The 57,671-nt window shown below is 43.6% G+C and carries 43 protein-coding genes, 1 tRNA gene and 10 pseudogenes (2 of these 54 running past the window's edge); 35 read left to right on the plus strand and 19 right to left on the minus strand.

The window, feature by feature from the left end:
* The 9 genes and pseudogenes from glyS to GKR74_RS01955 form a co-directional block, all read left to right on the plus strand.
* On the plus strand, window positions 1-1,494 hold the 3' portion of the coding sequence (gene glyS, locus GKR74_RS01915; protein ID WP_154602293.1) for a glycine--tRNA ligase subunit beta. Its footprint begins 576 nt before the window's first position; 1,494 of the gene's 2,070 nt are visible here — the last part of the coding sequence; its start codon lies off the left edge, out of view; the stop codon is at window positions 1,492-1,494.
* Window positions 1,495-1,725: 231 nt separating this feature from the next.
* A tRNA-Pro gene (locus GKR74_RS01920) sits at window positions 1,726-1,802 on the plus strand.
* 704 nt (window positions 1,803-2,506) lie between these two features.
* Entirely contained in the window at window positions 2,507-4,117 is a 1,611-nt protein-coding gene (gene dppA / locus GKR74_RS01925; RefSeq protein ID WP_154602294.1) for a dipeptide ABC transporter periplasmic-binding protein DppA, read from the plus strand.
* Between the two features lie 176 nt (window positions 4,118-4,293).
* A complete protein-coding gene (dppB, locus tag GKR74_RS01930) occupies window positions 4,294-5,313 on the plus strand; it encodes a dipeptide ABC transporter permease DppB (RefSeq protein WP_036948611.1) in 1,020 nt (339 codons plus the stop codon).
* A gap of 11 nt (window positions 5,314-5,324) precedes the next feature.
* A pseudogene (gene dppC, locus GKR74_RS01935) lies at window positions 5,325-6,224 on the plus strand (dipeptide ABC transporter permease DppC); the annotation flags it as partial.
* 15 nt (window positions 6,225-6,239) lie between these two features.
* Window positions 6,240-7,253: pseudogene (gene dppD / locus GKR74_RS01940) on the plus strand (dipeptide ABC transporter ATP-binding protein).
* Window positions 7,217-8,227 carry a dipeptide ABC transporter ATP-binding subunit DppF gene (gene dppF / locus GKR74_RS01945; protein ID WP_154602296.1) on the plus strand — a complete coding sequence of 337 codons (1,011 nt, stop codon included), beginning with the start codon at window positions 7,217-7,219 and terminating at the stop codon, window positions 8,225-8,227. The pseudogene dppD and the gene dppF overlap by 37 nt, the downstream one beginning before the upstream one ends.
* Window positions 8,228-8,422: 195 nt before the next feature.
* Entirely contained in the window at window positions 8,423-9,121 is a 699-nt protein-coding gene (locus GKR74_RS01950) for a HAMP domain-containing protein (RefSeq protein ID WP_154602297.1), read from the plus strand.
* Between the two features lie 354 nt (window positions 9,122-9,475).
* Window positions 9,476-11,008 carry a M16 family metallopeptidase gene (locus GKR74_RS01955; protein WP_154602298.1) on the plus strand — a complete coding sequence of 511 codons (1,533 nt, stop codon included), beginning with the start codon at window positions 9,476-9,478 and terminating at the stop codon, window positions 11,006-11,008.
* 61 nt (window positions 11,009-11,069) lie between these two features.
* Here GKR74_RS01955 and GKR74_RS01960 read toward each other — a convergent pair whose 3' ends face one another.
* Window positions 11,070-12,062 (minus strand): serine hydrolase domain-containing protein, encoded by a 993-nt coding sequence (locus tag GKR74_RS01960; RefSeq protein ID WP_154602299.1) that lies wholly within the window; start codon window positions 12,060-12,062, stop codon window positions 11,070-11,072.
* Between the two features lie 244 nt (window positions 12,063-12,306).
* On the opposite strand from GKR74_RS01960, the gene GKR74_RS01965 reads away from it, so the two are divergent.
* Window positions 12,307-13,365, plus strand: a complete 1,059-nt coding sequence (locus GKR74_RS01965) for an NAD(P)H-dependent flavin oxidoreductase (protein WP_154602300.1) — start codon at window positions 12,307-12,309, stop codon at window positions 13,363-13,365.
* Between the two features lie 62 nt (window positions 13,366-13,427).
* Here GKR74_RS01965 and yhjD read toward each other — a convergent pair whose 3' ends face one another.
* Window positions 13,428-14,420 carry an inner membrane protein YhjD gene (gene yhjD / locus GKR74_RS01970; protein WP_154602301.1) on the minus strand — a complete coding sequence of 331 codons (993 nt, stop codon included), beginning with the start codon at window positions 14,418-14,420 and terminating at the stop codon, window positions 13,428-13,430.
* 175 nt (window positions 14,421-14,595) lie between these two features.
* On the minus strand, window positions 14,596-14,997 hold the full coding sequence (locus GKR74_RS01975; protein WP_154602302.1) for a DUF1090 domain-containing protein: 402 nt from the start codon (window positions 14,995-14,997) through the stop codon (window positions 14,596-14,598).
* 229 nt (window positions 14,998-15,226) lie between these two features.
* On the opposite strand from GKR74_RS01975, the gene GKR74_RS01980 reads away from it, so the two are divergent.
* Window positions 15,227-16,069, plus strand: coding sequence for a 23S rRNA (adenine(2030)-N(6))-methyltransferase RlmJ (locus tag GKR74_RS01980; RefSeq protein ID WP_154602303.1), 843 nt, complete (start codon window positions 15,227-15,229; stop codon window positions 16,067-16,069).
* Window positions 16,070-16,201: 132 nt separating this feature from the next.
* Window positions 16,202-17,554 (plus strand): glutathione-disulfide reductase, encoded by a 1,353-nt coding sequence (gene gorA, locus GKR74_RS01985; RefSeq protein WP_154602304.1) that lies wholly within the window; start codon window positions 16,202-16,204, stop codon window positions 17,552-17,554.
* 87 nt (window positions 17,555-17,641) lie between these two features.
* Here the strand turns inward: gorA and GKR74_RS01990 are convergent, their stop codons facing one another.
* Both GKR74_RS01990 and GKR74_RS01995 read right to left on the minus strand, forming a co-directional pair.
* A complete protein-coding gene (locus GKR74_RS01990; RefSeq protein WP_154602305.1) occupies window positions 17,642-18,241 on the minus strand; it encodes a glutathione S-transferase family protein in 600 nt (199 codons plus the stop codon).
* Between the two features lie 32 nt (window positions 18,242-18,273).
* Window positions 18,274-18,990, minus strand: a pseudogene (locus GKR74_RS01995) (helix-turn-helix transcriptional regulator).
* A gap of 222 nt (window positions 18,991-19,212) precedes the next feature.
* Here GKR74_RS01995 and GKR74_RS02000 point away from each other — a divergent pair.
* The 6 genes and pseudogenes from GKR74_RS02000 to GKR74_RS02025 all read left to right on the plus strand — a co-directional run bounded on the left by GKR74_RS02000 (window position 19,213) and on the right by GKR74_RS02025 (window position 24,981).
* Complete coding sequence (locus GKR74_RS02000) at window positions 19,213-20,430, plus strand: ABC transporter substrate-binding protein (RefSeq protein WP_154602307.1); 1,218 nt, start codon at window positions 19,213-19,215, stop codon at window positions 20,428-20,430.
* A gap of 61 nt (window positions 20,431-20,491) precedes the next feature.
* A pseudogene (locus tag GKR74_RS02005) lies at window positions 20,492-21,352 on the plus strand (carbohydrate ABC transporter permease); the annotation flags it as partial.
* Between the two features lie 5 nt (window positions 21,353-21,357).
* Window positions 21,358-22,170 carry a carbohydrate ABC transporter permease gene (locus GKR74_RS02010; protein WP_154602309.1) on the plus strand — a complete coding sequence of 271 codons (813 nt, stop codon included), beginning with the start codon at window positions 21,358-21,360 and terminating at the stop codon, window positions 22,168-22,170.
* A 12-nt stretch (window positions 22,171-22,182) separates the two neighbouring features.
* Window positions 22,183-23,241: an ABC transporter ATP-binding protein gene (locus tag GKR74_RS02015; protein WP_154602310.1), complete on the plus strand. Its 1,059-nt coding sequence runs from the start codon at window positions 22,183-22,185 to the stop codon at window positions 23,239-23,241.
* Window positions 23,231-24,094: pseudogene (locus GKR74_RS02020) on the plus strand (ribonuclease Z). The gene GKR74_RS02015 and the pseudogene GKR74_RS02020 overlap by 11 nt, the downstream one beginning before the upstream one ends.
* Window positions 24,001-24,981, plus strand: coding sequence for a LacI family DNA-binding transcriptional regulator (locus GKR74_RS02025; RefSeq protein WP_336431286.1), 981 nt, complete (start codon window positions 24,001-24,003; stop codon window positions 24,979-24,981). Before GKR74_RS02020 ends, GKR74_RS02025 begins: the two are co-directional and overlap by 94 nt.
* Window positions 24,982-25,015: 34 nt before the next feature.
* Here GKR74_RS02025 and mobB read toward each other — a convergent pair whose 3' ends face one another.
* Together mobB and mobA are read right to left on the minus strand one after the other, a co-directional pair.
* Entirely contained in the window at window positions 25,016-25,534 is a 519-nt protein-coding gene (mobB, locus tag GKR74_RS02030; protein WP_154602313.1) for a molybdopterin-guanine dinucleotide biosynthesis protein MobB, read from the minus strand.
* A 5-nt stretch (window positions 25,535-25,539) separates the two neighbouring features.
* Window positions 25,540-26,124, minus strand: a pseudogene (gene mobA / locus GKR74_RS02035) (molybdenum cofactor guanylyltransferase MobA); the annotation flags it as partial.
* A gap of 214 nt (window positions 26,125-26,338) precedes the next feature.
* Here mobA and GKR74_RS02040 point away from each other — a divergent pair.
* The 4 genes from GKR74_RS02040 (at window position 26,339) to polA (ending at window position 31,401) form a co-directional block, all read left to right on the plus strand.
* Window positions 26,339-26,608 (plus strand): YihD family protein, encoded by a 270-nt coding sequence (locus GKR74_RS02040; protein WP_006659561.1) that lies wholly within the window; start codon window positions 26,339-26,341, stop codon window positions 26,606-26,608.
* Window positions 26,609-27,610, plus strand: coding sequence for a serine/threonine protein kinase (locus GKR74_RS02045; RefSeq protein WP_418055364.1), 1,002 nt, complete (start codon window positions 26,609-26,611; stop codon window positions 27,608-27,610).
* Window positions 27,611-27,643: 33 nt separating this feature from the next.
* Window positions 27,644-28,267 (plus strand): thiol:disulfide interchange protein DsbA, encoded by a 624-nt coding sequence (dsbA, locus tag GKR74_RS02050; RefSeq protein ID WP_036948659.1) that lies wholly within the window; start codon window positions 27,644-27,646, stop codon window positions 28,265-28,267.
* Between the two features lie 329 nt (window positions 28,268-28,596).
* On the plus strand, window positions 28,597-31,401 hold the full coding sequence (polA, locus tag GKR74_RS02055; protein ID WP_154602316.1) for a DNA polymerase I: 2,805 nt from the start codon (window positions 28,597-28,599) through the stop codon (window positions 31,399-31,401).
* A gap of 708 nt (window positions 31,402-32,109) precedes the next feature.
* On the opposite strand, the gene yihA is transcribed toward polA, so the two are convergent.
* Window positions 32,110-32,730, minus strand: coding sequence for a ribosome biogenesis GTP-binding protein YihA/YsxC (gene yihA / locus GKR74_RS02060; RefSeq protein WP_132496945.1), 621 nt, complete (start codon window positions 32,728-32,730; stop codon window positions 32,110-32,112).
* Window positions 32,731-32,997: 267 nt separating this feature from the next.
* Between yihA and ppiA the strand changes: the two genes are divergently transcribed.
* From ppiA to GKR74_RS02075, 3 genes are all read left to right on the plus strand, one after another.
* Window positions 32,998-33,570 carry a peptidylprolyl isomerase A gene (gene ppiA / locus GKR74_RS02065; protein ID WP_154602317.1) on the plus strand — a complete coding sequence of 191 codons (573 nt, stop codon included), beginning with the start codon at window positions 32,998-33,000 and terminating at the stop codon, window positions 33,568-33,570.
* Window positions 33,571-34,015: 445 nt separating this feature from the next.
* A complete protein-coding gene (locus GKR74_RS02070; protein WP_154602318.1) occupies window positions 34,016-34,591 on the plus strand; it encodes an aminodeoxychorismate synthase component II in 576 nt (191 codons plus the stop codon).
* A 131-nt stretch (window positions 34,592-34,722) separates the two neighbouring features.
* A complete protein-coding gene (locus tag GKR74_RS02075) occupies window positions 34,723-35,937 on the plus strand; it encodes an aspartate aminotransferase family protein (RefSeq protein ID WP_154602319.1) in 1,215 nt (404 codons plus the stop codon).
* 60 nt (window positions 35,938-35,997) lie between these two features.
* On the opposite strand, the gene GKR74_RS02080 is transcribed toward GKR74_RS02075, so the two are convergent.
* Together GKR74_RS02080 and crp are read right to left on the minus strand one after the other, a co-directional pair.
* Window positions 35,998-37,536 carry a hypothetical protein gene (locus tag GKR74_RS02080; protein WP_154602320.1) on the minus strand — a complete coding sequence of 513 codons (1,539 nt, stop codon included), beginning with the start codon at window positions 37,534-37,536 and terminating at the stop codon, window positions 35,998-36,000.
* Between the two features lie 214 nt (window positions 37,537-37,750).
* Window positions 37,751-38,380: pseudogene (crp, locus tag GKR74_RS02085) on the minus strand (cAMP-activated global transcriptional regulator CRP); the annotation flags it as partial.
* A 324-nt stretch (window positions 38,381-38,704) separates the two neighbouring features.
* Between crp and GKR74_RS02090 the strand changes: the two are divergent.
* Window positions 38,705-39,109 (plus strand): OsmC family protein, encoded by a 405-nt coding sequence (locus GKR74_RS02090; protein WP_154602321.1) that lies wholly within the window; start codon window positions 38,705-38,707, stop codon window positions 39,107-39,109.
* Window positions 39,110-39,188: 79 nt separating this feature from the next.
* Here GKR74_RS02090 and GKR74_RS02095 read toward each other — a convergent pair whose 3' ends face one another.
* The 3 genes and pseudogenes from GKR74_RS02095 to GKR74_RS02105 all read right to left on the minus strand — a co-directional run.
* A complete protein-coding gene (locus tag GKR74_RS02095) occupies window positions 39,189-40,055 on the minus strand; it encodes a phosphoribulokinase (RefSeq protein WP_154602322.1) in 867 nt (288 codons plus the stop codon).
* A 48-nt stretch (window positions 40,056-40,103) separates the two neighbouring features.
* Window positions 40,104-40,322, minus strand: coding sequence for a YheU family protein (locus GKR74_RS02100; RefSeq protein WP_108478754.1), 219 nt, complete (start codon window positions 40,320-40,322; stop codon window positions 40,104-40,106).
* A gap of 2 nt (window positions 40,323-40,324) precedes the next feature.
* A pseudogene (locus GKR74_RS02105) lies at window positions 40,325-41,302 on the minus strand (hydrolase); the annotation flags it as partial.
* 113 nt (window positions 41,303-41,415) lie between these two features.
* On the opposite strand from GKR74_RS02105, the pseudogene GKR74_RS02110 reads away from it, so the two are divergent.
* Window positions 41,416-42,018, plus strand: a pseudogene (locus GKR74_RS02110) (LysE family translocator); the annotation flags it as partial.
* Window positions 42,019-42,083: 65 nt separating this feature from the next.
* Here the strand turns inward: GKR74_RS02110 and murP are convergent.
* Together murP and murQ are read right to left on the minus strand one after the other, a co-directional pair.
* Window positions 42,084-43,553: a PTS N-acetylmuramic acid transporter subunit IIBC gene (gene murP / locus GKR74_RS02115; protein WP_154602325.1), complete on the minus strand. Its 1,470-nt coding sequence runs from the start codon at window positions 43,551-43,553 to the stop codon at window positions 42,084-42,086.
* Between the two features lie 27 nt (window positions 43,554-43,580).
* Window positions 43,581-44,492 (minus strand): N-acetylmuramic acid 6-phosphate etherase, encoded by a 912-nt coding sequence (gene murQ / locus GKR74_RS02120; protein WP_154602326.1) that lies wholly within the window; start codon window positions 44,490-44,492, stop codon window positions 43,581-43,583.
* Between the two features lie 251 nt (window positions 44,493-44,743).
* On the opposite strand from murQ, the gene GKR74_RS02125 reads away from it, so the two are divergent.
* From GKR74_RS02125 to GKR74_RS02135, 3 genes are all read left to right on the plus strand, one after another.
* Window positions 44,744-45,604: a MurR/RpiR family transcriptional regulator gene (locus GKR74_RS02125; RefSeq protein WP_154602327.1), complete on the plus strand. Its 861-nt coding sequence runs from the start codon at window positions 44,744-44,746 to the stop codon at window positions 45,602-45,604.
* Between the two features lie 96 nt (window positions 45,605-45,700).
* Window positions 45,701-47,965: an arginine decarboxylase gene (gene adiA / locus GKR74_RS02130; RefSeq protein ID WP_154602328.1), complete on the plus strand. Its 2,265-nt coding sequence runs from the start codon at window positions 45,701-45,703 to the stop codon at window positions 47,963-47,965.
* A gap of 464 nt (window positions 47,966-48,429) precedes the next feature.
* Window positions 48,430-48,684, plus strand: coding sequence for a hypothetical protein (locus tag GKR74_RS02135; RefSeq protein WP_154602329.1), 255 nt, complete (start codon window positions 48,430-48,432; stop codon window positions 48,682-48,684).
* A 72-nt stretch (window positions 48,685-48,756) separates the two neighbouring features.
* Here the strand turns inward: GKR74_RS02135 and GKR74_RS02140 are convergent, their stop codons facing one another.
* From GKR74_RS02140 to GKR74_RS02150, 3 genes are all read right to left on the minus strand, one after another.
* A complete protein-coding gene (locus tag GKR74_RS02140; protein WP_230089113.1) occupies window positions 48,757-49,476 on the minus strand; it encodes an Lnb N-terminal periplasmic domain-containing protein in 720 nt (239 codons plus the stop codon).
* 7 nt (window positions 49,477-49,483) lie between these two features.
* Window positions 49,484-50,686, minus strand: a complete 1,203-nt coding sequence (locus GKR74_RS02145; protein WP_154602330.1) for a peptidase — start codon at window positions 50,684-50,686, stop codon at window positions 49,484-49,486.
* A 417-nt stretch (window positions 50,687-51,103) separates the two neighbouring features.
* Complete coding sequence (locus GKR74_RS02150; protein ID WP_154602331.1) at window positions 51,104-53,038, minus strand: ABC transporter ATP-binding protein; 1,935 nt, start codon at window positions 53,036-53,038, stop codon at window positions 51,104-51,106.
* A 151-nt stretch (window positions 53,039-53,189) separates the two neighbouring features.
* Here GKR74_RS02150 and kefG point away from each other — a divergent pair.
* The 4 genes and pseudogenes from kefG to slyD form a co-directional block, all read left to right on the plus strand.
* A pseudogene (gene kefG, locus GKR74_RS02155) lies at window positions 53,190-53,732 on the plus strand (glutathione-regulated potassium-efflux system ancillary protein KefG); the annotation flags it as partial.
* Window positions 53,733-53,742: 10 nt separating this feature from the next.
* Window positions 53,743-55,551 (plus strand): glutathione-regulated potassium-efflux system protein KefB, encoded by a 1,809-nt coding sequence (gene kefB, locus GKR74_RS02160; RefSeq protein WP_154602333.1) that lies wholly within the window; start codon window positions 53,743-53,745, stop codon window positions 55,549-55,551.
* Between the two features lie 9 nt (window positions 55,552-55,560).
* On the plus strand, window positions 55,561-55,764 hold the full coding sequence (locus tag GKR74_RS02165; protein ID WP_036948717.1) for a YheV family putative zinc ribbon protein: 204 nt from the start codon (window positions 55,561-55,563) through the stop codon (window positions 55,762-55,764).
* A gap of 86 nt (window positions 55,765-55,850) precedes the next feature.
* Window positions 55,851-56,456 (plus strand): peptidylprolyl isomerase, encoded by a 606-nt coding sequence (gene slyD / locus GKR74_RS02170; protein ID WP_154602334.1) that lies wholly within the window; start codon window positions 55,851-55,853, stop codon window positions 56,454-56,456.
* A 61-nt stretch (window positions 56,457-56,517) separates the two neighbouring features.
* Here slyD and GKR74_RS02175 read toward each other — a convergent pair whose 3' ends face one another.
* Complete coding sequence (locus GKR74_RS02175; protein ID WP_154602335.1) at window positions 56,518-56,739, minus strand: SlyX family protein; 222 nt, start codon at window positions 56,737-56,739, stop codon at window positions 56,518-56,520.
* Between the two features lie 233 nt (window positions 56,740-56,972).
* Here GKR74_RS02175 and fkpA point away from each other — a divergent pair, with 233 nt between their 5' ends.
* Window positions 56,973-57,671 carry the 5' portion of an FKBP-type peptidyl-prolyl cis-trans isomerase gene (gene fkpA, locus GKR74_RS02180; RefSeq protein WP_154602336.1) on the plus strand. Its footprint extends 45 nt past the window's final position, so the window shows 699 of its 744 coding nt (coding positions 1-699); its start codon is at window positions 56,973-56,975; the stop codon falls past the right edge of the window.

Consider the following 57,671-nt stretch of genomic DNA (forward strand, 5'->3'; position numbering starts at 1 on the left):
GGTGAAGCTGAATTTACTATTGATAATGCGGAACAATACCCAGAAATTTTACGCACTCGCGGTAAAGTAATCGCAGATTACGCTGAGCGTAAAGCGACAATTATTGCCGATGCAGAAAAAGCTGCTCAGGCGTTGGGCGGTAAAGCAGACTTAACCGACAGCTTAGTTGAAGAAGTGGCTTCTTTGGTTGAATGGCCAGTAGTATTAACAGCAAAATTCGAAGAGAAATTCTTAGAAGTTCCTGCTGAAGCACTGGTATACACCATGAAAGGAGACCAAAAATATTTCCCTGTTTATGATAATGCAGGCAAGTTAATGCCGAACTTTATCTTCGTGGCGAATATTGAATCTTCAGATCCGCAGCAAATTATCTCCGGTAACGAAAAAGTCGTTCGCCCGCGTTTAGCGGATGCGGAATTCTTCTTCAAAACTGACCGTAAACAACGCTTAGAAGACAACTTACCACGTTTAGAAACTGTTCTGTTCCAGCAACAGTTAGGTACTCTGCGTGATAAAACTGATCGTTTAGAAGCATTAGCGGGTTGGATTGCTAGCAAGATTGGTGCGGATGTGAATCATGCAACCCGTGCAGGCTTACTGGCTAAATGTGACTTAATGACCAACATGGTCTTTGAATTCACAGACACTCAAGGTGTCATGGGCATGCACTATGCTCGCCATGACGGTGAGTCAGAAGATGTTGCTCTTGCGCTGAAAGAACAGTATCAACCGCGTTTCGCGGGTGATGAACTGCCATCTACCGATGTTTCTGCGGCATTAGCATTAGCAGAGAAAATGGATACCCTCGCAGGTATTTTTGGTATCGGTCAGCATCCGAAAGGGGATAAAGACCCATTCGCTCTGCGCCGTGCGGCATTAGGTGTGTTACGTATTATCGTCGAAAAAGGCTATCAGCTTGACCTTGTGGAAATGACCCAAGAGGCTGTGCGTCTGTATGGCGATAAACTAACTAACAAAAATGTCGTGGAAGATGTGGTTGAGTTCATGCTGGGTCGCTTCCGTTCTTGGTACCAAGAACTAGGCTACAGCATTGACACTATCCAAGCCGTATTAGCACGTCGCCCAACTCAGCCAGCTGACTTCGATGCGCGTGTTAAAGCAGTGACTCACTTCCGTTCTTTAGAAGAAGCACAAGCGCTGGCAGCTGCTAATAAACGTGTTTCTAACATTCTGAGTAAGTCAGAAGAGAAACTCGCTGATAGCGTGTTAGCGTCTGTACTGAAAACGCCAGAAGAAGTGAAGTTAGCGACTCACGTCGTGGTACTGCAAGACAAGCTTGAGCCAATGTTTGCTGAGCGTAACTATCAAGAAGCACTCGTTGAGTTAGCCTCTTTACGTGAAGTGGTTGATGAGTTCTTTGCGAACGTCATGGTGATGGATGAAGATCCTGCTGTGCGGAATAACCGTTTAACACTGTTAAGCCAGCTTCGCGAGCTATTCTTAAAAGTAGCAGATATTTCACTGCTTCAATAGGTTGATTTTTAGTCGGTTATTTTTGATTTAGAAAATAATTGTATAAATATGACCTTCCCAATGATTGGGATAAATAAGCGCTAAAATATTTTTAGCGCTTATTTTTTATCCAAAAATAGACGTAAAAATAAGAAACCATACCATTTTGATGGTTTTATCAGCATACGAACAGTTTTAGCGAAAAATAGGGTTGACGATCCCCATTCTTGGCAGTATTATTCACACCGTTTTCGGCGAGTAGCGCAGCTTGGTAGCGCAACTGGTTTGGGACCAGTGGGTCGGAGGTTCGAATCCTCTCTCGCCGACCAAATTCTAAAACCCACCTCATTGAGGTGGGTTTTTTCGTTTCTATCTCCCTCATTTTTCCAACTCCTTTTCGTGACGACGATTATGCTCATTTAATACATATTACGTATTAATAAGCTTTCCATTGCTTTTAAGCTAAGTTGCTCAGAACAAAACCAGTCTACCTATCAAAACCAGCCTACCTATCGAAACAAGTCCGCTAATCAAAACCAACCTTCATAATCTGATTGGTATTTTCCCCCGTGATTCCCTGAAAATGGTAAGAGGATATATAAATCCGCCAATAATTCTTTTTAGTATAAAAAACATGCAAAACAATCAGCTAACAAATAGTTTCATGTGAATTCTATTTAGCGTTTTATGTTGCAATTTTTTGTATTGCCCACTATTTCCGCTCAGTAATTCAGCACTTAATCACAAATATACAAATAATTAACGTCCTTATAAAAATCTATCCAGTAATGTTTCTGTGGTTATAATCGCTAGAAAATAAACATTTTCGTAACATATAAGGCTATATTTACACCGAAATTATTCGAAAAATGTTATTTAAGCGAAATTGTTACAGTGAATAATGCTATTGACGAAATGTATTCCAGTTGATTAATTGCACAGTGAATAACAAAAAATACAGATACGGCATCTGTCTTATCCAAGATGGATTTCAGTATTCGATAAAACAACATACACCACAGGAGCATTACCAATGACGCTCTCGATGAAAAAGACAGGTTTATTGGCGGTAGGCTTAACATTAGCTGCTTTAGCGGTATCTGCCTCAGTACAGGCTAAAACACTGGTTTATTGTTCTGAAGGTTCACCTGAAGGGTTTAACCCGCAGTTATTCACCTCTGGAACAACTTATGATGCAAGTTCAATTCCTCTGTATAACCGTTTGGTTGAATTTAAGCTGGGTACAACTGAAATTGAGCCGGGCTTAGCAGAAAGCTGGGAAGTCAGTGACGATGGTAAAGTGTACACATTCCACCTGCGTAAAGGCGTGAAGTGGCACTCCAATAAAGATTTCAAACCAAGCCGCGATTTAAATGCGGATGACGTGATCTACACGTTCATGCGCCAAAAAGATCCAAACCACCCATACCACAAAGTTTCTGGCGGCAGCTATGAATACTTTATGGGAATGGACATGGATAAAATCATCGACAAAGTTGAAAAAGTCGATGACAACACCGTCCGTATCACATTAACACGCCCAGAAGCGCCATTCTTAGCGGATATGGCAATGGACTTCGCATCAATCTTATCAGCGGAATATGCTGATCAAATGATGAAGGCAAAAACCCCAGAGAAAGTTGACCTAAACCCAATCGGAACAGGGCCTTTTGAACTGCAACAGTATCAGAAAGATTCTCGTATTCTGTACAAAGCGAACAAAGATTACTGGGGCACAGTACCGAAGATTGACCGTTTAGTCTTCTCTATCACCCCTGACGCGTCAGTACGTTATGCAAAACTGCAAAAAAATGAGTGCCAAGTGATGCCGTATCCTAACCCGGCAGACTTAGAGCGCATGAAAGCAGATAAAGACATTACCTTGTTGGAGCAGCCTGGTCTGAACGTAGGCTACCTGTCTTACAACGTTGAGAAGAAACCACTGGATAACCAAAAAGTTCGTCAAGCGCTGTCGATGGCAGTGAACAAAGACGCCATTATCCAAGCGGTTTATCAAGGTGCGGGTCAAAAAGCGAAAAACTTAATTCCACCAACTATGTGGGGTTACAACGACGCGATTAAAGATACCGAATATAACCCAGAAAAAGCCAAGAAATTGCTGGCGGAAGCGGGCTTCCCAGAAGGTTTTGAAATTGACCTGTGGGCAATGCCAGTTCAACGTCCATATAACCCGAATGCTCGTCGAATGGCAGAAATGATCCAAGCTGACTGGGCGAAAATCGGCGTTAAATCGAAAGTGGTTAGCTACGAGTGGGGCGAATACCTGAAACGAGCTAAGAGCGGCGAACCTCAAACTGTGATGATGGGTTGGACTGGGGACAATGGTGACCCTGATAACTTCTTCGCAACCTTATTCAGCTGCGCAGCGAAAAAACAGGGTTCTAACTACTCTAAATGGTGTAATCAAAGCTTTGAAGATGTGATCCAGCCTGCGCGTATGACTGCGGATCACAACAAACGTGTCGAACTGTACAAACAAGCTCAAGTGATAATGAACGAACAAGCGCCTGCGCTGATCGTCGCTCACTCCACCGTGTTTGAGCCAGTGCGTAAAGAAGTAAAAGGCTACGTGGTTGATCCGTTAGGTAAACACCACTTCGAAAACGTAGACATTGATAAGTAATTGTTTTTAATCTGTAAATGCCCTTCGTTGCCTCTTTGCAGCGGAGGGCGTTTTCTCCTCTGACGTTCAGAAGATGCAGATAAATTTAGTTATTTGTGAGCAGATGAAAACGTTGTTTTTCTGACCAGCCAAGCGGACTAAGAGCCGTCGACGGCATTATTAAAGAGACTCAGGATATGCTGCAATTTATCCTCCGACGATTCGGGCTCGTGATCCCCACCTTTATCGGTATCACGCTACTTACTTTTGCTTTCGTTCACATGATCCCAGGCGACCCTGTCATGATTATGGCGGGTGAACGCGGATTATCCCCAGAAAGACACGCTTATTTAATGGCTGAATTAGGACTCGACCAGCCACTTTGGAAACAATACCTCCATTATCTGAACGGCATAATGCATGGAGACTTAGGGATCTCCTTAAAAAGCCGAATCGGCGTTTGGGAAGAATTTTTACCTCGCTTTTTAGCCACCGTAGAACTAGCCACTTGCGCCATGATTTTTGCGGTTTCTGTTGGTATCCCTGTGGGGGTTTTAGCGGCAGTTAAGCGTGGTTCAATTTTCGATCACACGGCGATCGGTGTTTCATTAACGGGCTACTCTATGCCGATCTTCTGGTGGGGGATCATGTTGATCATGCTGGTCTCTGTTCAGTGGGATCTCACTCCCGTTGCGGGAAGGGTAAGCGACACCGTTTTCCTTGATGACTCGAATCCGCTCACGGGCTTTATGCTGATTGATACCCTAATTTGGGGGGAAGCGGGAGACTTCAAAGATGCAGTGGAGCATTTAATTTTGCCATCCATTGTGCTCGGAACTATTCCACTGGCTGTGATTGTGCGTATGACCCGCTCGGCGATGCTGGAAGTATTAGGGGAAGACTATATTCGTACGGCGAGAGCTAAAGGTGTTAGCCGTGCCCGCGTGATTTTAATTCACGCCCTGCGTAACGCATTACTGCCGGTTGTCACGGTAATTGGTCTGCAGGTCGGTGTGATGCTCGCCGGTGCCATTTTGACGGAAACCATTTTCTCATGGCCGGGGTTAGGTCGTTGGTTAATTGAAGGATTACAACGTCGAGATTATCCAGTAGTTCAAGGTGGCGTCTTACTTGTCGCAACGTTGATTATCTTCGTTAACTTAGTGGTTGATGTGCTGTATGGCATTGTTAACCCACGTATTCGTCATAAGAAATAAGGAGCGCAAACATGTCTCAAACAACTGAGTCAAAAGCTGTCAGCGCCCCGAAGCCGATGACACCATTACAAGAATTTTGGCATTATTTTAAGCGCAACAAAGGCGCGGTCGTGGGGATGTTCTACATCATTTTGATGGTGTTAATTGCAATCCTTGCGGGGGTATTAGCGCCTCATGCGCCTGATGAGCAATTCCGTCAGGCATTGTTGACTCCTCCAGTTTGGGAAGAGGGCGGATCATGGGAATTTATTCTTGGCACGGATGATGTAGGTCGCGATTTATTATCTCGCCTAATGTACGGAGCAAGGCTCTCGTTATTAGTGGGCTGCCTCGTGGTGGTATTATCCCTGATTATGGGGGTAACGATTGGGGTAATTGCGGGTTATTTTGGCGGCGTAGTGGATGCGATCATTATGCGTTTGGTCGACATTATGTTGGCTCTGCCAAGCTTGCTGTTAGCGTTAGTCTTGGTGGCCATTTTCGGTCCCTCGATTGTCAATGCCTCGATAGCGTTAACTTTTGTGGCATTACCTCACTATATTCGTTTGACGCGAGCCGCGGTGCTGGTGGAAGTGAATCGTGACTATGTGACTGCTTCGAGAGTGGCGGGAGCTGGGGCATTGCGTCAAATGTTCGTTAATATTTTACCTAACTGTCTGGCACCACTGATTGTACAGGCCTCTTTAGGCTTCTCGAATGCCATCTTAGATATGGCTGCACTGGGTTTTCTGGGAATGGGGGCGCAGCCACCAACTCCAGAATGGGGAACTATGTTGTCTGATGTGTTGCAGTTCGCACAAAGCGCATGGTGGGTTGTCACGTTCCCTGGATTAGCAATTTTATTAACGGTATTAGCGTTTAACCTGATGGGTGATGGTTTACGTGACGCCTTTGATCCAAAACTCAAGCAGTGATGAGGTAATCTAATGGCATTGTTAAATGTAGAAGAACTCTCCGTTCACTTTGGTGACGAAGGGACCCCGTTTCGCGCCGTTGACCGCATCAGCTACCAAGTTGAGAAAGGGCAAGTGGTGGGGATCGTAGGCGAATCAGGTTCCGGTAAATCAGTTAGTTCACTGGCGATTATGGGGTTAATTGATTACCCCGGTAAAGTGATGGCGAAATCGTTGCAGTTTGATGGACGTGATTTATTGTCCATCCCTGAAAAAGAGCGTCGTCAAATTGTCGGCGCAGATGTTGCCATGATTTTCCAAGACCCGATGACCAGTTTGAACCCGTGCTTTACAGTCGGTTATCAAATTATGGAAGCGTTAAAAGTTCACCAAGGGGGCAATCGAAGCACCCGTAAACAGCGGGCAATTGATCTGCTAAACATGGTGGGAATTCCTGATCCGCAGTCGCGCCTTGACGTCTATCCACACCAGTTATCTGGCGGGATGAGTCAGCGAATTATGATTGCGATGGCGATTGCGTGTCGTCCAAAACTGTTGATTGCCGATGAGCCAACAACCGCGCTCGATGTGACTATTCAGGCGCAAATCATCGAATTATTGCTTGAGTTACAACAACAAGAAAATATGGCGCTAGTACTGATTACCCATGACTTAGCGTTAGTGTCGGAAGCCGCGCACCATATTATCGTGATGTATGCTGGGCAAGTGGTCGAGTCTGCGAAAGCGAAGGATATTTTTAAACATCCAAGACACCCATATACCCAAGCATTGCTGCGCGCACTGCCTGAGTTTGCTAGCAACAAATCGCGTTTAGCTTCCTTGCCGGGTGTTGTACCTGGTAAATATGACCGCCCTGAAGGGTGCTTGCTCAACCCGCGTTGCCCGTATGCAACGGATCGTTGTCGCCAAGAAGAGCCTGCGTTACAAACCATTGGTGACCGTCAGGTGAAATGTCACATGCCACTGGATGATATGGGGAGACCAACGCTATGAGTGAGCAACAAGCCAAAGGAATGCCGCTCTTAAAAGCGGTGGATTTAAAAAAATATTATTCTGTGAAAGGCGGCGTTTTCTCGAAGGAGAAAACACTCAAAGCGCTTGATGGTGTCTCTTTTGAATTAGAAAAAGGGAAAACACTGGCAGTGGTTGGGGAGTCAGGTTGTGGGAAATCCACACTTGGGCGCCTGTTAACGATGATTGAGCAGCCATCTGCCGGTGAGCTGTATTATCGTGACCAAAACTTGCTAATTGCTGATAAAGCAGCAGAGAAACTTCGTCGTCAAAAAATCCAAATTGTCTTTCAAAATCCGTATGGTTCGTTGAACCCACGTAAAAAAGTCGGGCAAATTTTGGAAGAGCCTTTATTGATTAACACCTCTCTGTCGAAAGAGCAGCGCAAAGAAAAAGTGTTATCAATGATGGCAAAAGTGGGTTTGAAAACCGAGCACTATAGTCGTTATCCACACATGTTTTCCGGTGGGCAACGCCAACGTATCGCTATCGCTCGTGGGTTGATGTTAGACCCTGATGTGGTGGTGGCGGATGAGCCAGTATCGGCGTTGGATGTGTCCGTGCGTGCTCAAGTATTGAACCTGATGATGGATTTACAGCAAGAGTTGGGGCTTTCCTATGTGTTCATTTCCCACGATTTATCGGTAGTAGAGCATATCGCGGATGAAGTGATGGTGATGTATTTGGGGCGTTGTGTGGAAAAGGGGACTAAAGAGCAGATTTTTAACAATCCTCAGCACCCATACACTCAAGCGCTACTTTCTGCGACGCCACGCTTGAACCCTGACCAACGCCGTGAACGCATTAAATTAACGGGAGAATTACCGAGCCCAATGAATCCACCTCCAGGGTGTGCGTTTGCAGCACGTTGTCGACGCGCTTTTGGTCCATGTACGCAATCTCAGCCTGCATTGAAAAACTACCGTGAGCAGTTAGTCGCTTGTTTTGCCGTTGATGAAGACGAAAAGCAGGCAATAGTCGCAAATTAATCACGTTAGACGGCAGAAAAGCAGACTTTCTGCCGTTTCTTCATGCTGTATTTACTCACTTTAGCGGTTAATTTGGAGCTTATCCTAAATAAGTGATCTTTCTTTTTTAAAGCTGCACCTTTATACGGAAAATCAAGTATACTGTTTGTCCGATTTTTTCTTTAAAAAGCAGCTTGATTAGGAAGGTTGTGGGAAATGAACACTCGTGTCCAACGTTCACTCACGTTTAAGAGCATGGTCGTATTCTTTGTGATTACGTTGCTTTTTCTTGCACTTTTTTTGTCCATTCAATTTACTTACCTCTTAGAACAGCGCAAACAAGATTATTTAAATCAACTGAGCAATGCCGTAGTTCAAGTCCAGAAACCATTGACGGATTCACTACTTAGCTCCGATTTAAACGAAGCCAAAAGGTTACTTGTGAGCCTGAAAACCTCGGGGATTATGGGAAAAGCCATTGTGACGGTGGATAATGCGACGGTAATGAATTTAAGCTTTGCCACGCCGAAACCGATCCCTGAATGGTCTTTACCGCTGATTGGTATTCCGGTGGAGATGACTGTCCCATTGTATGCCTATGGCACGATGGCGCCACAAGCGAAACCTCAAGGTTATTTGACGTTACAAGTGGATTCTAACCGGGTTTATCGTTTTGCACTCAACACATTTGCGTTGTTAACGACAACGTATTTGCTGCTAGCGCTGATTATCTCTATTGCAATGACGTGGTGTGTGAGCCGCATGATTGTACGCCCACTGCGTAAAATGGCGGGGGAGTTGCAAGCAAATCAACACGTCGACCATTTGGAAGTTTCTCAATATCATCAAGATGATGAGATAGGGTTATTGGCGAAAGGTTATAATCGTCAAATAAAACAACAAAATTCAGATTAAGCCATGAACATGTTATAAGGTTTGTGGTCTAATATCATTACACATACCTATCATATTGTTAGCAGCAAGATTCGGGCGACTTACTCACTATCTGTCGTATCCAAAATGCGAAATATCAGCAGATAAATGGTGATGTTTAACATGCATTTTAGTGATCAACTTAGCGACTTAGCGTATTGAGCGCCGCCCAATTATCTCAATAACATGCAACGATGTTTTTTTCGGGTATAGTGATAATCAAATTTTTGATGAAGCCAAACTATATCGCTTAACCGAGTCAATTAGCGTTTTTCGTTAATTTTTCTGTTGCTGTTTACGGTTAAATACAAGGATATAAAGAACATAGGGGTCTACATGCAGGGTTTGAAAGTGCGATATATCATCGGCGTGGTACTTTTATCAGTCACTGGTTTTGCTAGTGCTGAACCTTTACAACCCGATCCAGCATGGCAGCAAGGAAAGCTCGAGAATGGCTTTAATTGGCAGTTATTACAAACACCACAGCGTCCAAATGATCGAATCCAACTTCGGTTAGCCATTAAAACAGGTTCGTTATCTGAAAAAGCCAGTGAAAAAGGGTACAGTTATCTGATCCCTAGAATGGCGCTATTCCATCAATCTGAAGCTTTCCCTGCAGCTACATTACAAAATTTTTGGCGTCAGGCAACCGACCCTGATATGCCGCTACCTCCAGCCGTGGTTTCTTACGACTACACAATTTATAGTTTAAGCCTGCCTAACAACCGCCCTGATTTGGTGAAACAAGCATTAAGTTGGTTGGCAACGTCTGTCGCTGGGGCGCAGTATACTGAGAATTCATTGCAGAGTGGCTTAACAGTTCCTAATATTCCAGTGGCTACCTTGCCTGTAAATGCCAATGACCCTGTTTGGCGTGCCCGTCTCAATGGGTCGGCGATGCTAGGTTATGATCCAGGGCAGAAGCCAAACGGTAAAGTCGATTTAGCCAGTGTGAATTCGTTCTATCAAAAATGGTACACACCCGATGTTATGACGTTATACGTCGCGGGACATGTGGATTCTCGCATGCTATCTGACAGTATCACTCAAGCGTTTTCATCATTAGAAGGCAAGCGCTCTGAGCCTGTTTCGGTTGCCGTTTTATCGTCAGTTAAGCCTCAGGCAATTGATATTCTTCAAGATAAATCAACGCAAGATACGCTTTCTCTAATTTGGGATATCGATTGGTTACCCATTAAGGATTCCAACGTATTGCTGCGTTATTGGGGAAGCGACCTCGCTCGTGAAGCCATTTACCGCTCATTGCAGAAAACCTTTAAACAAAAGTTTGCTGAAGATGGTGTGACCCCTGGCTTAGATTGTCGTGTTCAGTATCAAAAAGCGAGTTGCACGTTAGCCATTTCTGCACCACCAGAAAAAATGGCCGCAGTAGCAGATGTGGCGCTGAACGAACTGGCGACAATCAAACAAAATGGTATTGACCCAGAGCTGTTCAACGACATGATGAAAGAGAAGCAAGTTCAATTATCACAACTGTTTGCGGCATATGCACGTACCAGTACCGATGTGTTAATTAGCCAGCGTTTGATTTCACAACAAAATGGCGTTGTGGATATCGCTCCTGAGCAGTATCAATTACTCAGACAAGCGTTCTTAGGGACTCAAAATCTTGAACAAGTGAACATGGAAGCACGTCGTTTACTGTCTCAAGAAGCAGCGATTGTCTTAGCGCAACCGAAAGAAAAACAGACCATGGATGCGGAGCAAATTCGTCAGAAATTCACGCAAGTGTTATGGCCTAAATTACCTGTGGTTGTGGAGCCGGCACCTGAATCTCCAGCAGTCGCAGAGCCTCAAGAGGGCGAGCCTGCACCAGCGTTACCGATTCCAGCACCATTGACTCGTTAGTGGTTAACTGAATAAAAATAGCCCTCAATAATGAGGGCTATTTTTTTGTGTTGATGGCGCTTTATTTAGACGTCAACAATGCTTCAATCGCGTTAATCAGTACGTTCCGTGAATCTCGATTATCCACAAAACCCGCAGCACTGGTTTGAGTTGCCGGTGAGTAGTACGCAACGGAACCCCAAAAGCCTAAATGGGAATAGAGTGTCATGCCGTTGACCTCGCTGACCATGATCCCTTGCCGATAGCCTTGCGCCCCTTCATGGGAACCTGCACTTAACATGGTGTCTAACGTTTCCGACTTGGCAAAAATCTTACCGCTAAATAGCGCTTCAAAGAACTGTGCCATTTGTTTCGAGGACATCACTAAGCCACCACCGCCATACACATCCATTGAAGGATCCATGTCGGAGCAATCGAGTTTTCCGAGGTACTGTTCTGCACGAGGTTCCGTTGTGGCAGGGAATTCAAACGTTTCCCAGTAAGCGCTCTGCAAGCCAATTTCATTAAATTTCAAAAGTTCTCGGACAGCTTCTCCCAATGCTTGCCCCGTCATTCGTTCAATAATATTTCCAAGCAGAATATAGCCCGTATCAGAATAGATAAAAGCTTCGGAAGGACGGAAAAAGGAGTGATCTTGCTGAATATATAGCTCAATTTGCTCTAAACGTGTCCATTGATAATCAGGGCGCTTTAAGACGTCTTTGAGGTATTCTTCGTTGGCATGATCCAATAGCCCGCTACTGTGGCTGAGTAGGTGGCGGATGGTAATCGCCTCTGTGTCATATTTTGGTGAGAGTAATTGATTGTATTTTGGTGAAATATAATGAGAAATACCGTCATCCACAAACAGTTTTCCCATTTCAGCCAAGCGTAAAATCGCTGCGGCGGTAAAGGGTTTGGTGTTACTCGCAATGCGCAAAGGCGTATCGACAGTTAATGGTTTCCTCGCAAGATCGCTACCTCGCGCGCAGAATGTTCCAATGCAGTTTTGTGGCTGATTATGGTAATAAACGACGACACCACAAGATAGATTTTCCAATTGAGAGATTAGCATTGTCGGCTTCCTTAGGTGCAGGCTTACTGTATCTTCGGCTGTTTGTCGCTATAACATACACGCTTAAAATGCGTTTAGTTTGCTAATTTTATGATAGTAATGAGAAATGCGGCTGTTATCACATTCCGAAAAACAGTTAGGTTCATTGGATTAATATTGAGATAGAATGTTAAAGATACATATTATATGCAATTTATTAACATGCCATTCATCTATCGCGTGAGCATAAAAAGGTAAGGAAAGTATGAGCCATTCCAATGTATTACTGCATCGCCTCAACCTACGTTATCCTATTATTCAAGCACCTATGGCGGTGGTTTCAACACCTGCGTTGGTAGCCGCCGTTTGTGAAGCGGGCGGATTGGGCTCCTTAGCACTGGGTGCGAGCTCGGTAGATCAAGCAAGGTCAATGATTGCCGCCACTCAAGCACTGACGGACAAACCGTTTAATGTGAATGTGTTTTGCCATACGACACCACAACGCAATAACCAGAATGAACAGGCTTGGTTGGCACATTTACAGCCTAAATTTCAGCAATTTAACCATCAAGCTCCGGAGCAATTGGATGAAATTTATCTCTCATTTTTAGATAACCCAGCCATGTTGGAGCTGTTCTTAGAAATGAAACCCGCAGTCGTGAGTTTCCACTTCAATGTGCCGTCTCGTGAAGTTATCAATGCCTTGAAAAAAGAAGGTATTTTTACGATGGCGACGGCGACAAACTTACATGAAGCTCAGTTAATTGAACAAGCGGGTATTGATGCAATTGTGGCGCAAGGAATAGAAGCGGGTGGTCACCGTGGCATGTTTGATGTGCAATTAAAAGATGAAGAACTGACGACAAATCAGCTGGTTGCGCTACTTGCTAAACACACCCAATTACCGATTATTGCGACAGGGGGGATCATGGACGGTGCGGATATCAAGCAAGCCCTTGCTCATGGTGCCTCTGCCGCACAATTAGGAACCGCCTTTCTGTTATGCCCAGAATCTGCGGCAAATGAAGGATATCGTCGTAAGCTGAAAAGCCAAACGATGGACAATACTTATTTAACTGCCGCTATCTCAGGGCGGCCTGCTCGAGGTATTTTCAATCAATTTATGCAGGCAGGGCAGGAATATGATGTGAATAAATTGCCAGATTACCCGATTGCTTACGATGTGGGTAAGCAGCTGAATGCCGCGGCTACTCACTCAGGCAGTGATGAATTTGCAGCTCATTGGGCGGGACAAAATGTGGCAAAAGTCCGTGAAATGAGTGCAAAAGATTTGATGGCGACGTTAGTGAAAGAGATGGAATAAGCAAATAAATGGAATAAATGAGATAGGGGAATGATAAATCCGTCATTCCCCTATGATTGAGATTAAGAAGTGAGAACGTCTTGTGCGCCACCTTTCGGCTCATCCGTGGCAATCCACGCGGCGCAAAAGAGTGTGAGTCGGGCAAAGAAATAGAAAAATGCCATTAACCCCAATACTGAACCGAAAGCTGCCCCCGATGGTGAAGAGGCTAAGGTTGGTAAAATCCATGTCATGACAGATTTGATGATTTCAAACCCAATAGCAGCGAGTAAGGTGCCTTTCAGTAGTGAGCGGCGACGGTGCTGCATACGTGGTAAAATCCAGAAAATCCACAAAAATAATAAGAAGTTAGCGGTAATGGAAATCGCTAAACCAATCAATGTCCAAACTGGTCTTAGCCACTCGATGCTGTCTAAGCCAAGTGTACTGACAATGGTCGCTTGCGCAGAGCCTGCTACGGAGGTCAGTGTAATGGTGACAATCAACGCAATTAGTAAGCCAATTAGTGCGAAAAAGTCCCGAATATAGCGGAAAATGATATTTTCTTGCTCCGATTCATTCCGTTCCCAAATGGTGCGAGATTGCGCCAAAATCGCTAAGCGCAAGTTATTCACCCAGTTAACGCCAGAATAGACCGCTAACGCTAAACCCGTTAACCCCACAGTAGTACGTTGGCGGATGGCGGTATCAATGGTCTGTTCAAGGGTATTGGCAAGTGTGGGATCAGTAATGTTGGCAGAAATGCCACGAATGAGCTTTTCAAGTAATTCAGGATTGCTGGCTAACACGAAACCTGCCGCCGCGAAGCTAAACATCAGTACGGGGATTAGAGATAAAAACGAGAAATAGGTAATTGCGGCACCAAACTGGTTACCCATTCTATCGGTAAAACGTTGAGCCGTGCGGATTAAATGCGCAATAAATGGAATTGCACAAACAAAATCAACCACCCTCATTGAGAACGTTAGGGCTTTTTTACTGCCATCTAGGCTTTTGTTTAGAGTGGATTTTAATTTGTTGGTCTCTTTTTGTTGCTCATCTTGCATGCCTGACATGCGTTCCCCTTTTCACTGCTTAATCAAAATATGCTTATAATTCACCATTCTATATTCTTTTATACTATAGCCTAAGTTTGTTGATAATTTCACCCTATGCCTTTATTTATCCAAAATTAGGCATAGGGTGAGATAAAGAATAAAAATTAACTATTTGATTAAACTTGAATTTTTATTAAAGGGTGTCTTTGTAGATGTCTGAAAGGTCTTGGGCTTCTTGAAGATCTGCCTTTGCTTCGGCAACTTTACGCTTATGTTTAGCGATTTTTTCAGGGTCACCTTTTTGAATAGATTCCTGCAATTCAGCTTCGCGCTCAGCAACTTTTTTCTGCTTTTCGGCAATTTTCTCCTGGCTATCGCGATACAGCGAATCAGAGGTACAGTAGCGGTTAACGTTCTCGAGAGCACGCTCTAAGCCATTTACGCGATAGGTATTACCGTGTGCTTTGGCATATTTAAGCTGAGTTTCAATTTTCTGCTTTTTGATTTCACACCCTTGGGATGAATTACCTGCTATTGCAGAATTATTCACTAAAAATAACGCCAAAATGGAAGATATTATAAATACTCGTTTCATTGGTTTTCCCTATTATGGTTTTTAATTTTGCTTAGGATAACTTTTTGGTAAGGAAAGGTCATGTGCAATTTTGTCATGTTTTGTCACTATGACAATCCCATCAAATTTTAGCTATAATGGCGCGAAAGAAATTATTCGGTCTATTTTTCATTCAACAGACCTTCTGTACAGATTCTATTAACAGCATTCACAAATGTGGCTGCTGAATTCCTCAGGAAATAAACGCGACATGTTAAGTTATCGTCATAGCTTTCACGCAGGCAACCATGCGGATGTTCTCAAACATACGGTGCAAAGTCTGATCATTGAATCTCTTAAAGAAAAAGAGAAACCATTTCTGTATCTGGATACCCATTCCGGCGCGGGTCGTTATCAATTAACCAGCGAACATTCAGAAAAAACAGGGGAGTATCTCGAAGGGATTGCACGAGTTTGGGAGCAACCGGACTTACCTGAGGAACTACTGCCTTATATGCAAGTTGTACGCCGTTTAAATGAAAACGGTCGCTTACGTTATTACCCAGGCTCGCCACTATTAGCGAAACATTTACTGCGCGAGCACGATAAACTGATTTTAACCGAGTTACACCCAAGTGATTATCCATTATTGCGTACTGAATTTTCTCGCGATGAGCGTGCAACAGTTGCCCGCGAAGATGGTTATCAGCAGTTAAAATCGAAATTACCTCCGCAAAGCCGCCGTGGTTTTATGCTGATGGATCCACCTTATGAGATGAAATCAGACTACGAAGCGGTCGTAAAAGGCGTTGTCGAAGGCTATAAGCGTTTCGCAACAGGCACTTATGCGATTTGGTATCCGGTAGTTCTGCGCCAGCAAATCAAACGCATGGTGAACCAGCTAGAAGCAACGGGTATCCGTAAAATTCTGCAAATTGAATTAGCGGTGCGCCCTGATAGCGACCAACGCGGCATGACGGCATCCGGTATGATTGTCATTAACCCGCCTTGGAAACTTGAGCAGCAGATGAAAAATGTCCTGCCATGGTTACATAAAACACTGGTACCAGAAGGCACTGGGCATACATTAGTTGAGTGGATTGTACCTGAGTAAATTGTACCGGAATAGCAATAGACTCTGGCTATTGCAGTAACAGGCAATAGCTATCTTAAATGTTTATGTTTACATAGCATAATAAGAGAATATTAACGTATTCGTAATTCAACAAATGGGAACAACCAAGTTATGAGCAAACATTACGACTATATTGCAATTGGCGGCGGTAGCGGCGGTATTGCGTCAATGAACCGTGCGGCAATGTACGGACAAAAGTGTGCCCTGATTGAAGCTAAAGAGTTAGGCGGCACTTGTGTTAACGTCGGTTGTGTACCGAAAAAAGTGATGTGGCATGCAGCGCAAATTTCTGAAGCAATTCGCGCCTATGGTCCAGACTATGGTTTCGATACCACTATCAATGATTTCAACTGGAAGAAATTAATTGAGAGCCGTACTGCATATATCGACCGTATCCACCAATCTTACGATCGCGTACTTGGCAATAACAAAGTCGATGTGATCAAAGGTTTTGCTCGTTTTGTTGATGCACATACCGTTGAAGTGAATGGCGAAATTTACACTGCGGATCATATTTTGATCGCAACGGGTGGTCGCCCGGTGATCCCTGAGATCCCAGGTGCAGAATATGGCATGACTTCTGACGGTTTCTTTGAACTGGAAGCGTTGCCTAAGCGTGTTGCTGTTGTCGGTGCGGGCTACATTGCCGTTGAACTGGCTGGCGTACTGAATGGTTTAGGTAGCGAAGCACACCTGTTTGTGCGTAAACATGCTCCACTGCGTGCGTTTGACCCGCTTATTGTTGAAACGTTAGTGGAAGTGATGAATGCAGAAGGTCCAACGCTGCACACAGAATCCATTCCGAAAGAAGTGGTCAAAAATGCAGACGGTTCACTGACACTGAAATTAGAAAATGGTCACGAGCAAACTGTTGATGCGCTGATTTGGGCAATCGGTCGTGAGCCAATGACGGATAACCTGAATATTGAAGCGGCGGGCGTTGAGTTAAACGCGAAAGGCTATATTAAAGTCGATAAATATCAGAATACTAATGTTGCTGGTGTTTACGCGGTAGGCGATAACACCGGTGCGGTAGAGTTAACGCCAGTAGCGGTTGCTGCGGGTCGCCGTCTGTCTGAGCGTTTATTTAATAACAAGCCTGACGAGCATTTAGATTACACCAACGTACCAACGGTGGTATTCAGCCATCCACCAATTGGCACAGTAGGTTTAACCGAGCCAGAAGCCATTGAAAAATATGGTGCTGATGCAGTGAAATGCTACAAATCTTCATTTACTGCGATGTATACCGCGGTGACTTCTCATCGCCAACCATGCCGCATGAAGCTGGTGTGTGTGGGTAAAGAAGAGAAAATTGTCGGCATCCACGGTATCGGTTTTGGTATGGATGAAATGCTGCAAGGCTTCGCGGTCGCTCTCAAAATGGGCGCAACTAAGAAAGATTTCGACAACACTGTTGCAATCCACCCGACGGCTGCCGAAGAGTTTGTGACAATGCGTTAAGCATCGTTTAACTCTCTTTAGCGAGAAATTAAAAAGGCGCAGGTTAATTCTGCGCCTTTTTGTATTTCACGGTGATGATAGTACGTACTACATCGCTAACAGCGCGGCAATTTCTGGATGTGTTGCTAGGCTATCCATATAGGTTTGCATCGGCGGTGTTGCGGTATATCCGCAATACTTGATTAAAAACATCACAAAGCAGCCGGCATACACATCCACTGCGGTTAATGTTTCACCGCAAATATAGGGCTTGGCACTGGCAAGGCAGACATCTAGTGTTGCTAAAGTGCGTTCAACGCTACCAAAACCTGACGATTTTTGCTGCTCTTCTGTTAATTCCACACCTAAATCAAGGACGGTAAACGCAGATTCAATCGGGCCTGCGGTGAATAAAAACCAGCGGTAATAAGCACCACGCTCAGGGCTATTGAGTGCAGGGGCAAAGCCCTTTTCAATAAATTTATCGGCTAAATAAAGACAAATCGCCGCACATTCCGTGACAACCACATCACCATCAACTAAAGCTGGTACTTTTGCCATCGGATTAATGGCAAGGTATTCCTTGGTGTGCATCTCTGCACCATAAGCTAATTCAATGCGCTTATAGGGAACGTCCATCATTTTTAATAGTAAATCAACGGTATTGCCGCGGGACATTGCATTGGTAAATAGAACTAGCTCGCTCATCGTGTTTTTCCTTAAATGAAGTAGAGCACTGACTATAAGCGAAGGCGGTGTCAGAAATTGTCAGGAGTGACGCACAAGACTTCTTGCTGCCAGCGGGTGAGTAAATAACCTTTCGGGTAGGGAAGTGTGTCGCTTAACACGGTGTAAGATTGCATTCTATCTAAGCGGAAATGGCGATAACTTTGACGCAGCTCGCACCAAGCTGCTAACACTTGGGTGTCTTTCATATAGCCCACTGCAATCGGCCAAATAATCCGTTCACTGGATTGCCCTTTAATATCCACATACGCTATTTTGGCTTTGCGCTCTTCCCGTAAACTCAAGCGCAAATTTTTAGCCACATGCTCGTCAACTTCATTAAGTTGAGTCGTCGGGGCAAATAACGTATTACTGTTTAGGATGATCTGCGCCTCTTTACCCACCACGGCATTGATTTTATTGAGCGTGCGTAGAGCTGAATTTTTGAGTTCTTCATCGGCATTACTTTGTACCCAGCGTAAACCCAATATCAGTGCTTCCAGTTCGTTTTCATCGAACATTAATGGTGGCAATAATAATCCGCTTTTTAACTGATAACCAATGCCCGCTTCCCCGGTAATTTCAGCCCCTTGGTCGCGTAGCGATTCAATATCCCGATAAATGGAACGAACACTCACCTCTAACTGACAGGCGAGGGCATCAGCGGTGACCGGATAGCGATTCTCTTTCAGGATCTGAATCAGCGTGAGTAAGCGTTGGGTGCGAGTCATTCGGCTCTCAGTTAGGATGTTATGCAAAGAATTGCCATCATACTAAAGAAAGCCATCCTTGAATTCCAATCGTGTTTATCATTCTGAATAAAACCTTCACTTCACCTTCATCTAACTGTCATCTTCCAGCCGTAGCCTGCCATGGCAATTTGAACGCGCGTGCAAAAACGACTCAACCGAAAATTCATACAAAAAACAAGAGACATCCACTAGGAGAAGCAAATGATTAAGCGCACATTATTGGCATCCGCTCTGATAGCCTCAACACTTGGCGCTAGCGCCTCAGAATTAATTATTGCCGGACGAGATAGCAGTTACGGTGATGCGATGCAGTTTGTGGTCGATGAATATAAAAAAAATAATCCCAAGTCAGACATCACCTTAGTTAAGCGTCCGAGTAAAGGGTTGTATGAAAGTGTCGTGCTCTCCATGCGCGAAAAAACCGGTAACTATGATGTGATCTTAATGGATGACACGTGGGCACCTGAATTCCTTGCTAACAAGTGGCTATCCCCACTTCCTGATTCACTCCAAGATAAAGACTTTATTCAGTCCACCGTAGATATCGGCCGTCAAGATGGCAAAGGTGCGAGCTATGCATTGCCAATGGTGGGCAACGTGGCGATGTTTGCGTGGAATCAAGACCTGTTCGACCAGTACAAGCTTCAACAACCGAAAACATGGACGGATGTGTTGAACTCAGCGAAAACCATTAGCCAAGATGGCAAAGCCAATGGCGTGGTGTATCGCGGAGTAAAAGGCAACCCGATCGTGACGGGATTTTTGCCAATTTTGTGGGGATATGGTGGCGATGTTGTCGATAGTAACGGAAAACCAACCTTGAATACCCCGCAAGCCAAACAAGCGTTAGAAACCTTCTTAGCCATGAAGCAATATGCACCGAAAGGGGTGGATGTGTTTAACGCGGATGAAGTACGTGATGCATTACAAAAAGGTACCGCAGCGATGGCAATCGAAGTGTGGCCAGCTTGGGTGCCTGATCTTGATAATGCCAAAGTCTCGAATGTGGTTGGCAAAATGGAAATGATGGCACCGCCAGCAGAAACTGGACAGCCCGCACCAATGCTGGGTATTTGGCAGCTTGCCATTCCAGCAGATGCGAAAAATAAAGTGGAAGCGGAACAATTCCTTGCATTTGCGAGCAGCGCCGAAATGCAAAAAGCGTTAGCACTAAACTTCGGTACGCCTCCGACGCGCCATAGCGTGTATGCAGACCCGCAAGTTGTTAGTCAATACCGTTGGTATCCGCAACAAGCTGCTGCATTAGAAGCCGGTAAAGCGCGCCCACGCATTCAAAATTGGGCCGAAGTGGAAAGTATTCTTGGGGACTTTTTACAAATGGCAATGATGGGGCAAATGACCGCGGATCAAGCTTTGGAACAAGCGCAAAAACGCATTGAACGTAGTACCAAAAAATAGCACCCAAAAATAGTGATGTTTTCATGGCGCTAGTTTCTAGCGCCTTTATGGAATGCTGAGTATGTTATTTGAAAACCGTAAACAGTTGTTTTGGTTACTCCTCCCAGCGCTGATTATGCTGGGGTTATTGACGCTGTATCCTATTCTTTCCGTGCTGTATCACGCATTTGGGCAAGTGGATTATATCGATGACTGCTACCACTTTATTGGCTGGTCGAATTTTTCTGAATTGTTCGATGACTTTTTCTTTTTGGCTGCTATTAAAAATACCTTCGTGTTTACCCTCGTGGCATCCATCGCCCAAGTTCTTTTAGGGCTGTGGCTAGCACTGCTGTTTAACCGTCAATTTGCTGGGCGTAAATTTGCATTGCCCATCATTATCTACCCGATGATGCTTTCCACGCTGGTGTGTTCCTCGATTTGGCGCTCTTGGTATAACTACGATTTTGGGTTCTTAAATAGCCTGCTGGTGGCGGTGGGGTTACCCGCCCAAGAGTGGCTATTTAATCCAGATTTAGCCTTATATTCCATCGCGTTAGTGGATACATGGCAATGGACGCCAATGGCATTTCTGATCATCTTGGCGGGCTTGCAGTCCATTCCTAAAGATATTGGCGAAGCGGCCATGGTGGATGGCGCTAAAGGCTGGAAATCCTTTGTCTACATCACGCTTCCGCTGATCAAAAAGCAACTGATGCTGGCGTTTTTATTGCGCTCTATCGACACCTTTAAGTTATTCGACAAAGTGTATGTGATGACGGGGGGCGGCCCCGGAAATTCCACCGAGACATTATCCATGTTTGTCTATAAATACGGTTTTCGCTTCTTTGACTTAGGCATGGCGAGTGCGGCGGCGTTAGTGATGTTGGCGATTTCCTTGCTGATGACATTGATTTATGCCCGCAACGTAATGAAAGGACGCTGATCATGAAAGCCAAAATACATACATTGTTGGTTTGGTTGGCAGTGTTTTTCATGACGCTGCCGATTATTTGGATGTTCGGCACGGCGTTTAAATCCCCGTCTGAAATTATGCAATCGGGGGCGCAATTATTGCCAAGCCAATTGAGCTTATCCGCATTTGAAAAGCTATTTGAAGGGGATTTACTGCGCTTAGTCGGCAACACGGTTTTAGTCTCTGTGGGGGCAACCGCGGTTTCGGTGGTGCTCGCGTTCTTTTGTGCTTACGCCTTAGTGCGTTATCGCTTCCCCGCTAAGCTCGATAACGTGTTTTTGCTCGGTGTATTGATTATCAAAATGATGCCGCCGATTGTGATTGCCATCCCGCTCTATTCCTTGATGAACCAAGTCGGGTTACTGAATACGCGCATTGGGCTGATTTTGTCTTATCAGGTGTATACCTTGCCATTTTGTATCTGGATGCTGCTCGGTTTTATTCGCGATATTCCATTAGAAATTGAAGAGGCCGGGGCGATGGATGGGGCGAACTTACTGCGCCGTTTAGCCTATATCGTATTTCCGCTTTGTGCGCCTGGGTTAGTCGCGACGGCGATTTTCTCCATGATCCTCGGCTGGAATGAGTTTTTATTCTCGCTGTTATTTATTCATACACCCGACAAATTCACCATCCCATTATTTATCTCTAATTTTATGACTGAAGACGGTACCGCGTGGGGAGAAATGATGGCGATAGGGATTGTTTCTTCATTGCCGATGCTGGCACTGGCGGGCTATATGCAGCGCTATTTATTACGTGGCTTCTCGATGGGATTGAAATAATAGGCACTTATCATGAAAAAACTCGAACTGATTAATATTGGTAAAAGCTACGCAGGGCATTGCGTGATCCCACAAGTGGATTTAACTATCGACAATGGCGAATTTGTGGTGTTTGTCGGGCCTTCTGGCTGCGGGAAATCCACATTGTTACGCATGATTGCAGGGCTTGAATCCATCACCGACGGGGAGCTGAAACTCAATGGCCAACCTCTAAATGATGTGCATCCCTCACTGCGACAAGTGGCAATGGTATTCCAATCCTACGCCCTGTATCCCCACATGAGCGTGGAAAAAAATATGGGATTTCCGCTGAAGATGGCGGGAATGAGTGCGCGAGAAATTACCCAAAAAGTACGGGAAACCGCAGAGAATCTACAATTAACCCATTTGCTTGACAGACTACCATCGGCGTTATCTGGTGGGCAGCGTCAACGAGTGGCAATTGGACGCGCGATTGTGCGTGACCCAGAGTTATTTCTGTTTGATGAACCACTGTCTAACCTTGATGCCAAGTTGCGTGGTGAAATGCGCATTTACTTGAAGCAACTTCACCAAAACCTGAAAGCCACCATGATTTATGTGACTCACGACCAAGTTGAAGCGATGACCTTGGCTGACCGCATTGTGGTATTAAATCAAGGATGTATTGAGCAAGTTGGCACGCCTGAAACGCTGTACCAGAAGCCTGCCAATAAATTTGTGGCATCGTTTATTGGGTCACCGGTGATGAATTTTCTCGCAACGAAAATGTTCGATTCAGTCAATATTCTGCTACCTGCAGAGGCTGAGTGTGTGGGCGTTCGCCCTAATCAAGTGGTGGTGGATAACCAAAACCCAGATGCCTTTATGCCAATCACCGTGGTGGAACCTCTTGGGCATTCTCGGCTTTACTATGGCCTATTACAAGATAAGGGTTCATTACAAGGGCAGCATTTTGTGGTGGAGAGTGACCAGATTTATGGTGTGGGGGATAGGTTGCCCATAAGCTTAGCGCGTTCGACGCTGCATTTTTTTGATGGGCAGGAACAACGGATTGAGATGGCTAACACAAGGACAAACCATGCAGCCTAGCTTTCAAATTACGGTAGTGGGAACGGGGGATGCTTATGATAGTGAGCGCATCAATGCCAGCATTCTTGTGGAAGAATCAGATTATCAATTGCTGGTGGATTGTGGCCCAACGGTACCTCAAGCGCTGTTTGGACAAATGCATGTGGAAGAATTGGATGCTATCTATTTGACCCATACCCACCCTGACCACTGTTTGGGGCTAACCTCCTTGCTTAACTGGATGGATTCGTACCGACGAAAGCGTCCACTAACTATCATTGCTCAGCGGGAGCAATGGGTGCTATTAGCGCCGCTTCTTGCCTTTGCCCATTGGCCTAAAGCGCAATTAGGTTTTGAGATCATCCAACAAAATAGTGAAGAAATTCAATTTATTGGTGATTGGAAAGTGGCAACGGCGTTAACGCAACATTCGGTCAGTAACCGTAGTTTGCACCTGACGGCGAATTCGGGGCGCAGTCTGTTTTATTCAGGGGATGGCGAGATTTCATCTCAAGGGGAACAACTGGCACTGCAAAGTGATTGGGTGTTTTTGGAATGTGAAACCCTCGATATTCATCCGAGTCATGGCTCTTGGGCATCGCTACACCAGCGGTTGCAAAAGTTATCTCCAAAATCGAATAGCCAATGGCGGCTTTATCATATTGAACCGCGTTACCGAGATAGCCTGCGTGAACATATTGACGAATATCCGTTTCTTCAGTTGGCTCAGCAGGGGGAATGTTTATCATGATGCAAAATCGCAAAGTGACGGCATCGGATGTGGCGGAAGTGGCAGGTGTTTCTCGTTCGTCGGTATCCCGGGCATTTACTGAAGGCGCGAGTATCCACCCGAAAAAGCAGCAAAAGATTTTAGATGCGGCGAAGCAACTGGGCTATCAACCTAATTTTTTTGCTCGAACACTGAGTACGCCTAATCAGAAAAAACGTTCAAATATCGTGGCGATCCTTGTCAGTGATTTATCGAACCCGTATGAATCCTATTTGTTTGAAGCCTTATCCAGCGCATTACAAGGACACGGAAAACAGCCGATGCTGTTGAATGTGAAACAGGCGGACGACCTTGATGCGGCGATTTTGCAATTATCGGGGTATCAAATTGATGGGGTGGTCGCTGTGGTGGGGTCACTGCCAGCGGAGCATTTTCATCAATGTTTAAAGCTCTCTTTACCGCTAATTACATTGGGGCGCAGTGATGCAGCGGGATTGATCCCTTCAGTACAAACAGATAACCAATTAGCCGGAGAAATGGCGGCAAAATATCTATTAAGTTTAGGCTTAACACGGTTGGGATTTCTGGCAGGGCGTGGAGATGGGCAAGCCTCAAATGAGCGTTATCAAGGCTTTAAACGCTATTTAATGGCAGCGGGCTGTCCCGAGCCAGTGTGCCTATCCACGGGGAGTTATCGTTATCAAGCGGGCTTTGAGGCGGCTTTGCAGCATCAGCAGCAACTTCAATCGCTGGATGGCTTATTTTGTGCCGCGGATTCTTTGGCGTTGGGGGTAATGGATTGTTGCCGGCAAGCGCTGAATATTGCGGTTCCTGCGCAACTCAGACTCGTGGGGTGTGATGATATTCCGATGGCGGGGTGGGAAGGGTATCAGCTCACCACATTGGCGCAGCCTGTGAATCGCATTGCCCAGCAAGTGATTACCTTGCTCGAAGGTATTTGGGCGCAGTCAGAGAATCAACCGAATCTTATTAAGCTTGAACCTGAGCTGATTGTGCGCAAAAGCGCATAAAAAATGCCTCGAAGGAGGCATTTAGAGAGGCAATTTACTGGCTTTTTTGCCACCAGGAAACAATATAATCTGCCACCTGTTCAGGATTATTGATATCCAATTGCGGGACGTCAGTATCGATAATTTCGTCGCTGGCAACCGCCACGACATACTCGTCGATTAAGCCGTTTAGTGGTTTACCTACATCGGATCGAAATAGCGCGATTTTATCGATAGGCTCACTCTTGAATCCTTCCACTAAGATCAGATCTAGCGAAGCAGGATCAAAGCGGCTAGCCAGATAGCTCAGATCCATTTCATTGCATTCAGGGGTTTCGGTCATTAATGCCCAGCGCTGATTGCTGGCGACTAACGTTTGGTCTGCACCTGCTTTGCGTAATTCATAACTGTCTTTGCCCGGCGTATCAATTTCCATATCGTGATGCGTGTGCTTGATTAAGCCCACACGAACATGACGCTGTCTCAGCAAAGGGATAACTTTCTTGAGTAAAGTTGTTTTCCCGGTGCCACTGTAGGCGGTGATCCCGAGTAGAGGTAACGTGTTCTGGTTCATGATTTTTTTTGTTGTAACTCCCAGTTACGGCTATCTTCCGGCGTATTTAAGTTAGCAAATGTGCCGGTTTCAGAGGTAAATATGACGCCTTTTGCATCGATCTCACTCATAAATAGCATCAATTTGCGATCTCCTCTTGCGAGGTAATCATCCAACGGTTTCTGCAGAGACCGATGGAGTAGGGTAAATGTCGGGTGTTCTCGTTCGTTATCACAGGCATAGCAGGCAAGGTGCTTGCCTTTTTCGCGAAACATTTTTTCGGCTAAATCAGTTGGGAATTCGGGAACATCACAAGGGACAAATAGCAGCCAATCGGTGGTGACTTGATGAAGTGCAGCTTGCATCCCTGCTAAGGGGCCCGAAAAATCTGCGGTTAAATCCGTGAAAACGGGCAGCTGGCTTTGTGCATATTCTGCATGGTGGCGATTAGCATTGATCATCAATTGACCGACTTGCGGCTGCAAACGCTCAATAATATAGCGGTATAACGGCTTACCCAATAAAGGAATTAAACCCTTATCTTGGCCACCCATGCGGGTGCCTTTGCCCCCTGCGAGGATCACGCCTGTAATCGACTGACGAAATGACATGTTCAATATCTCTGAAAATCTTAGCGAAAATGTTTTAACGAACTTAAGTAGTTTTTTGAGTATAGTAACAGCTAAAATCTATTCTATTTTCCTATAAAATCAATGAATATTAATACAAGAAACGGTTAAACTTTACTTAGATTGACAACTGTTCCCTTTTTCTCTTGTAGGATTATTGGTAACTTGTATCGAATATTCGTGATAAGGAATAAACATGAAATGCCATCGTTTAAATGAAGTCATCGAACTTCTGCATCCAGTATGGAAGGACAATTCAGATTTAAATTTAGTGCAATTACTGCAAAAACTGGCAGATGAAGCGGGTTTTAAAGGCAGTTTATCTGAACTGACAGACGACGTATTAATTTATCATCTAAAAATGCGTGGCACTGACAGCAATGCGGTGATCCCCGGTATTCAAAAAGATTACGAAGATGATTTTAAAACGGCCATTCTACGTGCTCGTGGCATCATAAAAGATTAAATGAACATGGATTTAACAGAACAATCGAGCTTCCACTTTAGTGGGATCTCCCCTGATTTGATCCTTGATGCGCTGATGGAAGCGGGGATTTACCCAGAATCAGGGCTGACAGAGCTTAACAGCTACGAAAATCGCGTTTTCCAATTTCAGGATGAAAATCGCCAGCGCTATGTGGTGAAATTTTATCGTCCTGAACGCTGGAACCGTTCTCAAATTCAAGAAGAGCATGATTTTACCCTTGAGCTACAAGATGAAGGCTTATCGGTGGCTGCGCCGTTAGAATTTGCTGGGCAAACGGTATTAGAATTTGGCGGGTTTATGTTTGCACTCTTTCCGAGTATCGGAGGGCGCCAATATGAAACGGACAATTTATTCCAGCTTGAGGGTGTCGGCCATTTATTAGGGCGAGTGCATCAAATCGGTAAACAGCGAAACTTTGCATTTCGTCCGACTCTTGGTGTGGAAGAGTATCTCGACCAACCGAGAAATATTATCGCCGCCAGTTCATTAATTACTGAGCGTGATAAAGCACCATTGATAGATTCACTGGATAAGTTGATTGCCCAAGTTAAGGCTCTGTGGCCTGCTCAGCAATCTTTTATTCGCCTACAAGGGGATTGCCATCCCGGCAATATTCTGTGGCGTGATGAAGCGTGGCTGGTGGATTTTGACGATGCACGCAATGGCCCTGCGGTGCAAGATTTATGGATGTTGCTTAATGGTTCGCGCCAAGAGCAAATTATCCAACTGGATACGTTATTAGAAGCGTATAACGAGTTTTGTGATTTTGATGTACGTGAGTTAAAGCTGATTGAACCGCTACGTGCGATGCGAATGGTGCATTATTTAGGATGGATCCTTCGTCGCTGGCAAGATCCCGCTTTCCCGAAAGCATTTTCTTGGATCCAATCTGCTGATTTTTGGCAAAAGCAATCTATCGAGTTTGCACAGCAAACTGAGCGGTTGTTAGATGCTCCTTTGCAATTGAACCCGCAATTTTAATATTTAAGACTGTGTTTTTGGAGAAAGTTTTCTATGAAAAAAATCATGTTGGCTTTGATTGGTATTGCCATGTCTTTTGGTGCTGCTGCAGCAAATTATTCAGAAGGTAAAGAGTACACGGATGTTAAGCCTCCGGTGCAAGACTTACCGCAAGTTTTGGAGTTTTTCTCATTTTACTGCCCACACTGTTATCAGTTTGAAAGCATCTACAAAGTGCCACAAACGGTAGAGAAAAACCTGCCAGAAGGTGTCACTAAAGCGCGTTATCACGTTGATTTCTTAGGCCCTCTAGGCGCTCAAATGACTCAAGCGTGGGCTGTGGCGATGGTGCTGAAAGTTGAAGATAAAGTGACGCCAATTCTGTTTGAAGGAATTCAGAAAACCCAAACTATCAATACCCCTGCGGATATCCGTAATGCGTTTATTAAAGCGGGCGTAACAGGTGAAGAATACGATGCAGCGCTGAATAGCTTTGTCGTGAAATCGTTAGTTGCTAAGCAACAAAATGCTGCACAAGATTTAAAACTGCGTGGCGTGCCAGCGTTATTCGTCGATGGTAAATATCAAATCCGTAATAACGGAATTTCTGTCGATAACGCAGAGGATTATGCTAAAGAATACTCAAAAGTTGTGAACTTCTTAGTCAGTAAAAAATAATCAGTGAAGATAGCGGCAATTTGCCGCTATCTTTTTATTTGCTGATTGTCCGTTATCAATATCCACAATTCGACCATCCCCCCTGATTTGTGATAAATCAAAGCCTCATTAGCTAACTTATTGATTTTATTTTATTGTTTTCTTCTTGCAATTCTCTTACTCATTGAATCCTTTAGATAACTAAATTTTACTCACAAAGTTATCCACAGGAAGTTATCGTGTGAAAAATGGGATAACTCGGCGGGAAATTGAATCTCAAGGTGTATCTGAAGCCACAATGTGGCATCCTATCCCCCATTCATTCCCGATAAAAAAGATGATGACAGATTATGGCTCAGATTGCTGAAAATCCCCTTATTTTGGTAGATGGCTCTTCCTACCTGTACCGTGCTTATCATGCATTCCCTCCATTGACCAACAGCGCTGGTGAACCGACCGGAGCGATGTATGGCGTGTTGAATATGCTGCGTAGCCTAATCATGCAATATACACCGAGTCATGTGGCGGTTGTCTTTGATGCTAAGGGAAAAACGTTCCGTGATGAACTGTTTGAAAGCTACAAATCCCATCGCCCGCCAATGCCGGACGATCTGCGCGCTCAAATCGCACCGTTGCATGAAATGGTGGAAGCCATGGGGCTGCCGTTGCTAGTGGTACCAGGTGTGGAGGCAGATGACGTCATCGGTACGTTGGCGCGTGAAGCCAGCAGTAAAGGGATGCCGGTGTTGATCAGTACGGGCGATAAAGATATGGCGCAGTTGGTGGAGCCGAATATCACCCTGATCAACACGATGACCAACACCATCTTAGGTCCTGAAGAAGTGGAAGCTAAGTACGGGGTTCCACCAAGCTTAATTATCGACTTTTTAGCCTTAATGGGTGACTCATCCGATAACATTCCGGGTGTGCCGGGTGTCGGTGAAAAAACCGCATTAGCGTTATTGCAAGGTATTGGTAGCTTAGACGATATCTATAAAAACTTAGATGCGATTGCTCCACTCGGTTTCCGTGGCTCTAAGACCCTCGCACCAAAAATGGAAGAGAACCGTGAACTCGCACTGTTATCTTACCAATTAGCGACGATTAAAACGGATGTTGAGCTAGAAAAACCGTGTGAAGAACTCAAAGTGACGGAGCTGGATGCGGATAAACTTCATTCGCTGTTTAGCCGTTATGAATTTAAACGCTGGTTGGTCGATGTTGAAAATGGTAGCTGGATGGACGGCAAAGGGGCAAAACCTGCCAAAGCCGCAGAAAGTTACCGTGCACCAGAAAGCCAGCCAGCGGCAAAATCTAAGCCAGCAGTTCCAACGCTGTGTGCTGAAAATTACCAAACCATTCTCGATAAAGAACAGTTAGACAGCTGGGTGAAAAAACTCAGCGAAGCGACGCTGTTTGCCTTTGATACAGAAACCGACAGCCTGGATACCCAAGAAGCTCGCTTAGTCGGGATGTCTTTTGCCATCGAAGCGGGTCATGCTGCGTATTTACCTGTTGGACATGACTATCTTGATGCGCCAGACCAGTTGCCTTTAAAAGACGTTTTGGCAGCCATGAAGCCTATCTTAGAAAATGAGAAAATCGGCAAAATCGGTCAGAACCTAAAATACGATGCGGAAGTGTTATTAAATTACGATATTTCGCTAAAAGGCATCGCGTTCGACACTATGCTGGAATCTTATGTGTTGAACAGTGTGGCTGGCATGGGGCGTCATGATATGGACAGCCTGGCAGATCGCCATCTCAACCATAAGACCGTGAGTTTTGAAGAGATAGCGGGTAAAGGCAAAAAGCAGTTAACCTTTAACCAAATTCCATTGGAACAAGCGGCAAATTATGCGGCGGAAGATGCGGATGTGACATTGCTACTGCATCAAGCGCTGTATCCGCAACTGGAAGCCGAGCCAAAATTAGCTCACGTTTTCCAAAATATCGAAATGCCGTTGGTGCCAGTGTTGGTGCGTATGGAGCGTAAAGGTGTTCTGATTGACGCAGCGGCATTAGGGGCGCAGTCTCAGGTGATCACCGCGCGTTTAGCAGAGCTGGAAAAACAGGCGTTCGAGTTAGCGGGTGAAGAGTTTAACTTAGCATCTCCGAAGCAGTTGCAGACGATTTTATTCGAAAAGCTACAATTGCCAGTTATCAAGAAAACGCCAAGTGGCGCGGCTTCAACCAACGAAGAAGTATTGGAAGAGCTGGCATTAAACCATGCATTACCAAAATTACTGTTAGAGCATCGTAGCTTAGCGAAGCTGAAATCCACTTATACGGATAAGCTGCCACTGATGATTAATCCAAAAACTCATCGTGTGCATACCTCTTATCACCAAGCAGTAACGGCGACGGGGCGTTTGTCTTCCCGTGACCCGAACTTGCAAAATATTCCGGTGCGTACCGAAGAAGGTCGCCGTATTCGCCAAGCGTTTGTGGCGCGTGATGGCTACAAAGTGATGGCGGCGGACTATTCGCAAATTGAATTGCGTATTATGGCGCATCTTTCTCAAGATAAAGGCTTATTGACGGCGTTTGCGGAAGGGAAAGATATCCATAGAGCCACCGCAGCCGAAGTGTTTGGGGTTCCATTAGAGGAAGTCACCAGCGACCAACGCCGTAGTGCAAAAGCGATTAACTTCGGTTTGATTTATGGCATGAGTGCATTTGGTTTGGCTCGCCAGTTAGGGATCCCACGCGGGGAAGCGCAGCGTTATATGGATCTCTACTTTGAGCGTTATCCAGGTGTGTTGCGTTATATGGAAAATACTCGTCTGCAAGCGTCTGAACAAGGTTATGTTGAGACATTAGAAGGCCGCAGATTGTATCTTGCGGATATTAAATCTAGCAATGGTATGCGCCGTAAAGCGGCAGAACGCGAAGCGATCAATGCCCCAATGCAAGGCACTGCTGCCGACATCATCAAAAAAGCGATGATAGCGGTAGATAGCTGGCTCGAAACTGAAAAACCAGATGCGGATATGCTGATGCAGGTGCACGATGAACTGGTATTTGAAGTCAAAGAGTCCGAGTTAGAGAAGGTGAAAGCGAAGGTTCAGGCGCTGATGGAGCAGAGTATGGTGCTGGATGTTCCCCTAAAGGTAGAAGTGGGTGTCGGTTCTAACTGGGACGAAGCGCACTAATACTCGTCATATTTCACGCTGTGGCGGCGTTGGTTTCACTCAGCCACTTGGGTCACATACTTATGTATGCTCCCCAAGCTGTCTTCGCTCACCGCCTTGCCACAACATGAACTATTTAGAGTATTGGTTGGGTAAGAGATAAAGAGAAAAAACTCTTAGTAAAACCTAAAAGAAAAAGATAAGAGCAAAAGCTAAGTAAAAGATAATGTAAGGCACCCCAGAGATTGGCGACAATGTTTGGGGTGTTTTTTTATGTTTAGAATATTTTTTATAGTGGTATTTACGCAGCTAATTGGAAGCGTTTTATTCCCTTTAAATTGCACATAATTCATGGGTAAAACACTGAATTTTAAATATATCGTTGGGCTGGATAAGGTTGTTATTATGCGACTTAGATCTCATAAATATGTAGTAAAAATACGTTTTTAACGAATTATCAGGCAATTTAAAGGGCTGAATCGTAGTAAGCTTTGAAAAAAAACTACAAAAAGCCTTTTTTTCGAGCGGAAAATAAAGTACATTATCAGACGTAGGGTACAGAGGTAAGATGTTCTATCTTTCAGACCTTTTACTTCACGTAATCGGATTTAGCTGAATATTAGCTGCTCCAGTCAAGTTTTTGACTGGAGCATTTTTTTTGCATAAATTCTGATGCGCTAACGGCATAGACCGTTGTACGCCGCGATTGGCGTACAAGGAATGAAAAGATTATTCTGCGGCGTTACTGTACCAACTGTCGAGTTTGATACGTAATTTATCGATACCCATTTTTTTCAGTGCAGAGAAATATTCCACTTCAATATCGCCTTCCGCTGATAACGGCGCTAATGCTTGGCGAACTTCCATTAACTGTTTCTTTCTTGCGCCTGAAGCGAGCTTATCCGCTTTGGTCAGTAGAACAAGTACAGGAATGCTCATGGCGACTGACCATTCGATCATCTGCATATCGAGGTCTTTTAATGGATGACGGATATCCATCAAAATCACTAACCCTTTGATACATTCTCTTTTCTGTAAATATTCACCGAGAGCTTGCTGCCATTTGCGCTTCATCTCTTCAGGTACTTCGGCATAACCGTAGCCCGGAAGGTCAACTAGGCGAATGCCCTCTTCAACTTCAAATAGGTTGATAAGCTGAGTTCTTCCCGGTGTTTTACTGGTTCGCGCTAAGCTTTTTTGCTGTGTTAATGCATTTAATGCACTGGATTTGCCCGCGTTAGATCGGCCAGCAAACGCCACCTCAATGCCCGTATCTTTTGGTAGATGACGGATATCGGGGGCACTGATGACAAATTTTGTCATGTGGTAGTTGTGGTTTTTAATTGCCATTGGTGGTTCTCCCTGAGTAGCCTCAAAAGGCTGGGGGATTATAGCGACTGAATAGCATACAAACAACAAAAGGGGGATATTTGGTGTGATATCTATTTGAGAATGACATTATGCGAAGGCTTTTTCATTAAGTTGCTCTACAATTAATTTAATTCAGCGAAATTTAACTATTTGGCGTAAATATAGGTAAATCTTTAGCAATTACCCCCGCTTCGCTCTAGAATTGGGCATTAATATGTTTTTGGGTATTAACAAAAGGGATCTTGAATGTTGAAACGAATTTTTGTGCCATTATTGGCAATCTGTGCAATGAGCACAACTTCTCTTGCATTAGCCGCGGGTGAAACTTACGTTAAATTAGTCACCTCTGCAGGTAATATTGAATTAGAACTCAATAGTAAAAAAGCCCCTGTTAGTACTGAAAACTTCCTGCAATATGTTAATGATGGCTATTACAACGGAACAACCTTCCATCGTGTTATTCCTGGATTCATGATCCAAGGCGGCGGCTTTAATAAAGAATTGCAGCAAAAACAAACCCGAGCACCAATCGCTAACGAAGCTGATAATGGTTTACGTAATTTACGTGGCACTATTTCAATGGCTCGTAGCGCAAATAAAGACAGTGCAACCAGCCAATTCTTTATTAATGTTGCTGATAATGCGTTTTTAGATCACGGCCAACGTGATTTCGGCTATGCCGTATTTGGTAAAGTCGTTAAAGGAATGGATGTTGCAGACAAAATTTCTAAAGTGAAAACAGAGAACGTCGGTCCATATCAAAATGTTCCTGTTGAACCTATTACGATTATTTCTGCGGAAGTGATTAAAAAGCCTTAATACTGTTTGCTGTAATATCGTCTAATAGAGAGGGTGATTCTTGTTAATCATCCTCTTATCATAAAGCCTTTCTTTGCATTTTTTCTTAAATTATTTCCATTATAGGTCATCCCAACTCACTTCTATTTCATCATCACTCATGCGTTTGATTGTTTTTTATTAGTATGATTGTTTCTATTTTACTCCATTGTATTTAAAGTATTTATTATCAAATTTTGAATGTTGTTATATTCTTGTGAATATAATCCCATGATTTTTATATGGAAATTTTGTACTGAAAGTGGGTTACTTGACGTAAATAGGCTATTTTCCTGTTTTGGCTGTGCTATGATAGCCGCCCTTTGTGATAATTTATGGTTTTTGGGACGCGTTCTAATTGCCAACCACCACGAATTATGCATAAACAAAAAACTTATAATGATAAAAATCAGTCGGATAGGCTACTATGCTTTTACTTATTGATAATTACGATTCATTTACATACAACTTATACCAATATTTCTGCGAACTAGGGGCGGAAGTGCTGGTGAAACGTAATGACGAAATTACCATTGAAGAAATTGAACAACTGGCTCCAACCCATTTGGTCATTTCACCGGGTCCTTGCACGCCTGATGAGGCGGGAATTTCGTTGGAAGCGATAAAATATTTCGCCGGAAAATTACCTATTTTGGGTATCTGCCTAGGGCATCAAGCTATCGGGCAAGCATTTGGCGCGTCTGTTGTAAAAGCGCGTGAAGTGATGCACGGAAAAACATCATCTATCCATCATAACCATCAAGGGGTATTTAAAGGGCTTAATCGACCTTTAACCGTGACTCGCTATCACTCTTTGGTGATTGCAGCAGAAACGCTACCCGCCTCTTTTGATGTCTCCGCGTGGTCACTGAATAATGGGGATATCGATGAAATTATGGGGATCCGCCATAAAACCCTGCCCATTGAAGGGGTCCAGTTCCACCCTGAAAGTATTCTCAGCGAACAAGGTCATGAGCTGTTGAGTAATTTTCTCAAGTATTAGTGGTTGATTTTCGCGAATAGCAAAATTAATTATGCATATTTTACCCTTCCCTATTGCTCTTTATTGATTTTTTATTCATATTTGATGCTTATATTTTCACTTAAGCATTCGATAAAGAGCAGGTGAGGGGTATGTCAGAACAACACGCAGTCAATCGGCAGACTTTTGATCAGGTCATGTTACCTATTTTTTCGCCAGCTGAATTTATTCCAGTTAAAGGCGAAGGCAGCCGCGTTTGGGATCAGCAAGGTAAAGAATATATTGATTTCGCAGGCGGGATCGCGGTTTTAGCGCTAGGTCATTGCCATCCAAGCCTCGTTGCGGCTGTACGTGAACAAAGCGAAAAACTTTGGCATGTGAGCAATGTTTTTACCAATGAACAGGCGTTAACACTGGCCCAAAAATTAACGAAAGCAACGTTTGCGGATCGTGCATTCTTTGTGAACTCAGGGTCTGAAGCGAATGAAGCCGCATTCAAGCTAGCGCGTCGTTATGCCATCACCAAATATAGCCCGTATAAAACGAAGATCATTGCATTCAAGCAAGCATTCCACGGCAGAACATTATTTACTGTCTCAGTTGGCGGACAAGCGAAATATGCCGATGGATTCGGTCCAAAACCTGCGGATATTATTCATGTGCCTTTTAATGACCTTGATGCCGTTAAAGCCGTGATCGATGAAAATACCTGTGCAGTGGTTTTGGAGCCAGTTCAAGGGGAAGGCGGGGTAACCCCAGCAACATCAGAATTTCTGCAAGGAGTTCGTAAACTTTGCGATGAAAATAATGTATTACTTATTTTTGATGAAGTGCAAAGTGGAATGGGGCGTACGGGGAAATTGTTCTCTTATATGCACTACGATGTCACTCCCGATATTTTAACCACTGCAAAAGCGCTCGGAGGCGGTTTCCCTATCAGTGCGATGATCACAACTGCTGAAATTGCGAAAACGATGGAGGTAGGATCTCACGGAACCACCTACGGGGGCAATCCATTGGCATGTGCGGTAGGCAATGCTGCTTTCGATATTATCAATACCGATGAAGTCCTTGATGGTGTTGCTAAACGTCGTGAGTTATTTGTCGCTCATTTAAACAAGCTCAATGACCAATATGGAATTTTCGCTGAAATTCGCGGAATGGGCTTATTAATCGGTGCAGAGCTGAATGGCAAATTACTGAATCGCTCAAAAGATATTCTACAAGCTTGTGCTGCAGAAGGGCTGATGATGCTTAATGCGGGCACGAATGTATTGCGCTTTACTCCATCGCTGATTATTTCTGAAAATGAAATTAATAGCGGGATGGCGAAATTGGAAACTGCAATTAGCAAACTGCTGGCTTAATTGTCTTTTTATAGTGACAGAGGCAAATTTGCCTCTGTCACTGAACTATTATTCAAGTTGTTACTTGTTATTAAGCTTAGCTAATTTTGTTTTAATCTGCGCAGAATGTACTTCTTCTTTGGATATTTGCTCGCTTAGACTATTTAGACTATGAAGGGTTTCTTGCGTTTTTTTCAACAGCGCATCTAATTTTCTAGTATCGGGTTTTCCTTGATTTGATGCTATTTCTGGTGAGTTTCCATTTAGTGGAAACTGATATTTTTTACTATTATGTTTAGCTCTTAGCATTGATGTTTTAGTTTGGTATATTTCCCCATTAAATTGATATGTTCTCACGGTTGGTTTTACTTTTATATTTCTTCTAGGTAATACTTTATCATTTTTATTATGCGAGGCATGGTTCGAGCTATTATCTTTCAGTTTAGTGGAGTCTGTTTCTATTTTTTTCTGTGCTTTTGTGTTTTCTGATAAATATCCAGAGTCACTAGAATTATTTGAATAATGGCTTGATGAGTTAGAATTTAAGCTTTCATTGCTAGAATATAGCTGATTTTCTATCTTGTTCAGTGAATCCATATTTTCTAAGTGTCGATTTATTGACTTCATGTCAGTCTCATCGACAAGTAATTTATCGAGCTGACGAGTTGATGGAATTGCTAAGCTAACAAGACGGTCGGTGATTCTTTTTTGTAAACTATCTTGAATATGATTGGTATCATCATTCCACTCTAACTCCTCATTGAACTCAAATTCGGTATCACTGCTCTTTGCTTTATTCTCATCTTTTATTTTCGAAATAGAAGCTTTCTGTATCATACTTGATTCAGCTTCTTTTCTTATTCTCTCTTCACCTGCTTTTATTTCATTCTCTTTGTCTGTCTCTATTTTTTTTAGCTGTTCAGCTAATTTAGCTTGTGATGATTTTAGAGTACTAAGGTTGTTCTCAATCTTCTGAGTCGATGCAGTGTTCTGATAAGTGATTACTTCACTTAATCTTGTTTTTTCATGTTTTATTGGGATCTCAATTCCCTTTTTAAAAGTAACACAAAACTTTTCATTCTTATTTTTATTAAATATACTTTTTAAATAACGAATACCTTTTTCATGAGTCGATTTTATTTCTAAAATCAAATTTGAGAATCGGTTTGATGAACGTTTTAAATTAAATTCTTTAAAAACGTTAGTTTCTGTAGCACTTGTTTTATCAATTAGCATTAGTTCAGTATCCTGTTTTTCATTAATAATTGGCTCATTTTTTATTGAGACGGAATGGTTGAAAATACGTGGGGATTTAAGAATTAAAAAATGACCATTAGCTTCAATAGCCTCATGGTATTTATAGGGAAGTGTTATTTTCTCTACTGGAGGCGAGTATTTAATTAGATTAATTTCTTTTTGTTCACTTGGCTCAAAATGACAAGTCAATACGGCGAAGTGCTTTTTTTGATAATGTAAATTGGATAGGTGATTATTATCGGGTATGCATGAACCAATATTAATGGTTTTTTTTATTTGATTAGATAATGATGAAGTGGTTATGGTTTTATTATCATTGATATTAATGATACTTTCGCTTCTTGGATTGATATTTTTAATCATCGTGTTGTCAACTCTTAATAATGGTTTAGTTACCACTATATTAGTTTGACAATTAACTATAATTATATAAAGAAACGATACTCATCAATGAGAGTATATAGATGAGAGGGGGAAATAAAGGATCCTAAGTAAGAAAAATAGCTTTGTACGTAAAGTATAAAGCTATTTCAATATCGAAGCCTCACCAAGAAGGGTGAGGCTGAAAGGTGAATCAGCGAGTGCCGTAAACAACAATCGTTTTGCCGTGTGCGGAGATTAAGTTTTGATCTTCCAGCATCTTTAAAATACGACCGACAGTTTCGCGAGAACAACCTACGATTTGACCGATTTCCTGACGAGTAATTTTGATTTGCATACCGTCTGGGTGAGTCATTGCATCAGGTTGTTTAGCTAAATTCAATAATGTTTGAGCAATACGACCAGTAACATCTAAGAATGCAAGGTTACCCACTTTTTCGGACGTGGTTTGCAAACGACTTGCCATTTGCGCGGAAAGGCGCATCAGGATATCTGGATTGACTTGAATCAGCTGACGGAATTTTTTGTAAGAAATTTCCGCGACTTCGCAAGCAACTTTCGCGCGAACCCACGCAGTACGTTCTTGCCCTTCTTCAAATAACCCAAGTTCGCCAATGAAATCTCCCTGATTTAAATAAGAGAGAATCATTTCCTTGCCTTCTTCATCTTTGATTAAAACAGCCACTGAGCCTTTAACAATGTAGTAAAGGGTTTCTGCTTTTTCACCCTGATGGATCAGAGTGCTCTTGGATGGATACTTATGAATATGGCAGTGTGACAAAAACCATTCAAGAGTAGGGTCTGTTTGTGGCTTGCCGAGAACCATTAGCGTTATCCTCTGTATGTTATTGCAACCTTTCGAAAAGTAGGGAAAGGCTGACTTTAAAGTGTCAAGCTTAGCATATTAAGTCACATTGATGCCTATTATTAATATCGCCCTAGGCCAATGCAAATTAATATCAATTGTATAATATAATCAATTAAATCGTTGAGTATTGATCTTAATCCTATCAACTAACCATTGTTTGTATCATATCCAATAGCGAAAGTCTCCCCTGTATCGCTTCAGCCTAATAATGCTGATATAACATTGTCTAGATATATGGAACAATGTGGCGATAAATACCACTATTTTTCAAGAGGAATAAAAATGGAAGCACGCGTCAAGTGGGTTGAAGGGCTCTCTTTTTTAGGTGAGTCGGCATCGGGTCATCAAGTTATGATGGATGGCAATGCTGGAGATAAAGCACCGAGTCCGATGGAAATGGTTCTAATGGCAGCAGGCGGATGCAGTGCGATTGATGTGGTTTCTATTCTGCAAAAAGGTCGTCAGGATATTGTTGATTGTGAAGTAAAATTAACTTCGCAGCGTCGTGAAGAAGCTCCGCGCTATTTTACGGACATCAACCTGCACTTTATTGTGACGGGACGTGAATTAACGGACAAAGTGGTGGAGCGTGCGGTTCAACTTTCTGCAGAAAAATATTGTTCCGTTGCTATCATGTTAGAGAAAACGGTTAACGTGACTCATAGCTTCGAAATTAAAACGCTGTAATTGTTTTCTTGCTATTAAGATGCTTATCGATAATTAAGATAAGCATCTTGTTATTTATCTCTTTAATGAGAATCTCAAACTACCCATTTCGCTGTTTCATTAATTTTTCCACTAATGGCATCATAATAAGTTCCATCGCGAGTCCTAATTTCCCACCGGGTACCACAATGGTATTCATCGCTGAAATAAACGAGCCATTTAACATGGATAATAAATAAGGGAAATCGATCTGCTCTAATCCTCTAAAGCGAATAACAATAAAACTTTCGTCCTGTGAAGGTATTGCTTTGGCAGAGAAAGGGTTAGAGGTGTCAACGGTAGGAACTCGTTGGAAGTTAATATGGGTACGAGAAAACTGCGGCGTAATATAGTTAATATAATCCCCCATCGAACGTACAACGGAATCCATCACCGCTTCACGGGAATGTCCTCGCTCGGTGGTATCGCGGATGAGTTTCTGAATCCATTCAAGGTTAACAATTGGCACTACACCCACAAGCAAATCAACATGTTGTGCAACATCGTGCTCTGGGGTAACTACTCCGCCATGTAATCCTTCATAAAACAGCACATCGGTATTGGCTGGTAGCGATTCCCACGGGGTAAACGTGCCAGGTTGCAGGCCATAGGGCACTGCTTCATCGTAAGTATGTAAATATTTTCGAGATTGGCCGTTGCCAGTTTTAGCATAGTCAATTAGCGTCTGTTCTAGTAGAGAAAAATCGTTGGCCTCAGGGCCGAAATAACTGATATGGCGCCCTTGCTCGCGGGCTTTACGAATGGCCATATCCATTTCAGGGCGGGTATAACGATGAAAACTATCTCCCTCAAGGGTGGCAGGACGGATATTTAATTGATGGAAAATTTTACGAAAAGCTTGGCTCGTTGAGGTTGTTCCTGCGCCACTCGAACCCGTCACTGCAATAATCGGATGCTTCTTCGACATAGTGGACTCCCTGTTTTACGCCATGACCACTATTTTTGAGAAACAGCGCTACGGGCGAAACTGGTTATTAGGCATGAAATTTACCGACTCGTGTAACTCAGACCAGACTAGCACAATTTCGCCAGAAACTAACTGCCGTTTCACATCATTCACTTTGTCCTGCAAGCTTTTTTCGTGAACGCCGTAATCGGTTCCTTCGCGTAAAACATAACTCTCGATAAGGTTTTCGAGCGTTTCAGGAGCGAGGTCTTTCCACGGAATAATCATGATTTTTGCTCATTCAAATACGCTGTTAGCCACAAAGGAATACGAGTTTCTAACCACATTTGTGGCTTTCTAAAACTACCGCCGACAAAGCCGACGTGTCCACCATGTTCCGTCATTTGATACTCAATATTCGCAGGTAAATGGCTTAAATCAGGCACCACTTCAGGCGCCATAAACGGGTCGTCTTTTGCGTGAATAATCAGGGTTGGCTTAGTGATCTGAGATAACTTAGGTAGTGCGCTGCATTTTTGATAATAATCCGCAGCATCATCAAAACCATGAATACGCGCGGTGATCACATCATCGAACTCACGAATACGTTTTAACTGTTTAAGCTGCAATAAATTAAGAGGAAGTGAACCGGGATAGCGCACCAGTTTGCGGGTAGCGTTACGTTTCAATCCATTTAATAGGTAACGTTGATAGAGCTGAGAAATTCCTTTCTCCATTTTCATGGAGCAGGCTTCGAGCATTAATGGAGCCGAGACAACGACGCCGGCATCTAATTCAGCATTCTCACCATTTTCAGCTAAATAACAGGCGAGCATATTACCGCCAAGGGAATAACCTACGGCGGCGGTGGGGGCATCACCCCATGTCTGTTTTAACCAATGTAAGAAATAGCGCGCATCACTGGTTTCACCTGAATGATAAATACGTTTTTGGCGATTAGGTTCACCGCTGCATCCTCTAAAATGCATGATCACGCCGAGCCACCCTTGCTTTTGGGCGCTTTCTAACATCCCGTGGGCATAGGGGCTTTTAAAATTTCCTTCCAACCCATGAAAAATCACTAAACGAGGCTTTTTGCTCGCTTTTTCTGGGTTTTCACTCCAAGCAAGATCGATAAAATCACCGTCAGGCAATTCTAATCGCTGCCATGTTGGGATAATTTTCGGGGTACGGCGAAAGATCCTTGGCAATAAGGTTTGGAGATGAGGGTTTTTTGCCCAACTCATAGGGCGGAAATTTTCTGACATGGCCTTATTTTTTATTTAGTGGAACGCTTGTGAGTCACATAACATACTGTTATTTTTCTGTGATGCAAGTAAACAAATCTCGAAACAAATTTAGGTTGAGGAACATAGTATAAATGACTCTGGGGCTAATTTTTTCGCTTTTTACGTTTTTATTCATTGCAGCAGTCACGCCCGGCCCTAACAACATGTTGTTGACCTCTTGTGCCGCTAACTACGGCTTTCGTCGCAGTATCGGATTATTATTAGGAATAATGCTGGGCATGCAGTCAATTTTATATTTGTCTGCATTCGGTGTTGCCGCGCTATTACTATTATATCCTGCAATTCATATTGTGCTGAAAATCATTGGTAGCGTTTATTTATTATGGTTAGCATGGAAAACCGCTACCGCCAGCTACGAGCCACTCAAAACAGACAGCAAAGCTGCTAAAAGCGTCACTTGGTTTCAAGGCGGATTATTGCAGTTCTTAAATCCGAAAGCATGGATGATGGGGCTCGGCGCAGTAGGGAGTTTTAGTCTTCCAGGCGAGTTATTTACTCAGTCCATCATTGTGATGAGCATCGTTTTTGTGATTGTGAATTTTGTCGCGGGCTTGATTTGGATGGGCTTCGGTTCTTTGATTGGGGTTTTCTTACGTAGCCGCCGCGCATGGTTTATTTTCAACCTAGTGATGGGGATACTGACCGCCGCGTGTGTGCCGCTAATTTGGTTGGAGTGAGTTTTTCACGCAGAAAAAAGGCACCTTAGGTGCCTTTTTTGCTTTTCAATCCACGTTATTCTCTAGTCTAAATCGACATTTTTACTACCGAACAGATACGTGAAAATAAACCCGCACAGATAAGAGACTAAGACACCGCCGGCATACACCGCCATTGCAGGAAGCACGCCTTGGTCTGACGTCATCAGTGGAATAGCAATTAACCCTGAAGGGCCGAATACAGTATTTAACCCGACAGGTAGACCCATCCACGCGATGGCACCGATAAAGAAACCACCGGCCGCGCCCCCTAAACAGGCAGTCACAAACGGCTTCACTCGTGGTAACGTCACCCCGTAAATTAATGGTTCACCAATACCTAAGAAGCCGGGGAAGAGTGCACCGCCAATTTGACTACGGGTAACAGAGCCTTTCTTCGCCTTCACATACAGTGCCAGTGCCGCACCCACTTGACCCGCACCTGCCATCGCTAAGATTGGGAATAACGAGTTAAACCCTTGCGCTTCAACTAACGCGACATACACTGGAATAAAGCCTTGGTGGACACCGAACATTACCGCAATCAGGAACAGACCCGCTAAGATGGCTGTGCCGATAGGGTTTCCGTTTAAGTGCATGAATAGCCAAGACATTCCTTCGAATAACCAGACGCCAATAGGCATGATGAAGACAAAGGTCGCAGCGCCGACAATTAACAGCGTAATCGTTGAGGTTAAAATAATATCCAAACTGGCCGGAATGATTTTGCGCACTTGTTTTTCAACCCAAGCACCAAAAATACAGGCAATTAGGATCCCGATAATGTTGCCTCTCGGGTCGATATACCAACCAAAGAAGTCTGTCATACCAGAATAGAAGCCTTTAGTGGCCGCCGGGTCGTAACCTAAAATAAACAGCGCAGCGATAATGGCACCGTTAACGCCACTTCCCCCAAACGCTTTTTGGGCGTTATAACCAATCAACAATCCCATAAAGGTGAATAACCCTTTACCGAATACACTCATATACGCAATTAAGCTTTTGAGGTGGGCAAGCTGGGTTGAATCCGCAGGGAATAAGTTTTGGTTCGCTGATAATAATGTGAGTAATGACGCCAAGCCCATTAAGAGACCCGCGCCGATAAAGCCCGGAATTAATGGGGTAAAAATAGTCGCAAATTTAGATAAAAAGCGATGAACGGCGCTGGTTTGTTTTTTCTTCAGCTGCTGTTTATTGGCTGAAGCAATCTCTTTCAGATCTTGGGTCGCGGTAGAGTCATGAGCTTCATCCGCTTCGCCATTTTCTAGCATTTGCTTCATTAAATCCGCGGCGGCTTGGGCTTTTCCAGGGCCCAAAACAATTTGCAGTTGGTCGTCACTTTCTAGTACGCCCAGTACGCCGGGGATTTTTTTGATTTCGATTTTATCGATAAACTGGTCATCATGTAAGGTAAGCCGTAAACGCGTCATGCAGTTACCGCACTGCTTGATATTGCGACCACCACCCACGTGTTGCAGGATCTGCTGTATCATTTCATTTGTTATTTTAGCCATACTGTTTCTCTCATAGAGATCCGCCAATTAGACGGATTTTGCGATGTTGAGGGCAGTGCGAATAAAGCCATGATTTTTAGCGAGCAATTGACGAGCTTCATCGGCATTTAAGCCAGATAAAATCATCAAAATCGCTGTCTTACAGTGTCTATCACATTGTTGTAATGCAGATTCTGCACTTTGGCGGTCGCATTCGGTTGCTTCCATCACAATCTTAGTCTGGCGCTCAATGAGCTTAGCGTTAGTCGCTTCCACATCGACCATTAAATTGCCAAAGACTTTACCGATGCGGATCATCGCCCCAGTGGTGATCATATTTAAAATCAGTTTTTGTGCGGTTCCCGCTTTCATGCGCGAAGAGCCAGTGACAATTTCAGCACCCACAATCGGAGTGATGGCAATGTCAGCGGCTTGGGATACAGGGCTATCAGGGTTACAGCTAATTGAGGCAACGGTTGCACCTAAGGAGCGTGCATATTTCATGGCACCCAGAACATAAGGCGTGCGGCCACTAGCGGCGATCCCAACTAAAATATCTTTTTGATTAAAATCGATGTTCTTTAAGTCTTGCTCCCCTAACTCGGGTTTATCTTCCGCATTTTCAACCGCACGGAAGATGGCTTGGTGACCACCAGCAATCAGCCCAATAACTTGTTCATGAGGGGTTCCATAGGTAGGTGGGCACTCACTGGCATCGAGGATCCCTAAACGTCCAGAAGTACCCGCACCGGAATAAATCAGACGTCCACCTTGTTGGAAAGCTGCCGCTACTTTATCGACCAATTCTGCAATTTGCGGTAAGGTTTTTTCGACAGCCAAAGGGACTTTTTTATCTTCATTGTTGATTACTTGAAGCATTTCAATGGTAGATAATTGGTCAATGTGGGTACTGGCTTCGTTACGGCTTTCCGTGACCATCTTGCTTAAATCAATCGACATAGTAATAACTCCTTAAACGTATCATGAGGGGTATGCTATGGAATTATTTATTCCTTTGATGTGATAATCATCACGGTACTATCTATTCTCCCTTGTCAATATAAGCGAATAAATTTGGTTGTTTATTGCCCTGTAAGTTAATAGTAATTTGAATTTAAATAATTAATTACCAAGCATTGAGTTTTTATTAAAGGAATAATTTATTTGTAAATTTATTCTGTCGATGAAGGTTTATCTTCTTGAGGGCTATTATGACGTTACTCGATACCATCACGTACCTATTACCGAGATTAGCGGAAAATCAACGTAAAATTGCACAATTTATCTTGGAAAGTCCGGAAAACGTGCTGAAACTATCATCTTCACAGTTAGCGGAGCAGTTGGGGATCAGCCAATCCGCTATAGTGAAGTTTAGTCAAAAGCTAGGTGTAAAGGGGTACCCCGCGCTGAAATTGGCGTTGAGTGAAATCATTGGTCGCCAACAGCAAGAGTTGGGGGAGCCTCACCGTGCGTTACATAACCGTATTACGCAAACGGATAGCTTGATGGTGGTCGCGCAGAAGCTGGCATTAGAGAAAAATTATTCCATCACAGAAACAACTAAACGCCTTGATTTTAAACAGTTTGAAAAAATTATTGAGCGTATAGACCATGCGCAGCGTGTGCAAATTGTCGGCATTGGCGGTTCAGGACTTACTGCGAAAGATTTAAGCTATAAGCTTCAGAAAATCGGCATTACCACGCTCGTGGAGCCGGATCATCACGTTCAAATTGCTGCCGCTTTAACCTTGACGCCGAAAGATGTGCAAATCGTCATTTCCTTCTCTGGAAAGCGCAAAGATATGCTCACTGCTGCCAATATTGGTCACCAAAATGGTGCTTGTGTTATCGCTATTACGCGCTCGAAAGAGTCTCCACTCGCTCAAATGTCAGACTATATGTTGGAAAGTGTGGCGGAAGAGAACGAATGGCGCAGCTCATCAATTTCTTCAAGAACGGCACAAAATACCCTGACCGATTTACTGTTCATGGCGTTGTTACAAAAACGGGAAGATAAAGCGAAAGCATTGGTGATGAATGCCAAAGTGATGATTAATAAACTTGATGAATAACTATTAATACCCCGATAACTTTGCAAAATAATCTTATCTGCGTTAAGACTAAAGGAGGCATTATTTCGCTTAAAACAATTCATTGAGGGAGAGTCCATGAGGGCATTGATCGTTTATACCGAGCTAACAGATGAAGATTCTGTGATTAGCCATGCGGTTGCACGGCTGGCAAGCGAACTGAATGACGAACACGTCGAAACGGTCATTATCCGTGATTTTGAAGACGGTCTTGCCTATATTCGCTCAAACACCAGCATTGACTGCTTGCTTTACGGGCGAGATATGTCCGATAAGGAAGAACAAGCTCAAGCGCATCGGCTGATCACTCAGCTTCATCGCCGTCAAGAAGATGTGCCCGTTTTTCTCTTGAGTGACCGTGAAGAGGCCTTGGTAGCTTTTGATCGGAAAATGATGGAGCAGGTGGATGAATTTGCATGGATTTTAGAGGACTCCGCGGACTTTATTGCCGGACGCGTTCTTGCTGCTATCATCCGTTACCGTGCGCAGTTACTCCCGCCATTAATGAAAAGTTTAATTAAATACAGTGATGTACATGAGCACTCATGGGCGGCGCCGGGGCACCAAGGGGGGGTCGGTTTTACCAAAACGCCAGCTGGGCGTATTTATCACGACTTTTTTGGTGAAAATTTATTCCGTACCGATATCGGCATTGAGCGAGTTGCCGTAGGTTCGTTGCTCGATCACACTGGGGCATTTGGGGAGTGTGAGAAAAACGCTGCACGGATTTTTGGTGCTGACCAATCCTATTCTGTTGTGGTGGGCACATCCGGCTCGAACCGTACCATTATGCAAGCTTGTATGACGGACGACGACGTGGTGGTTATTGACCGAAATTGCCATAAATCCATCGAACAAGGTTTGATTTTAACGGGAGCAAAACCTGTTTATATGGTCCCAAGTCGTAACCGTTATGGGATTATTGGACCGATTTATCCCACAGAAATGTCCCCTGAAGCCATTCAGAAAAAGATCGCCAACAATCCATTTACTGCCGATAAAATCGGTAAAAAGCCGGCCTATAGCGTGGTCACAAACTGCACTTATGATGGTGTTTGCTACAATGCGCGCAAAGTGCAAAACCTATTGGATAAATCCCTCGATAGAATTCATTTTGATGAGGCATGGTACGGTTACGCGCGATTTAACCCGATTTATCGTGACCATTTTGCGATGCGTGATGAAGAGCGCAAAGAGGATGACCCTACCATTTTTGCTACTCACTCAACCCATAAATTATTGAATGCGCTGTCTCAAGCCTCGTTCATTCATGTTCGAAATGGCCGGAATGCCATTGATTTTAATCGTTTTAATCAAGCCTATCATATGCATGCAACCACCTCGCCGTTGTATGCCATTTGCGCTTCGAACGATATTGCGGCAGATATGATGGATGGAAATAGTGGGCGCTCATTAACGGATGAAGTGATCCGCGAAGCCATCGACTTTCGTCAATCACTCGGTTATCTGTACAAAGAGTTCCAAAATGATGGCGAATGGTTTTTCAAACCGTGGAATCAGGAAACGGTGAAGGATCCTGCAACCGGTGAGCGCTACGATTTTGAGTTTGCCCCTGTTGAATTGCTGATGAAAGAGCAAAGCTGTTGGGTAATGAACCCTGAAGATACGTGGCATGGTTTCAAAAATATTCCCGCAGATTGGGCGATGTTAGATCCTATCAAAGTGAGTATTTTGGCGCCGGGAATGGGGGACGATGGCAAGCTGCTCGATTCCGGTGTTCCTGCGGCGCTCGTGACCGCATGGCTAAATCATTATGGTATTGTGCCGACCCGTACTACCGATTTCCAAATTATGTTCCTGTTTTCTATGGGGATCACCAAAGGGAAATGGGGCACATTAGTCAATGCATTGCTCTCCTTTAAACGCCACTACGATGCCAACACTCAACTGAAAAAAGTGTTACCTGAAGTGGTGGAAGTAGCGCCTGATATTTATGGTGAGATGGGGCTGAGAGACTTGGGGGATAAGATGTTTGTTTACTTGCAGCGCAATAATCCGGGTAGTCAGCTGAATCAAGCCTATTCAGAGTTACCCAATGTCATGATGAGCCCACGTGATGCCTATCAACAGATTGTTGCGAACCGCGTTGAAGCTGTGCCGTTAGATAAGCTGGCTGGGCGTATTGCAGCGAACTCGATTATTCCTTATCCACCGGGGATCCCAATGTTGTTATCCGGCGAAAGCTTTGGCGAAACCAACAGCCCGCATATTGGTTATTTACGCAGTTTACAAGCGTGGGATAGCGAGTTTCCGGGTTTTGAACATGAAACAGAAGGTACGGAAAAAATTGATGGCGAATACCATGTGATGTGTGTGAAATAGTTATGTGCGTGAAATAGTTACGTGCGATATGGGAAATCGGGAAGGTTGTATGTTAGCCGGTAGAAACCGTGTCGGAAGCGCGTATTAAGATTTAGGAAGGGCGACTTAGTGATAAGTTGCCCTATTTTATTGGGCGGTAGCTATACTTCTCCATATTATTTTTAATATTAAATTTGTCATTGGAAATAGAAATAAATATATTCACTGAACAATTAATGCTTTCTAAAATAAAAAACATTTTTTGTTAAATTTAACTGTGATCTATTATTTTTCACTCTGATTGAAATTCAAACTTATATCGCAAAAAATGCGTTTTATATTTTTATTCTTGCTATGCATGATGAGTTTAAATAGCATATTTATAAGCCACACATACAAAGCTGCCTACGTTATTTATATAACGTTTGGTATGCTTTTATTTGATAATAAAGCATCATCTGATTAAAAATTAATGAGAGTTTGAAATGAATAACATACTGAAAGCTACTTTGGTTGCAGCGGTATTAAGCTCAGTCGGTTTTGTGAGCACGGCGAGCGCAACAGAGAACTCGAAAGAACGACAACAAGCGCGTGATGTACGCCAAGATACCCGTGAAAAAGCACGCGATACTAAGCGTGACTGTATCTCTAATGACAACAAAAGTAACCATGATTGTCGTCAAGATAAACGCCAAACTAAGCAGGATGGTCGCCAGGAAGCTCGTCGAATTAAATACTAGTTTGGTCGCTTAAATAAGTAAAAATCACACAGGCATAATAGATAAATTTATGCCTCTCTGTTTTATATTCTATTAGCGGCGTATTTCTTGAGAAAACTGGTTATCAATAAATTGTATAATAGGAATCTTCTGTTTATTAAAATAATCTTTATCGTCAATAAAGCCTAATTGATGACAATATTGAGAAGCATAGCCACTGACTAACAGTTTCCAGTTAAATTTAAAGTCAGGATAGGTTTTCTTGGCAATTTTATAAATACTGGTTGTGCAGTTATTCCACATAGAATGATATTTTTCATTGGTCTCTTTGAGCTGATTAAGTTTACTCATATAATTGAGAAACAGTTCGGTAATAAGTGGCTTATCTAAATTTAAGGGATAAATATAGACCTGCTCATTGCGTAAATTAACGCGAGTACCAATTAAATCCTGCTCATCAGCGACTACATAGATAATATCGTAGTTATAGAAAAAACCCTTCCAAACCGAAAATTGTTGATGTGTTTTTCGCCTTGTCTCGATAGAGAAAGAGACATAGTCCCCATTGGTAAAACCGAAGCTCAGAAAGACATGGGCGATCATTTTACCAGACCAGTGGGATTGAACTAAGTCTACGCTTTGCAAGTTAGACAGGTTGTAATGCTTTGTATCCCAAGTGTATTCATTCTTATCGGCAAACTGAAAAGAGCGAAAATTATGAATGGCGACGTCCGAAGTTTTGTGATTAAAATCCATATGGGACTTATAGCGATACTCGGTTCTCCACTCATTTTGAGGCAATAGATTGCTCATCTGCACGCTACATTTTTAATAAAACAGACATGGCGCGGGAATAATCTAAAACAATGCCCGGTGTCCACGTCATTATGCTTGCATGTTTTCTGAGTTGGGACATGACCCAAAGCTCAGGGCTAAAGAGCAATTTAAGCAGCAGCATGAAACCGCCTTTTTTCTCAGTAAAATATCCCTCGGTACTTTTTATTAGCGCCAAAGAAACGACGGTTGAACAATTGCGATTCGTTAAATTGTAGGTCGTGTCTTTACTGTATTCTTGCCAGAATGCGTCTAACTTTTCTTTGCTGATCCCTTCAATGGTTAATTTGAAGTTTGATGGCGGCGCAATTTTCATCTCATCAAGATAGCTGATTTGAAAAACGCCCGTGTCATTGTTTTCCTCGGTGGATTTTAATATCTGCAAAAATTGCGCAGTATCGCGATCGATATCTTTCTCTGGGTAGTGGCTGATATAAATTTCATCCAGTTCGAAAGCAACATGCCCTGTACTAATCACGCCCAATGAATTACGGGAAACAATATAACGCTGGATAATTTTAAAAAATAACGGCAGTTGTCCGGTCGTTGTCCATACGTGTAAGGTGCCGCGTTCTCTGTTTGAAGCGTCATTATTGCGTGTAAATACCATCTGGTTAACATTCGAAATTTGGCTGCTCACAACAAAGTAGTAAACAAAGAATGAGTCTAGGGAGAAGATCATAATCAGCGTGCCGACATCCCAATAAACTTGGCGAGAGGAATAGTCAAAAGACCAAGGAATGAAATTCCATAAACCTAATGAAAATTCAATAATGGAGACAGTGAACATCAACTTCCAGCGTTCAAATTTTAAAACCACGCTATTGGACATTTTCCAGATAGCACTGACCATGAGATATAAGCCAGTAATAAACCCAGAGAGAACCGTTTCCCATGCATGTATTTTAGAAAATAAGACAATGTATACCATTAAAAGTAGCACTAACCCGCGGCTGATCCGCAGCCCTCGGGTGGCACCTTGGCAATACATCGCACAGACAAACGAGCGAATGGCTTCCAATAAAATTGGAATACAGAGGAAAATCATAAACTCATGGGGATCAGCAAAAAAAGGTAATAGAAAAAAGCAGGCACCAATCAGAACACCAAATAGTGTGAGCGCCAGAATAAACCAGAAATATTTCTTCGCTGTGTCTCTGCCATAGAGCATCGTAATGATATAAATCATGCTGCACCAACCATAGAATCTTGATAAGTGCTAATGCCTTATCTTTATAGGTTTTTATTATTAATTTGTAGGATTGGCCTCATTATAATGGGGATATTTAAGCGACAAAATAGATGGCAATTCGTGCGTTTTGTTGTGATTTTAATTCATTGAAGAATAAGTGTTATTTCTAGTGTTACACTTTGATTGTGTGGCTGTAACTGCTTTAGGTTAACGGTATGTTAATATTTAATTCTATTAATGACCAGTCAACTCTTCGGATTATGTTTTAAAGAAACCATAAATAAGATTTTTATGTGTAATTAAATTCTTAAACTTAAAATCTCTAATTATGATTATCTCTTTTGGTCATTTATTGAAATAACCCTTTATTAGTCTGATCTTAATAAAGGGTTATTATTGAAGAACGATTACGAATTAACCCGCTTCAAACTCATTGGTCATGGCTTCTAACTGCTCTTGCAGATCCATCCATTCCATTTCAACGTCTTCAAGGGCTGATTTATTCTCAGTCTGCTTTTTCAAACAGTCAGTCAGCTCCGTTTTTTTATCTTGCTCATAAATAGCGGCATCGGATAATTTCGCCTCTAACTCGGCTAAGGATGCAGAGTGTTTTTCCATTTTCTTTTCCAACTCCGTGATTTTTTTACGGATAGGTTGGGTCAGTTGACGGAACTCGGCTTCGCGGCGTTTTTGGTCTTTTCTATCTTGCGCCGTCACGGTTGACGTGCTGGCTGGCTTTTCTTTATCAAGCAGATCGCGGGCTTGCTGTAGCTCCATTTTGTTCTGCTCAGCTAACCATTGTTGGTAATCTTCGAGGTCACCATCAAATTGCTCCACTTTTCCGCCATGAACCAGATACAGCTCATCCGTGGTGGTGCGCAGTAAGTGTCTATCATGGGAAACCACAACCAATGCGCCTTCGAAAGCCATTAACGCTTCGGTTAGTGCTTGGCGCATATCCAAATCTAAGTGGTTGGTTGGCTCATCGAGTAACAGTAAGTTAGGGCGCTGCCAGACAATCAGAGCTAATACTAAGCGAGCTTTTTCCCCACCAGAGAAACGTCCACTAGGATCCGTCACTTGGTCGCCTTTAAAACCAAAGCCGCCAAGGTAATCACGTAATTGCTGCTCGGTTTGCTCTGGCGCAAGACGAGCAAGATGCTGTAGCGGGGATTCATCCGCATGCAAATATTCTAATTGATGCTGGGCGAAGTACCCCAGTTTGATCCCTTTGGCGAGTGAGATTTCACCGTGTAATGGTGGTAAGTCACCTGCTAGCATTTTGATTAGTGTGGATTTACCGGCACCATTTCGTCCCAGTAACCCAATGCGAGAACCCGGAACTAAATTTAATTTGATGGATTCCAACACCACTTTTTCGCCGTAACCTGCACTGACTTTTTCCATTTTTAATAATGGATTCGGCAGGCTTTCCGGTTGACGGAATGAGAAATGGAATGGGTTGTCCACATGCGCAGGGGCGACCATCTCCATGCGTTCGAGCATTTTTATTCGGCTTTGTGCCTGTTTAGCTTTGGTGGCTTGCACTCTAAAGCGGTCAATATAGCTTTGTAAGTGGGCGGCTTTAGCTTGTTGGCTCTCATACAAGGCTTGTTGCTGAGCGAGTTTAGTAGCACGTTGGCGTTCGAATGAGGAGTAGTTGCCCGTGTATTCGAACATGGTTTCTTGTTCGATATGCAGCACTTTGTCGATGATTGGGTCGAGGAAGTCCCTATCATGGGAAATCAAAATCAGTGTGCCAGAATAGCTTTTAAGCCATTTTTCCAACCAAATCACTGCATCTAAATCTAAGTGGTTCGTCGGTTCATCGAGAAGTAATAAATCGGAACGGCACAGTAGGGCTTGCGCAAGGTTCAGGCGCATACGCCATCCACCGGAGAATGATTTTACCGGAGACTGTAGCTGTGCTTGGCTAAAACCAAGACCATGTAGCAAACTCGCTGCACGGGACTGAATTGTCCACGCATCAATGGCATCTAATTGCCCATGAATAACGGCAATAGCATGACCGTCATTTTTTTCGTTCGCCTGTTGGAGTTTATGTTCTAAGGCGCGAAACTCACGATCGCCATCAATCACATATTCAATACAAGGTACATCAAGGGCCGGAGTTTCTTGGTTCACCCACGCCATAGACCAATTGCTTGGAAAGGTTGCTGATCCTGCTTCCGCTTGCAATTCACCCTTTAACAGTGCCAGCAATGTGGATTTTCCGCAGCCGTTTTTACCCACTAACCCGACTTTTTGCCCCGGATTGATAGTCGCAGTTGCATTGTCCAGCAGAACACGTACACCTCGGCGAATTTGTAATGAAGAGAAAACAATCATAGAAACCGTCTATTGAAAATATGTTAAATTATTGAGTTAGATATATTCGAATAATAAAGTTATTACTGAAATATATTAAGCTTAAAGTACATTTAGCAGGCTGCATGGTAACGGAAAATTATCCGCCTGACACGCCTTTGAGGAGGGAAAGATGTCAAATACGCCAAAAGTGCTCGTGGTCTACGCTCACCCAGACCCCCATGAATCTGTTGCTAATCGTCTGTTGTTAAATGCAGTGCGCGATTTTGACAATGTTACTATCCACGATTTATACGCAACATATCCCGATTATTTTATTGATGTCACCGCTGAACAAAAGCTGCTTTGCCAGCATGATGTCATTGTATTTCAGCACCCGCTGTATACTTATAGTTGCCCCGCGCTATTAAAAGAGTGGTTTGACCAAGTTCTGACTCGCCGATTTGCCACAGACCAAGGATACCAAAAACTGAAAGGCAAATATTGGCGCTCGATTATCACCACGGGGGAGCCAGAAGAAGCTTACCAGTATGGCGGCTATAATCGTTATCCATTATCTGAAATCCTTCGTCCATTTGAGTTGACCTCATTGATGTGTGATATGCACTGGATGGAGCCGAACATTATCTATTCTGCCCGTCGGCAGAGCCCGCAACAGTTACATCAAATGGTTGAAGAGTATAAGCAATGGATGAGACAACCCCTCAATACGGGAGACATTTCAAATGGATGAATTAAATCTATTTGAATCGGTGATCATATTTTTATGCGCCGGTGTGGTGATGGTGCCGATTGCCCAAAAAATCCGACTGGGTGCGGTATTAGGCTATTTATTGGCGGGGATTGTGATTGGTCCATTTGTATTGGGCTTTATTCGCAATGTGGATGACATTCTGCATTTCTCGGAGCTGGGTGTTGTCTTCTTAATGTTTTTGATTGGGTTGGAACTGAAACCCTCGAAATTGTGGGAGCTGCGCCGATCGATTTTTGGTGTCGGTACCATTCAAGTGGTTGTAACCGCGGCTTTGATGGCTGGGATCTTGATTCTAGCTCAGTTTTCTTGGCAGGCAGCTGTGGTTGGCGGGCTGGGAATGGCGATGTCCTCAACGGCTATGGCGCTGCAATTAATGAATGAAAAAGGGATGTCCAACCAAGAAAGTGGGCAGCTCGGTTTTTCTGTTTTACTGTTCCAAGATATGGCGGTAATCCCGATTATGGCACTGATTCCGCTGTTGGCAGGGGATACGGGAAGCAGCGATTGGTACAAAATTGGATTGAAAGTGGTGGCGTTTGCGGGATTATGGATTGTCGGACGTTATTTATTACGTCCACTCTTTAGGCTTGCAGCGAAATCGGGCGTTCATGAAATTTTTACCGCAGCGGCGTTGTTAGTCGTACTGGGTTCTGCGTTGATTATGGAAAGCCTTGGCTTCTCAATGGCGTTGGGTACGTTTATGGCGGGGGTGATGCTCGCTGAGACGGAATTTCGTCATGAACTTGAGATTAATATTGAACCGTTTAAAGGCTTGCTGCTAGGGCTGTTTTTCATCTCCGTCGGTATGTCATTAAATTTACAAGTATTGTGGGCTTATCTCCCTCAAGTTTTACTGGCAGTTTTGGTGCTGGTCGCCGTGAAAGCGCTTGTCTTATATGTATTGGGATTTGTGGCGCGTTTACGCACAGGTGCTCGAGCGCAATTCTCTGGGGTGCTTAGCCAAGGTGGTGAGTTCGCCTTTGTAATTTATGCCACGGCATTCGGTGCTAGCGTGATTGATGAGCGACAAATGGATTTATTGTTGGTAGTGGTGACGCTATCGATGATGACAACGCCACTTGTGATGCAGTTGATAGATGCGTATCTCAACCGCCGTTATAATCAGCAAGTAACCTCTACCGAAAAACCGTTTGTGGAAGATACCAATCCTCATGTGATTTTAGTGGGATTTGGGCGAATGGGGCAGGTGGTTGGCCGTCTATTGATGGCGAACAAAGTGAATATTACGGTGCTTGAACAAGATGTTACCGCGATTAGTACCATGCGCCGCTACGGTTACACCGTCTATTATGGGGATGCGCGAGAGCTACAACTTCTGCGCTCAGCGGGAGCGGATAAAGCCAAAGCGATTGTGATCACCAGCAACGTTCCTGAAGAAGTGATGGAAATTGTGCGTATTTGCCAAGAAAACTTCCCGAATTTGCATATTATTGCGCGTGCAAAAGGGCGCTTAGAAGCTCACGAATTACTACACAGCGGCGTGACGGATTTTAGCCGTGAAACCTTCTCAAGCGCATTAGAAATGGGAAGCAAAGCACTGATTAGCACCGGAATGCATCCACACAAAGCTTATCGAGCGAAACAGCATTTCCGTCGGCTTGATATGCGTATGCTGCGGGATATTATTCCTGAAAATGAGAACAGCGACAGCGGGCAAATTTCACGTATTAAAGAGGCACGGCGTGAACTCAACGAACTTTTCGAAAAAGAGATGCAAAGAGAAAATCGCCAACCGCACAGCTGGAATAACGAACAGTAAGGTAGAAAAATGGCAGCAACACGTAAGCGTTTTATTGCTGGGGCAACCTGTCCTAAATGTAAGTCTCAAGACACCTTAATGATGTGGCGAGAAGATAAAATTGATGTGGTTGAATGTGTGAATTGTGGGGATCAACAACGTCAAGCTGAAGGCGATGCAACTGAGCATGTGAGAAAGCAAGAACAAGTTATTGGAATTTTTACGCCAGAATAAGAGAATTTTGTCAATTCTCAATACAGCACAATTGTTTTCCGGTACAATTGGCAAAAATTTTTCCCTTACGGGTCGTAGGAGATGTCATGAAAGTAGCAAAAGACTTGGTTGTAAGCCTAGCTTACCAAGTAAGAACAGAAGACGGTGTTTTAGTTGATGAGTCCCCGGCAAATGCGCCAATGGACTATCTGCATGGCCGTGGTTCTTTAATTTCTGGTCTGGAAAAAGCATTAGAAGGTCGTGCAGTTGGCGAACATTTCGATGTTGAAGTCGCTTCAGACGATGCATATGGTCAATATGATGACAACTTAGTTCAACGCGTACCGAAAGATGTATTCATGGGCGTTGACGAGCTGGAAGTGGGTATGCGTTTCTTAGCGGACACTGACATGGGCCCAGTTCCAGTTGAAATCACTGGCATCGAAGGCGATGAAGTTATCGTTGACGGTAACCATATGCTAGCAGGTCAAAACCTGAAATTTAATGTTGAAGTCATGGCTATCCGTGAAGCAACTGAAGAAGAAATCGCTCATGGCCACGTCCATGGTGCTGATGGTCACGACCACGACCATGACCACGAAGGTGGTTGCTGTGGCGGTGGCGGTCATAGCCACGGTTCAGAAGGCGGTTGCTGTGGTGGTGGTGAAGGTCAAGGCCACGGTCACAAGCATGGCGGTTGTGGTTGCCACTAATCCCTAGCGCCAATGAGTAAAAAAAAGGAAAGCAGATGCTTTCCTTTTTTCGTTGATAGTTTTAGTAATGTGGCGGTGGAGTCTCTTCTTCTGGACGAGCTAGGTGAGATGATTGCGATGCTTTTAATCTCTCCGCCACAATACGTAAATGTTCCTGCATTTTTGACAGCTGCATTTGTTGTTCTGTAATTACTTGGTTAAGCTGTTCAATGGCCAATTCTTGGAAAGCAACTTTGCTTTCTAAAAGTTCTAAACGCTGTTCAAAATTGTCTGATGAATCCATTTTAGACTCTCCTTATGGGTTCTCATCATGAAAAAACATCATAATAACCGAACATTACAAATCAACAGATAAGTTTTATTTAAAGGTGTAGGCGTTGAAACCTCTTTTTGTTAATGTGGTCTAAGATATTCTTATATTTATTGTGTTAACTGACAGCTTGTTTTTTTAAGGTAAGGAACAGCTATCAATAAAAATGAGCCGTATGGCTCGAATAATAGCTATCGGAGATTAGGATGAAATCACTGTTTAAGGCAAGTCTATTAGCAACAACATTAGCATTCGCTTTTACTGCCCCACAAGTTATGGCGGAAGAAGCAAAAACACAAGCGAGCGCTTTCAAAAATGCAGAAGAGCGTAACGCATACGCATTAGGTGCCTCTTTAGGTCGCTATATGCAGAATTCTTTAGAAGAACAAAAATCGATCGGTATTAATCTGGACAAAGCCCAATTACTGGCTGGTGTTCAAGATGCATTCAACGGCAAAAGCAAAATGACTGATGCACAAGTTGAAGAAACATTACGTCAATTCGAAGGACAAGTGAAAAAAGCAGCTGAAGATAAAATCAAAGCTGAATCAGTAGCTAACGTGAAGAAAGGTGACGAATATCGCGAGAAATTTGCAAAAGAAAAGGGCGTAGTGAAAACTAAGTCTGGCCTACTGTACAAAATTGAAAAAGACGGTACTGGCGCCAAACCTAAAGAAGACGAAACCGTTGTTGTTCACTATAAAGGCTCTTTAGTTGATGGCACTGAATTCGATAGCTCTTATTCTCGTAACGAGCCACTGACTATCCCATTAAACTCAGTGATCAAAGGCTGGACTGAAGGTTTATCTAACCTGAAGAAAGGTGGCAAGATGACATTAGTTATCCCACCAGAATTAGCTTACGGTGAAAACGGCGTTCCAGGTATCCCAGCAAATTCAACGCTG

Origin of the sequence: Providencia sp. wls1914 (assembly GCF_009706645.1) — a bacterium.
GTDB classification, from domain to species: domain Bacteria; phylum Pseudomonadota; class Gammaproteobacteria; order Enterobacterales; family Enterobacteriaceae; genus Providencia; species Providencia zhijiangensis.

Coding starts and splice junctions, on each gene's coding strand:
- dppA (WP_154602294.1), top strand. CDS start 2,507: ATGACGCTCTCGATGAAAAAGACAGGTTTATTGGCGGTAGGCTTAACA.
- dppB (WP_036948611.1), top strand. CDS start 4,294: ATGCTGCAATTTATCCTCCGACGATTCGGGCTCGTGATCCCCACCTTT.
- dppF (WP_154602296.1), top strand. CDS start 7,217: ATGAGTGAGCAACAAGCCAAAGGAATGCCGCTCTTAAAAGCGGTGGAT.
- GKR74_RS01950 (WP_154602297.1), top strand. CDS start 8,423: ATGAACACTCGTGTCCAACGTTCACTCACGTTTAAGAGCATGGTCGTA.
- GKR74_RS01955 (WP_154602298.1), top strand. CDS start 9,476: ATGCAGGGTTTGAAAGTGCGATATATCATCGGCGTGGTACTTTTATCA.
- GKR74_RS01960 (WP_154602299.1), bottom strand. CDS start 12,062: ATGCTAATCTCTCAATTGGAAAATCTATCTTGTGGTGTCGTCGTTTAT.
- GKR74_RS01965 (WP_154602300.1), top strand. CDS start 12,307: ATGAGCCATTCCAATGTATTACTGCATCGCCTCAACCTACGTTATCCT.
- yhjD (WP_154602301.1), bottom strand. CDS start 14,420: ATGTCAGGCATGCAAGATGAGCAACAAAAAGAGACCAACAAATTAAAA.
- GKR74_RS01975 (WP_154602302.1), bottom strand. CDS start 14,997: ATGAAACGAGTATTTATAATATCTTCCATTTTGGCGTTATTTTTAGTG.
- GKR74_RS01980 (WP_154602303.1), top strand. CDS start 15,227: ATGTTAAGTTATCGTCATAGCTTTCACGCAGGCAACCATGCGGATGTT.
- gorA (WP_154602304.1), top strand. CDS start 16,202: ATGAGCAAACATTACGACTATATTGCAATTGGCGGCGGTAGCGGCGGT.
- GKR74_RS01990 (WP_154602305.1), bottom strand. CDS start 18,241: ATGAGCGAGCTAGTTCTATTTACCAATGCAATGTCCCGCGGCAATACC.
- GKR74_RS02000 (WP_154602307.1), top strand. CDS start 19,213: ATGATTAAGCGCACATTATTGGCATCCGCTCTGATAGCCTCAACACTT.
- GKR74_RS02010 (WP_154602309.1), top strand. CDS start 21,358: ATGAAAGCCAAAATACATACATTGTTGGTTTGGTTGGCAGTGTTTTTC.
- GKR74_RS02015 (WP_154602310.1), top strand. CDS start 22,183: ATGAAAAAACTCGAACTGATTAATATTGGTAAAAGCTACGCAGGGCAT.
- mobB (WP_154602313.1), bottom strand. CDS start 25,534: ATGAACCAGAACACGTTACCTCTACTCGGGATCACCGCCTACAGTGGC.
- GKR74_RS02040 (WP_006659561.1), top strand. CDS start 26,339: ATGAAATGCCATCGTTTAAATGAAGTCATCGAACTTCTGCATCCAGTA.
- GKR74_RS02045 (WP_418055364.1), top strand. CDS start 26,609: ATGAACATGGATTTAACAGAACAATCGAGCTTCCACTTTAGTGGGATC.
- dsbA (WP_036948659.1), top strand. CDS start 27,644: ATGAAAAAAATCATGTTGGCTTTGATTGGTATTGCCATGTCTTTTGGT.
- polA (WP_154602316.1), top strand. CDS start 28,597: ATGGCTCAGATTGCTGAAAATCCCCTTATTTTGGTAGATGGCTCTTCC.
- yihA (WP_132496945.1), bottom strand. CDS start 32,730: ATGGCAATTAAAAACCACAACTACCACATGACAAAATTTGTCATCAGT.
- ppiA (WP_154602317.1), top strand. CDS start 32,998: ATGTTGAAACGAATTTTTGTGCCATTATTGGCAATCTGTGCAATGAGC.
- GKR74_RS02070 (WP_154602318.1), top strand. CDS start 34,016: ATGCTTTTACTTATTGATAATTACGATTCATTTACATACAACTTATAC.
- GKR74_RS02075 (WP_154602319.1), top strand. CDS start 34,723: ATGTCAGAACAACACGCAGTCAATCGGCAGACTTTTGATCAGGTCATG.
- GKR74_RS02080 (WP_154602320.1), bottom strand. CDS start 37,536: ATGATTAAAAATATCAATCCAAGAAGCGAAAGTATCATTAATATCAAT.
- GKR74_RS02090 (WP_154602321.1), top strand. CDS start 38,705: ATGGAAGCACGCGTCAAGTGGGTTGAAGGGCTCTCTTTTTTAGGTGAG.
- GKR74_RS02095 (WP_154602322.1), bottom strand. CDS start 40,055: ATGTCGAAGAAGCATCCGATTATTGCAGTGACGGGTTCGAGTGGCGCA.
- GKR74_RS02100 (WP_108478754.1), bottom strand. CDS start 40,322: ATGATTATTCCGTGGAAAGACCTCGCTCCTGAAACGCTCGAAAACCTT.
- murP (WP_154602325.1), bottom strand. CDS start 43,553: ATGGCTAAAATAACAAATGAAATGATACAGCAGATCCTGCAACACGTG.
- murQ (WP_154602326.1), bottom strand. CDS start 44,492: ATGTCGATTGATTTAAGCAAGATGGTCACGGAAAGCCGTAACGAAGCC.
- GKR74_RS02125 (WP_154602327.1), top strand. CDS start 44,744: ATGACGTTACTCGATACCATCACGTACCTATTACCGAGATTAGCGGAA.
- adiA (WP_154602328.1), top strand. CDS start 45,701: ATGAGGGCATTGATCGTTTATACCGAGCTAACAGATGAAGATTCTGTG.
- GKR74_RS02135 (WP_154602329.1), top strand. CDS start 48,430: ATGAATAACATACTGAAAGCTACTTTGGTTGCAGCGGTATTAAGCTCA.
- GKR74_RS02140 (WP_230089113.1), bottom strand. CDS start 49,476: ATGAGCAATCTATTGCCTCAAAATGAGTGGAGAACCGAGTATCGCTAT.
- GKR74_RS02145 (WP_154602330.1), bottom strand. CDS start 50,686: ATGATTTATATCATTACGATGCTCTATGGCAGAGACACAGCGAAGAAA.
- GKR74_RS02150 (WP_154602331.1), bottom strand. CDS start 53,038: ATGATTGTTTTCTCTTCATTACAAATTCGCCGAGGTGTACGTGTTCTG.
- kefB (WP_154602333.1), top strand. CDS start 53,743: ATGGATGAATTAAATCTATTTGAATCGGTGATCATATTTTTATGCGCC.
- GKR74_RS02165 (WP_036948717.1), top strand. CDS start 55,561: ATGGCAGCAACACGTAAGCGTTTTATTGCTGGGGCAACCTGTCCTAAA.
- slyD (WP_154602334.1), top strand. CDS start 55,851: ATGAAAGTAGCAAAAGACTTGGTTGTAAGCCTAGCTTACCAAGTAAGA.
- GKR74_RS02175 (WP_154602335.1), bottom strand. CDS start 56,739: ATGGATTCATCAGACAATTTTGAACAGCGTTTAGAACTTTTAGAAAGC.